The sequence below is a fragment of the Thermodesulfobacteriota bacterium genome, from assembly GCA_040753795.1.
Lineage (GTDB): Bacteria > Desulfobacterota > Desulfobacteria > Desulfobacterales > Desulfosudaceae > JBFMDX01.
The window spans coordinates 1-42058 of the sequence record JBFMDX010000029.1 but is presented as its reverse complement, the minus strand read 5'-3'; the positions used below and the strand labels follow the sequence as shown (position 1 = coordinate 42058).

Here is a 42058-nt window from a genome sequence, read left to right as displayed (position 1 = left end):
CTCCCAGCGGCAAAAAAGCCTGGCGTCGGAGATGTTTTAAACAAATTTTCAAAGAGCAGGCGATCAACTAACGAAATCGGATCGCAAAAAGTCAAAAATATATAGGAAGGCTGCGAGACAGCCTGTTTAGCCTTCCAGGGTAGTTACGATATATCCTTGAGCAGCCGCCGCAGCAGCACCCTTTCTTCAATGGTGAACTTCGAAAGAAGCTCATCATTGGCTGCCTGCCGCTCCTTCTGAAGTGTCTCCTTCATGCGATTGGCTTTTTCCGTCAAAAAAATCCGGATGGCGCGCCGGTCCCGGTCGTCGCTTCGTTTTTCTATCCAGCCGCCTTCGCTTATCCGTTCCAGGACTCCGGACAGCGTGGCCTTGTCAATGGCCAGGACGGCGCCCAGCTCCACGGCGGACAGGCCGTCAGCCAGCCACAATGCCTCCAGGATCACATACTGGATATTGGTAAGGCCATACGGCAGCAACCGCTTTTTCACCAGGGCGTGCCCTTTCTGGTAAGCCTTGGAAAGAAGAAAAATCATGCATTCCGGGGACTGACTGCCGTCCGTTATCATCAGTGAAGCCTTTTCTATTTAGTTAGCATACGAACAATATGAACCGCCTAAATCAGGTTGTCAATGGGAAAAAGGTTCATGGTTCAAGTTATAGGGTTCAAGGAGCAGGGGGAAGGGGTTGAGGCATTGAGAAGTTGAGAAGTTGCAAGAATCTCACAGGCCCAGCAGGCGGGCGACGTTGTCATGGAACACCACCGGAAGTAAGCAAACCGCAGTATTCCGGCCGGCGGCGGCCGGCTCGGTCTCTGCACGTTTCAGGCCCGGAAAACTGTTGACAGGGTCTTCCCCTTCTGATAGATAACCCCATCCTTTCATCAACGTGAAGGATAAGGACGGGGCACAAACGCCCTGGAAAGCGACCGGCATGAAACCCAGAAAGGTCAACAACGCTTCACTTGTTCTCACCTGAACACCCCCAACTTCTTTTTCCGGTTTCACTTTTCCTTATACGATAGATAATGCTATAATAAATAATGATTCACATCAAAAGGTTATAAAAGCTCCCGTGGAGGCGCAGGGTATAACGTTATGAAAAGAAAAAACGTCTTTATCAACATTTCGGTCGGTCTGGCATTTGCCGTTCTCACCTTCGGTTTCTGGGCGCTCACCAATCGTCCTTCCACGGAGCCGCCATGGCCCCCGTCGGTGGCTGGAATGTCTTTTTCGCCCATCCGCGTCAATCAGGACCCTTCGCTCAACATCTATCCCTCCGTGGCGGAAATCGAAGAGGATATCGCCCGGCTCCAGGGGCAGGTCCGTTCCTTACGAACATACGGCGTCGCCGGCACCCTGGGCGAGGTCCCCGCCCTGGCCAAGAAATACCGCATGACGGTGACCCTCGGTGCCTGGCTGACCGCCGACCCCGCCGACAATGAAAAAGAGATCAGCAAACTGATCGCCATCTGCAAAGCCAACAAAGACACGGTCAAACGGGTCATCGTCGGTAATGAAGCGCTTCTCCGGGGTGAGTTGACCGCCAGGGAGGTCTGCGTCTATCTGGATCAAGTCCGATCATCACTGAAAATTCCCGTCAGCACCGGCGAACCCTGGAACGTATGGATCGCCAATCCTATTCTGGCCAAGCATGTGGATTTCATTGCCGCCCATTTTCTGCCCTACTGGGAAGGCATCCACCTGGACGGCGCCATCGGCCATATTCAAGCGACCTATAAAATGCTGCAGGAGAAATTCCCCAGAAAGCCCATTCTGATGGCGGAAGTGGGCTGGCCCAGCAACGGCCGGACCCGCAAAAGCTCCGTGGCCTCGGAAGCCAACGAGGCTATTTTCCTGCGGCGATACCTGGCCGTGGCCCACGCCAATGATTATGATTATTATATAATGGAAGCCTTTGATCAACCCTGGAAAAAGGACTCGGAAGGATCGGTCGGGGCCTACTGGGGCGTTTTTGATGTTTTTCGGAACCAGAAGTTCGCCTTTACCGAGCCCGTGGTGCCCAAGCCCCACTGGCGATTGCTGGCCGGGGGTTCCATCCTGGTCGCCTTCCTGACCTTCCTGGTACTCCTGTTTGACAGTAACACCATCAAAGGCCGCGGTAAAAGCTTTCTGGCCGCCGTCGCTCACCTCTTCGGCATCAGCCTGGTCTGGATCGGATATGACTACGCCAATCAATATCTGACGCCGACTACGGTGATCGTCGGCATCGTCCTGGCCATCGGATTCTTCGGCATCAACCTGGTCATACTGATCGAGGCCCATGAATGGGTGGAAACTTCGTGGGTCAAGCGGCGCCGACGTTTTTTCAGCCAGGTGATCAAACCGCCGGGAACCAAACCCGGCCGCCTGCCCAAGGTGTCCATCCATGTGCCGGTTCACAATGAACCGCCCGATATGCTCAAGGGCACCTTAAACAGCCTGTCTCAACTCGACTACCCGAATTTTGAAGTCCTGATTATCGACAACAACACCAAGGACCCCGCCAAATGGCAGCCGGTGGCCGACTACTGCCAGGCCCTGGGAGAGCGGTTCCGGTTCTTCCATGTCGACCCCCTGCGGGGCTATAAAGCCGGAGCACTTAATTTCGCTCTGGCCAACATGACGCCGGACGCCGAGATCGTGGCGGTCATCGACAGCGACTACCAGGTGAGGCCCTCCTGGTTGATGGACCTGGTGCCCATCCTGGACGATCCGGGCATCGGCTTTGTCCAGGCGCCCCAGGATTACCGTGACGGCGACGAGAGCCTCTTCAAATCCATGTGCTATGCGGAGTACAGGGGCTTTTTCCACATCGGCATGGTGACCCGGAACGACCGTAACGCCATTATCGAGCACGGTACCATGACCATGATCCGGGCCTCGGTCATGAAGCGAATCGGTGGCTGGGCCGAATGGTGCATCACCGAAGACGCCGAACTGGGCCTGCGCATCATGGAACATGGTTTTCAAGGAGCCTATGTCGAGGAAAGCTACGGCAAGGGCCTGATCCCCGACACCTTCACCGACTATAAGCGGCAGCGGTACCGCTGGGCCTACGGCGCCATTCAGATTCTCAAGCGTCACCGTCGGGCCCTGTTTTCGAAAGAAAAGACCACCCATCTTTCCATCGGTCAGCGCTACCACTTCGTGGCCGGGTGGCTGCCCTGGATTTCCGACAGCCTGAACCTGTTCTACACCTTCGGGGCCATTCTCTGGTCTGTGTTAATGATGCTCGACCCCCGGCATGTGGATCCGCCACTGGCCATTTTCATGTTTCCGCCCCTGGCCCTGTTCTGTTTCAAAATCATGAAACTGACCTACCTGTACCGCACGCGGATCAAGTCCACGCGCCTGGAAACCTTCGCCGCCGCACTGGCCGGACTGGCCCTGTCTCATACCATTTCCAAGGCCATCCTGACAGGCATGTTCAGTTCGGAAATGCCCTTTTTCAGAACACCGAAGGGGGGAAACCGGCCGGCCCTGTTCAACGCCCTGTCGGCCGCCACCGAAGAGACCGGCATCGTCGTGCTGCTCTGGATGGTGTCCGCCGGCGTTATTCTGTGTCAACCGTATGAGAACACCAGCGCCAAGCTCTGGTCGATGGTGCTGCTGATCCAGTCGCTGCCGTACCTGGCAACCCTGATTGTATCACTGACCAACGCCCTGCCCATGCGAAAAGCAGGCAAACCCCTGTCCGCGCCGACCGGGCAAATCCCCCTCAAATCGGACACGTAAAAAAGGGTCAAGGGCCAGGGTCCAGGGTCCAAGGGGGCGAGGGGGCGAGGGGATGAACTTTTCAAATTGACATTTGCGTCCGTTACCGGCATATATTAATATATTCAAATAATTGAATTGTGTGTGATTGCCTTTTCCGGTTTCTGTTTTCCATCATATAGTGGGGGGTCCTGAAAACAGAAGCGGCGCGATCCAGACATCTAACCCTGAAAAAGACAGCGATGAACAGAAAACCCACTTACGCGGAACTGGAGCGGGAGATCAGCCTGTTGCGGCGGGAAGCCGCCCGCCATCAACAGGACGCCGAAACTCAGCGGGAACGCGAACAGCGTTATAAAACCATTCTGGAAAGGATCCAGGATGCCTATTACGAAGTTGACTTTAGAGGAAACTTCACCTTCTTCAACCCCCAGATGTGCGAGATGCTGGGCTATACCGAAGAAGAGATGATGGGCATGAACAACCGTCAATACCTGGACGAATTCAACGCCAAACTGGTCTACCAGACGTTTAATCAGGTGTTTCGGACCGAACAGCCGTCCAACGGGTTCGACTGGCGGCTGACGCGGAAAGACAAGTCGCAGATCTGGGTCAATGCCTCCATCACCCTGATCAAAAATCAAAAAGGCGAAAAAGTGGGATTCCGGGGAATCGTCCGGAACATCAGCCCCCAGAAGGAGCTGGAAACCGAACTGCACCGCAAAGCCTACTTCGACCCGCTGACCGGCCTGGCCAACCGTTCCCTGCTCAACGACCGCTTCGAAAAGGCCATTGCCAGGGCCTACCGCTATGGTTCCCTGCTGGCGGTTTATGTCATCGACATGAACCAGACCAAGGACATCAACGATACCATGGGGCACGCCGCCGGGGATGAACTGATCAAGGGCGTGGCCCGGCGCCTGGAGGAGTCGGTCCGGGAAAGCGATACCGTAGCGCGGACCGGCGGTGACGAATTCGTGGTTCTGGGGGAAGGCGTCAACCTGGAAAGAGGCGCCTGGGCGCTGGGGCAGAAAATCATCAACAACATTAAAAACAAGCCGTTTAATATCCTGGGAAGCGCCATTTTCCAGGAGGTCAGCGTGGGATTCAGCCTATACCCCCTGGACGCCCAGACCAAGGAGGAACTCCTGCGACAGGCGGACGTGGCCATGTATTACGCCAAGGAATCCCTGAGCATCAGGCCCCACCGCTACAGCGACCAGGACGACATGCTGTCCACCCGCTTCTCCATCGCCCAGGAGTTGCGCAAGGCCATCGAGGAAAATCAGTTCCTCATTTTCTACCAACCCCAGGTGAACCTGAAAACCCGCGAAGTCATCGGCATGGAAGCCCTGCTGCGCTGGAACCATCCGGAAAAAGGCCTCATCTCCCCGTCCGACTTCATCCCCGTGCTGGAACGCACCGGCCTGATCCGGACCGTGGGGCTGCGCGTGGAGCGAAGCGTCTGTGAACAGATCGCCGCCTGGCGCGAGGAAAGCCGGCCCATCAACCAGAAGACCATCAACTGCTGCATTTACGAATTGAACAATCCGGTCATGCTCGAGGAACTCATGGCGACCATCCGGGAATATGGAGTGGACTCCTCCATGATCGGCATCGAGATCACCGAACGGGTGGCCACCCGGCAGATCGAAGAGGTCCGCAAACTACTGCAGGCCCTGGCCGACGAAGGGATCACGATCCTGCTGGATGACTTCGGCACCGGCTATTCATCGTTGAGCCTGCTGCAGAATCTTCCCATCGATATCGTCAAAATCGACCAGTCCTTTGTTCATGCCATGTTAAAGGACCGGTACAGCGCCTCCCTGGTCAAAGCCATTATCACCATGTGCCATGAAACCGACCGGAAGGTCATGGCCGAGGGCATCGAAACCGAAGATCAGCTGAAGTTTCTGGTGGATCTGGGCTGTGATTACGGGCAGGGATTCCTGTTCGGCCGGCCGACCCCGCCGGAACACGTCTATGACATCTGACCGGCCCACCCGCTTTGACCAGCACCCCCTGATAACTCTGGCCGCCGTTATCCTTCTCGGCGTCCTGACCGGCAGCGCCGTCATTTTCTCCATTTATCGGATCGGGTTCGCCCCCGTGGAGGAAGAAGATATTCTGGACGCGGCGTTCACTTACCGGGAAGCGTCGCCGGTATTTCATCACGGCCTGTCAAAAAACCGCTCCATCGACGATGCGACCTGGGGACCGATAACCTACCGGCTGCGGACCAATTCCCTGGGATTCCGGGACGCCGCGATCCGCCGGGTTCCCCTGAAAAGCGACACGTATCGCATTCTTTTCATGGGCGACTCGTTTACCGAAGGCATCGGCGTCGATTATGAGAACACCTTTGTCGGCCTCATCGGCGACACCCTGCGCGACCGGCAGGTGGAAGTCTTGAACGCCGCCGCCGTTTCCTATTCTCCCGTCATCTACTGGCGCAAGACCAAATACCTGCTGGAAACCGTCGGCCTGAATGTCGATGAAGTGGTCGTGTTTCTTGACATTTCAGACGTCCGGGATGAAACCGAGTCCTACTACCTGGATGAAAAAGAAAATGTGCAGAGCCGTCTGTTTCCGGATAAGGAAACCCGAAAAAAAATTCTGGAGCGTATCCGGGAAGACCGGGTGGTCGACTCCTTGAGCCGTTACCTGAAAGTGTTGATGGATTTTTCCACCGGCCCGGTCTGGGAAACCGGCCGCTGGACCGTCGATCCGGACCTGCTGGATAAGCACGGCCGCCCGGGACTTGAAAGAATGACGCTTTACATGAACCGGCTCAAGACGCTGCTGGAAAGCCGCGGTATCAAATTGACGGTGGCGGTCTATCCCTGGCCCGTCCACGTCCGGGAAAACGACCGCAACTCCATTCAGGCGACATACTGGGGCGACTGGTGCCGGCGGCACGACGTTAAATTCATCAACTATTTTCCGATCTTCATCGGCCCGGACCCCGAGGAATCAAGAAGCATGATCGACCTGCTTTTTATCCCCGGCGATTCCCACTGGAGCGCCCTGGGCCATGAGCTTGTCGCCCGGGTTTTCTGCCAGCGGTTCCTGGAAAGGCCGGCATTTGCCGGATCCGCCCAGAACCCTGCGGATCAATAACGCCAGCTGATCCCGGACGATGGGCTTCATCGCACTATTTTCTTCACCCAGACATCACCCAGGTAAGGATAGAAGATCAGGGTGCGTCCCAGGTTGCCGCCGACATCGGTGGCGGTCACCGACAGGCCCAGTTCGCGGATAACGTTCAGGGCTGTTTCCACGTTGCGCCGCCCGATGGTGATCTCCATGTCGGACGATCTTCCTGAAAGACTCGTCAGCAACTGACCACCGCCGAAGACTTTTACTTCCAGCGTGTCTTTGCTGATCCCCAGGGACATCATCCGGTCAAATACATACCGGACGCTGGCATCCACAAACCGGCCATGCTGGCCCCGGGGAGCGACCGTTCCGGGCAGGGGATAAGGCAGCAGCGAATGGGTCATGCCGCCGATTTTCTGAACCGGACAATGCATGGTAACCGTAACGCATGAGCCCAGGACGGTGCGGACCAGGGCCGGTCCGGCGCCGGAAATATAGTATTCGCCCTGCTTGAGGAAAATGGCCGGTCCCGGCAGGTCACTCCTCTGGATCATCTGAACCGCGTTTCCGTTTCTCATATCAACAGTCCCATTCATGTTACTGATTAACCGTCTGCAGGCGCCGGATGCCAAAGGCAAACCCGTTGTTACGCAGGGTCTGCATGACCGTCTCTTTTGTAAACGGCTTGGTAATATACCCGTCAGCCCCGCAGTCATACTGGGCGATCAGGATGCGTGAGGGGTCCTGAAGGGTGGTCGCGATAATGATTTTTAACCGCCCGGCGCCGGTACGGCCCAGACTTATTTCAAAATCCCTGATTTCCTTGACGGCGGCCAGGCCGTCTTTTTCCGGCATAATGATATCCATAAAAATCAGGTCAAAACGGCCGCCTTCATTCAGTCGCTGCTTGACCCGGTCGACCGCTGCCTGCCCGTTGACGGCTTCTTCGCAGGCCGCCAGTGGAGAGAGAATGTCGATAAAGCTCTGGCGGATCGAACGGCTGTCATCGACGATAAGAATTTTTTTCATTCATAACCCTCCTGTCACCTGACTCAGGCGCAGATCGCCTGCCGGGAGGATTCCTCCTGGTGATTGATTTCCGTTATGGCGTTCAGTTCCTCCAGGGAGAACACCGCCCGCATATCCAGCAGCATCACGAAACGATCGCCCAGCTTGCCGATGCCATGAATAAACTGCCGGTTGATCTTTCCGCTCAGGCGGGGCGCGGCTTCGATCTGATCCGGCAGGATGTCGAGTACCTCCTGGACGTCGTCGACCAGGGCCCCCAGAATCGATGATTCTCCGTCGACGTTGAGATCGACGATAATGATGCAGGTCTGTATGGTGGGCGCGGTCGCGGGCAGGCTGAACTTGCGGCGCAGATCCATGACCGGGACCACCCGCCCCCGGACGTTGATGACCCCCCTCATAAAATCAACTGTCATGGGCACCCGCGTGATGGCGGTATACTCCAGGACTTCCCGGACCATGTGAATATTCAGACCGAACATCTCGCCGTCCAGATAAAAGGTCAGATAAGTATTGTTTGAATTGCCAATGTCTTTCATGTTGTGTCCTCCGTCCGGTCAAGGGGACGGGCGTTACCCGCCCCGGCCTGTTTAAAACCGTTCAAACTCATGATCAGCCGCGTCTTCGGCATTACCCGCCAGGAACACATGGGCGGCGTTGCCTTTGTCCAATGTCCTTTTTGGGGCAGTCAGACGGGAAGCGGCCGGCAACCGGCCCCGGATGCCGTCTTCAACAGCGCCGCCGGTAGAAACATGGCCCCGTGCAATGGACCGATGACCGGCCGCCAGCTTTCTGGCGCCGTTGCCGTTGACATTGAAAAAGCCCATGGTGCTCTGAAGCTGCTGGGCCTGGCTGGCCAGTTCCTGGGCCGTGGACGAGACCTCTTCGGCCGAGGAGGCGTTCTGCTGCACCACCTGATCAAGCTGTGCAAGGGCGGCGTTGATCTGGGTCGCTCCCGCGGTCTGCTCCTTGGAGGCGGCGCTGATTTCCTGAACCAGCTCGGCGGTCTTGCGGATATCGGGCACCATTCTCTCCAGCATTTTGCCGGCCTTTTCGGCAATATCCACGCTGGTAGAGGACAGCTCGCCGATCTCCTTGGCGGCCAGACCACTCCGCTCAGCCAGTTTCCGGACCTCGGCCGCCACCACGGCAAACCCTCTGCCGGCGTCACCGGCCCGGGCCGCTTCTATGGCCGCGTTTAAAGCCAGCAAGTTTGTCTGCCGGGCAATCTCCTCGATGATGGAGATCTTCTCGGCAATATTCTTCATGGCCCGGACCGTATCCTGTACCTGGCGACCCCCCTCTTCCGCGTCCAGGGCCGCCTGCCGGGCGATTTTCTCGGTCTCGGCGGCATTGTCCGCGTTCTGAGTAATGTTGGATCCCATCTGTTCCATGCTGGAGGTAACCTCTTCCAGGTTAGAGGCCTGCTCGGTTGACCCCTGGGACAGCTCCTCCGACGAAGAGCCCATCTCCTCGCTGCCGGAAGCCACGTTTTCGGCCGCCGCCTGGACTTCGGCCACCACCTCTTTGAGTTTAATCGCCATATTCTTCATGGCCGACATCATCTCTCCGGTTTCATCCCTGCTGTTCACCTGAATATCAACGGTCAGATCACCCTGGGATATCCGGTTGGCCACGGCCACCGATTCCCGCAGAGGGGCGGTAATCAGACGGGTGATCCAGTAGGCGATGGCAACGGCGACCAGAATGCCGATCATGCTGATGATGATGGCGTTACGGATGGTCGCCCTGCGGGTGTCGTCAAAAAGAACGTCCGACTCAACGGCTTCGGCTTCAAGAGAGGCGATCATTTTCTTGAGATCGTCATCCGCCGCGTCACGCACTGCGTCGATCCGGCCGTTGATATCCCGGATCCGCCGGACCAGGGAGTCCGCCTCCTCCCCTTCCGCCCGGTTCAAATTCTCAAGAACCGGCAGCATTTCACTTTCATAGACGGTCAGATATTCACCGTACCTGTTTTCAAACTTGCCGGCCTGCTCCTTTTCCTGATTCGTATCAGCCAGATCATGGATTTTCCTGATATCGTCCGCGGCCGTTTTTCTGACTTCCTGCCATTCGTTTTTCATCTCTTCCAGGTTGCGGTTAATGACGGAATTGCTAATGACGGTGTAAACACCGTCCAGATTTTCCATCGTATCCATGATCTGCTTTAAGTCTCTGGAACGCTGGGCGCCTTGATCCTGAAGAATCCCCAGAGCCGTCATCTTGTGGATCTGATAAAATGCCACCACGCCGAAGATGGCTACCACCACCAGAAACCCGATGGCCAGTTTTCTGCCGATTCTCATGTCTGAAAGTCTCATGAACTTTTCCTCCGATAAATGGGTTTTCCGTTCCCGTTCTCCTGCTTTATTTACCAAATGCGTGTTTTTGCTCTCTGATATCCGTGCGCAAGGCCTGCTCTATTATTGCCAGCAGATCGTCCTTTCTGATCGGTTTGGAAAGGTAGCCGAACACCTGATATCGCATGGCCTGAATAGCGGAATCTACCGTGGGCCAGGCGGAAACCAGAATGGTTTTGCAGGACGGCATGATCTCCCGCATGATCCTTGACAGGTGGAGTCCGTTCCGTCCGTTGGAGAGAACGCGGTCGATGATGGCGGCATCGAACCGTTCCTCTGCGACGATCAGTACCGCTTCGGCGATATCGGCGGCCTGACGGACCCGGTACCCGGCCTGGGTCAGATAGTGATTGAGTGTAAAACGCATGCCTTCTTCATCATCCACAACCAGAACGCTGCCTTTGTGCTCCTTGTTTATGCCCTGATCCATGTCATCATCTTCCAGGTGAGTTATCATTTCTATGTTCATTGCTGTTACCGTATATACCGTTTGAGCAACAACCGTGCCGGTTCCCAATAAAATTTCAACATATTGAATTATAATATCTTATTTGTTTTATGCGGGTGATTACGGGAGGAAAGGTGTGCCAACAGTCGGAGGTGTGCCGGCACACATGTGTGGCATGACACAGGGTAAGTTTTAAGTTTTAAGTGTTAAGTTTTAAGTGTTAAGTTTTAAGTTTTAAGTTTTAAGGTGCGGGGTGCAGAGAAAAAAGGGGGGGCCGGATCAGAGGAGCGTTACATCAGACGATGTTTTTCAAGTTTGCGGTAGAGGGTGCGGCGGGAGATGCCCAGCAGGCGGGCGGCCTTGGCCTTGTTTCCGCCGGCTTCAGACAGGGCCTCCCGGATTTTATCCGGAGAAATGTCTTCGGTATCGGCCGCCGGGAGGAGGCCGTCCTCATCCTGGAATTCAGGGGGAAGATGGGTGATGTCCAGAACCGGTACCCGGCAGAGGATGAAGGCATGTTCCAGAACATGCTTCAGCTGGCGTACGTTACCCGGCCAGTCGTAATTCATGAAAAGCGCCATGACTCCATCGGAGACCTGCGCCACCCGGCGGTCATACTTCCGGTTGAAATATTCCCTGAAATGATCCGTCAGCAACGGGATGTCCTCCCGACGGGAGCGCAGGGGCGGCATGCGAATCTCCAGTACCTTGATGCGATAATAAAGGTCTTCCCGGAACTCCCCGCGGGCGATGCGGGCCGGCAGATCCTGGTGGGTGGCTGAAATCAGGCGGACGTCGACGCTGATGGGCCGGGCGTCGCCCACCCGTTCGATCTCCTTTTCCTGGAGCACACGGAGTAGTTTCACCTGCACGCTTACGGGGATATCCCCTATCTCATCCAAAAACAGGGTACCGCCGTGGGCCAGTTCGAAGCGGCCTTTGCGGATGCGGTCGGCGCCGGTGAAGGCGCCCTTGACATGTCCGAACAGTTCGCTTTCCAGAAGGCTCTCCGAAAGGGCCGCACAGTTGACCCGGACCAGGGGACCGGCGGCGCGGCTGCCGCGCTTATGGATGGCGCCGGCCAGCATGTCTTTGCCGGTACCGCTTTCACCGGTGATCAGTACCGTGGCATCGGTGTCGGCCAAATCCTCCACCAGGTTGAAAATTTTCTGCATGGCCGCCGACCGGCCGATCATGCCTTCAAAACGGTTCCGTGCCTCCAACTCCCGCTCCAGATAGTGAAGCCGGGTCAGGTCCCGGATCACCAGCACGCCGCCGATGGCTCTGCCGCCCTCGTCCTTCAACGGCATGGTGTTGACCAGGGCGCTGCGCCTTTGGCCGTCCGGGCACTGAAAAACAACGGCCTGATCCTTCACGACCCGGCCTTGCTGAATGGTTGCGGCGATCATCTCTTTGCAGCGGTTCATGCCGTCGATGGCGATCTCATCGATGCGCCTGCCGATACAGCCGGATGTCTGCCCGCCGCAAAGAGATTCCATGGCTGAATTAATCGAAGCGATACGCCCCTCGCCGTCCACCGCGATAATGGCCTCGTCCACGCTGCGGAAAACCGCTTCCAGGTTTTGCTTGTAGCGCTCCTTCTCCTCGGCCATGCGTTTGTTTTCGATTTTCAGGGCAAAGAAATTCAAGGCGCTCCGGTACAGGCGCAGCAGGGTCTCCTTTTTCACCGGTTTGGGAACATAGTCAAAAGCCCCCTGGCGAACGGCCTCGGCCGCCGTTTCCACCTGGGGTTGTCCGGTAATGATGATGACGGGGCAATCCAGGCCCTGTTCGCGGATGCGGCGCAGCAGGTCGATCCCTTTAAAACCGCCGGGCAGAATGATATCCAGAAAAATCAGATCAAAGGGGCCGGTGTCCGCAAGCCGGGCCAGGGCCTCATGGAAATCGGCCGCCAGCACGACCCCGGCGCCTTCCTTTTCCAGAAAGGTTTTAAAGGTCAGCCGCAGGCCTTCCTCATCATCGACAATCAGAACGCGGGGCACGTCATCATCTCCAGCTTGTTTTGTTTTCATCCAAAACCGTTCGTTCGTCAATCTCCCTTACCGCCGTCCTCTTCCGCCTGCCCCGGCCGGATGACCCGGTCATATGTCGCCAGGGGCAGATCAATGATCACCCGGGTAAAAGCCCCTTCTTCGGATTTGATACCGATCTGGCCGCCGTTTTCCCTGACGATTCCATAACAGATGCTCAGCCCCAGGCCGGTGCCCTCGCCCTTGGGCTTGGTGGAGAAGAAAGGCTCGAACAGCTTGTCCAGATGACGGGAGGCTATGCCGCTGCCGTTATCCATTACCGTCGTCCGCATCCAGAAGCGGCCGTCGATTTCTTCGACCCCGGCTTTGATAAGAATGCGTTTGTCGCCGTCGGGGTCCGGGTATTTCGCGTTCAGGGCATGCCGGGCATTGCTGAAAAGGTTGACGAACACCTGCTGCATTTTATGGAAGGACGCCATGACCGGCGGCAGCCGGTCCGGCACCGTTACCGAAACGGCGATGCCGTCCTTGTCCAGCTGCTTGCGCATCAGCTCCAGGGAATCGGACACAATGGCGGCGATATCGCAGAACCCCGGCGCGTCATCGGACTCCCGTGCGAAGTTGAGCAGGTTGCGGACAATGGCGGCCACGCGGTCGGCCTCCTTGATGATGCGGTTGGGTATGGTCTGGGGATCCTGGGGAACGGGAGATTCATCGGCCAGGATCTGGGCGTAATTGATGATCACATTGATGGGGTTATTGATTTCGTGGGCCACGCCGGCGGCCAGTTCGCCCACCGAAGCCAGCCGGCTTTTATGAACGGTTTCCGCCTCCAGCAGTTTACGCTTTCTGATTTCAGCCGTCAGCGCCCGATTGGCCCCTTCCAGTTCAGCGGTCCGCGCCACGACCCGTTCTTCCAGCAGGTCATGGGATCGCTGCAGGGCCTGTTCCGCCTGGAGCCGTTGCAGGGCCAGGCTGAATACATCGGCCAGACGGTGGAGCGTCCGGATATCCCGGTCGGTGTAATCGCGATCGGCGTTGGCCAGGGCGATCTGCCCCATCAGCTGGCCTTCCAGGATGACCGGAACGGAAACGAACCGCTCAATCGGCAGGTGGCCGCCCGGTATGCCCATGGAGCGGGAATCACCGGCTGGCGAATTGGTCATCAGCGGTTCCTGATGCTGCAATACCCATCCCCAGAGGCCCTTGAAGTGTTCAAAGACATAGGTCTTGTCGGTAACCCGGCATTCCTCCCAGATATCATGACTCAGGGTGGTGCTGACCAGATGGCCGGAATCCCGGTCAATATGTCCCACGAACCCGTGCCGGCTTCCGGTCAGCGCCTTGGCGTAATGCAACGCCAGATCGGATGCGGACGAAATGGACTCGGCGGCCAGCAGGGCCGTGGCCAGTTCCGCCAGGGCGTTGCTGACGGTTTCGCTCTCCCGCAGGGCCTCCTCGGCCTGTTTTCTCCCGGTAATATCGTCGATGGCGACAATAACGAACGGTTCATGATCGATCTCGATGGGTTCGACATTGACCTTGAGCCAGCGCTGTTGGGCAAGCTCATTGATGACCAGGGTCAGAAGGATTTCCGCTCCGTGGATGCTCTGCCCTCCCGCCAGTACGCTTTCCAGTCCGGACCGCAGCGGGCAGGCCGGACAGGAGCTGCCGAAACCGCATCCGCCCGGGTTCTCGAAACTGTGGGTGCAGCCCAGCCCGCCGCCGCCCCGGCGGCCGATCAATTCCGAGGGAGCCCGGGCCACCAGATCAGCGGCCGTCTGGTTGGCATAGCGGATAATGGTATTGGCATCCAGCAGCAGAAGCCCCACGGGCGCGGCCGCGAAAATTTTCAGGAAATTTTTCCGTTCTCTCCGGATGCGTTCCGCGGCCTGCCGGCGTTCGGTGATGTCCACGCTGTATTCAATAATCCGTGAAAGTCTGCCGCTGTCGTCAAAAACAGGATAGGCATGGATCTCAACGTATTGAGGCCGGCCCTGGGGCGTGAAGTGGATGTGTTCCACGGTGACGGGCTTTTTCGTCCGCCGGATTTCATCAAGCGGACAGGGATCGGTGGTCCCGGTGCAGGGGGACTCCGACAGGTGAGAAACGGCATGGCATTTCCGGCCGACGACCTGATTCCCCCCATAGATCTCGTTGGCGATCTCGATGGTATAATCGTCGGCATTGATTACGGCAACCGGGCTGGTGATGGCCTTGACCAGGGTTTTTAAAAACGCCTCGCTCTTCCGCAACGCCTCTTCGGACCGCTTGCGGTCGCCGATATCCCTCAGGAATGAGACCAGTCGCCCGCCGTCAACCCGGCGATACTGAACGCTGACTTCCACCTCCAGAGCAGTGCCGTCTTTGCGACGATGGCGGGTTTCAAAACGCTCCTGCCCCCGCATGATCAGCCGGGAGATGTGGCGGTTGACGTCATCCTTTGTTTCCGCTGCCTCCAGATCGGCAATCCGCATGGTCAGCAGTTCCCTGCGGGTGTATCCGCTCATGCGGCAGTAAGTTTCATTGACCTCCAGCAGCCGGCCCTCCATGTCGGTTATCCAGAACCCGTCCATGGCGGTCTGCAGGACTCCCCGGAGCTGGCTCTCCGAGTCCTTAAGCCTTTCCTGGGCATCCCGCTTTTCGGTTTCAGCCCGATTGATCTGCCTGGCTCTTTCGAGGACGGTTTTCATTTCGGCTATTGCCAGCGGTTTGACCAGGTAACCGATGGGCATGGCCTGACCGGCGCGGCGGATGGTATCGTCATCCACATGGTCGGTAACAAAAATAACGGGGAGATTGAGCTCCCGCCGGAGAATACCCGCCGTCTCGACACCGTCAATGGGGCCTTTTAAGCGGACATCCATCAGCACAACGTCCGGTTTTTCCAGGGCGGCCCGGGCCACTGCCTGATGCCCGTCGCTCTGCAGGGAGGTGACAACATACCCCACCTCCTCCAGAGACGTTTTCATCTGATGGGCGATGATACGCTCATCCTCGACAATCATTATTTTAAATGGAGTCATAAATACGGCGATGAGTTGAATTCGGAATAAAAAGACGGCCAAAAAGCAAAAACCGCTGGCCCTGACGGATCAGAGGTCGTCGACCTGGATGACGTTACGGACGATTTTCTTGATCAGCACATCGCCCCGGTGGGGGTAAAAAATCAGCTTGCGGCCCCAGTTGCCGCCGACATCGGTGGCCGTTACATGCAGATCGAGTTCCCCGATCACTTTCAGGGCCGTTGCCACATTGCGGCGGCCGATACTGATTTCAATTCCGGATGAGGTTCCCGTGAGCCGGGTCAGCAACTGCCCGCCGCCGAACACCTTGATTTCCAAAGTATCCTTCCTGGCGCCCATGTCCAGCAGCCGTTCCAGCACATGCCTGACGCTGAGATTCACAAAACGTCCGATATGGTCGGCGGGGGTGGTCGCGCCGGGCACCGGAAACGGGAGCAGCGAATGGGTGATGCCGCCGATCTTCAGTTCCGGGCAATGCATGGTCACCGCCACGCTGGAGCCGAGTATCGTCCGGATCAGCATCGGCCCTTTGTCGGAGATATGGTACTCCCCCTGTTTCAAAAACAGGACCGGCAGGTCCGCATCGACTGACGGCGGTGTCCGGGTTCCATTGTTTTTTTTCATATAAAGCCACCTGATGATTTGTCAAAACCATAATCACATCAAAACCAAAAAGTCAACGACATATCCCCGCTCCCGGGAACAGCCCTTGAGTTCCCCCCTCATCCTACCCCCTTGCTCTTGTACCCTGAACCCTGCACCTTGAACCTCGCACCAAAATTCTAATTTTTAGAGATATCCTTAACACTTAAAACTTAACACTTAAAACTTAAAACTTAACACTTAAACCTCCGGCGCAGCCGGCAACATTGCAACGTAAACATCCACTTTGACTTTAACTGTCCGTTCGGCTATAAAATTTTTTACTATTAAACCCCAATATAAAAAGGAAGCATCATGGAGCCGCATTCACCCAACATCATTGCCAACGCCCTGGGCTGTCATGCCCTTCACAACGCCGCCGGCGAATCGATCGTTTACGGCGACCGGCGGATCACCTGGAAAACCCTGGCCGGCCGCGTGTTTCAACTGGCCGACGCCATAATCAAAAAAGGCCTCCGCAAAAACGACAAGGTCGCCTTTATGTTTTATAACTGTCCGGAATTCATCGAGATCAACTTCGCCATCCAGGCGGCGGGCGCTATTCCCGTACCCATGAACTACCGTTTCGTGGCCAAGGAAATCGAATACCAGCTTAACCACTGTGACGCCCGGATGTTCATTTACGACGCGGTCTTCCGGGAAGCCGTGGCCGAAGCCGCTCCCCGGCTGACCGGCATCGAAACCTTTGTCTGCCTGGGCGCCCCCGGTGAAAAGGACGGACCGGATTACGAGTCCTTCCTGGCCTCCGGCCGGAGCGAAGATCCGAAGGTGCCCACCTCCTGGGATGATATCGCGGTCATGATTTACACCGGCGGCACCACCGGCTTTCCCAAGGGCGTCATGCTGACCTACGGCGGTCACCTGGACATGTTCTGCCATCTGTTCGCCTCCATCCTCACCCGGGCGGCCACCGTGGATTTAAGCCAGGAACAGCTTCATGCCTTGAGCAAAATGGTTTCCCTGCCCGGTGTCGGCATGCTGTCCGGCCTGGCGCGCACCAAACTGGCCAGAAAAATTCTAAGCAGCAAAAAGACCTACCACACCGTGGAAAAGGCCGTCCGCTATCTGCTCTCCCACCCCCAGGCGGCCCGCATCGGTTACAAGAACACCATCCGTCTGATGACCCCCTCCATGCCCTATTTCCACGACGCCTCCTATCAGACCCTGATTCTCGGCGCCCTGACCGGCAACGCCTGCGCCATTATCGTGCCGGGCAGCAAATTCGATCCGGAAAAAATACTCCAGACCGTGGAAAAGGAAAAGCCGGCCTTCATGGCCAACGTGCCCACGGGCTGGAAAAAAATCGTCTCCTTTCCGGACATCAAAAAATATGACGCCAGTTCCCTGATGGCCGCGGCCACCGGCGCCGGCGCCTGCTCGGCCGACCTGAAACGAAAAATGTTCGAAAAATTTCCCGGCATCATCATCCTGGACATGTTCGGCCAGACGGAGATGACGCCCATCACCTCCTTCCGCATTGATACCAGTCCGGCAACCGTCAAGGAACGCTCCGTGGGCCAGACCATTCTTGACGTCCGCATCGTCGACGAGGCCGGCCGGGACGTGCCCCGGGGGGAAATCGGCGAGATCATGTACAAATCCGACTGGATCATGAAGGGCTACTACAAGGACGAAGAAAAAACCAGTGAAGCCATGAAGGACGGCTGGTTCAAGGGCGGCGACCTGGGGTACTTCGACGCCGACGGCGAGGTCCGGCTGGTGGACCGCAAAAAAGAGTGCATCAACACCGGCGGCGAAAAGGTCTTCCCCCTGGAAGTGGAAGAAGTGCTGCACGCCCACCCGGATGTCCAGGATGTTTGCATCATCGGCGTGCCGGACGAGGAATGGGGCAGCACGGTCCGGGCGGTGGTTCAGCCGGTGCCGGGAAAAAATCCGGACCCGGCGGCCATCATTGAATTCTGCCGGGGAAAACTGGCCGGGTTCAAGATTCCCAAATCCGTGGTCTTCGTGGAGGAACTGCCGCTGTCGCCGGTGGGCAAGGTCCTGCGGGCCAAGATCCGGGAGAATTACGGACAGCCGGGGTAGCGGTAAGGGTGCGGGGAAACCGCCAGGCTGAAGAACACGCCGCCGTCCTCGAACATCAGCCCCTTGCCGGTCATCAGGTCCAGAAACGATTGCAGCCGCTCGGCCGGCAGGGGTGAAAACCGCACCCGGATCTCTTCAAAATTTCGGGGGCGCTCGCAGAAAAGATAAATCTCGCGGGAAGTTCCTTCCAGCCGGTGATTGACGGGTTCCCCGCCGACCCGGCGCTCTCTTAAAATCAGAAAGGACCGGCCGTCGTGCTGCGTCAGGATGGGGCCGCTCCCGGCCCCGGCATGAAGCCGGGCATAGTCCCGTTGCCACTGTTCAACCGCCCTGACCACCGGTTGCCAGAGCCGGCGCTGGGCCATCTTGCCGCCGCGATAATCCTGGATCATCAGCCGCGTGCGCCGGCAGATATCTTCGGGAAACAGTTCCTTATAATAAGGATGGTTATAAACGGCCGTCAGGCCGTATGCTGCCGGGTTGTCCCGGACCGGACTGTGCATGCCCAGCCAGAAGCGGACAATGTGCAGGGGACGGAAAAACCGGGCAAAGGAAATGACCCGCAGGGTTTCAGTCACATCGCCCTCATCGCTGCCTGGAAAGCACACCATCAGGTTGGCCGCGTTCTTTATCCCCAGGGCTTCGCAGTTTTTCATGATGGCCAGGTTGTCCATGGCCGTGGTGCCCTTGTTCATTTTGCGCAGAAGCCGTGAACTTAAGGATTCGATGCCGATCTGCGCTTCGGCCCCGCCGGCGGACCGGAAGGCTTCCAGGGTTGGGCGATCGGTTGACGCCCGCAGTTCGGCAAAAAGCTGCAAGTCCCTGCCCCGGGCCGCCAGAACGGCAAAGATGTCCCGGCTTGTTTTCGGCGGCAGCGCATTGTCCATGCAGACAATCGCCAGGATCCGGTGTGTTTCCACCAGTTGTTCGACTTCGTCGGCCACCTGATCCGGGGATTTGGCGCGGTATCCCCGCCACTGGGAATTCAGGTTGCAGAAGGCGCAACCCTGTTTCCGGTCCCGGGGGCCGGCACCATTTCCGGCGCCCTGCCACCAGCACCCCCGGGACATTTCCATCGGCAGCATCGGGAAAAACCGCCTTTGCCCCGGAAAGCCGGCCAGGGCTTGAAAATAATCGGTATAATCCGGCACGGGCAGACCGGCAAGATCCGGCAGTTGGCCGAAGGAAACCGTCTCCCTGGCATGGCCGTCACCGCGCCGGACAATGCCCGGCCCGGGCGGGATGTCATGGCATTGGCCGCCGGCCCGCAGATGGCCGACCAGCCGGGTCAGGGGCTCCTCCCCCTCGCCGGCCACGATCAAATCGATTTCCGGAAAGACCTCCAGAAGATCAGCGGCAGCGTTTCCGCCGACAATCGATCCGCCGGCAATCAGCGGTAACTGAGGCGCCCGGCGCCGGACTCGCCGCATCAGGTAGAGCGAGGCCGTCAACTGGCACAGACACACGGAAAAGCCCGCCAGATCCAGGGCGGCCCAGTCGGTTTGGCGGATAAAGAGATCGGTCACGGTCTTGACGCGCCGGACCAGAGCGGAAAAATCCAGTCCGGCCGAAATCCCGGATCTTCTTGCCAGGCTGTCGAAAAAACGGCCGATGGGTTCCGCCCGTTCCGGATACAGCAGCGCGGCATAAACGCTTTCGGCCAGCCAGGTTTCCCGGGACACGGCCAGGTAGGTAGAATATCCGACAGCTTCGGCCAGAGTCAGATAAAAATGAGAAGCGGACACGGATATGTCCGGAAAAGCCTGCCGCAGATATGCTTTTAAAGCGCCCAGCTGAATGGACGGCCGGCTGAACAGCGGCCAGGGAGCGGAAACCAGAGCGACCCGGCCTTTAAAATCACGCCCTTTACGGTTGATCGCCAAGGCCGGTCCCAGCTCCCGTTTGATTGATTTTCGACAGAAGCGCCGCCAGGCGCCTGGAAATCATGCCGTCACCCGGACGCAGCGACAGGACCGCCCGGTACTGATCGACGGCTTCCTCCAGCCGGCCGGTGATTGCCAGGGCCTCGGCCAGGTGAACGTGATACAGGGCGTTTTGAGGTTCCAGCACCACCGCCTTCCGGAAATACTCGATGCCGTCAGCCAGGCGCCCCTGCCGGATAAAGGCCAGCCCCAGGTTATCAATGGTCATAGCCTGATGCGGCTGAAGACGCAGGGCGGCCTCAAAGGCGACGACCGCTTCGTCCAGTTTTCCCTGCTCCCCCAGAATGGCGCCGATGTTGTTGTGGGCTAACGGCTGGTCCGGTTTAAGGGCCAGGGCCCGGCGATAATGATCCAGGGCCTCATCCAGCCGGCCGGTTTCCTTCAAGGCGTTGGCCAGGTTGTTATGCGCCCAGGCCAGATCGGGAGAATGCCGGACGGCGCTTTCAAACAGAGAAACCGAATCGCGCCACTCAAGGTTGCGTTGAACGGTGTGTGTCCCGTAAACTGCACAAATGATGCCGGCCGTCACCCACGACAGACGGAAGGCCATGGCCTCACTGATCCCGGTTCGCTTTATCAGCGCCGGGATCCGGCTGAAAATCAGGCCCAGCACCAGACAAAAGCCAAAAGAAAGAATGTACAACCGCTGCTCGGCAATGGGCCGGAGTTCCAGGACAAGAATATTGGCGACCGGCAGAAGGGTGATCAGGACCCAGGCCAGACCGAAAAACATTGACCGCTGAGCGGAGAATGTCCGGACCATAACCAGCAGCAGGGCCGCCAGGGTGGCCAGGGTCAGTAAAACGGCGGGGTCCAACAGGGTTCGCGGCGGGTGAAACAGGTGGGCGATGGAAAGCGGCGCCGGCCAGACCAGCTTGTCCAGGTACCAGCCCAGGGTGGCCAGGATGGTCCAGATATGACGACGGCTGCCGGGGTCAAATCCGGTGGTGTCCGAACCGGCGGCAATCAGAAAATCTTTCTGTAACCAGAACCAGATCAGGGCCAGACCGAAAAACGGAATCAGACCGGCAAATCGCCGGCCGGCCGGCCGTTCCCCGGGAAAACAGACCACGTAAAGAGCCAGGATCAGCGGCAGGGTCGCCGCCATGGGCTTGGACCCCAGAGCCCCCATAAAGCCGAGCAGCGAGGCGCAATAAAAAAGGATGGCGTTGGTTTTGCCGGTACGGGAACGATGCAAAAGGTACAACAGAAAGGCGGCCTGATAAAAAGCAAAGGCCAGCAGATCCGAGCGGTTCTTGATGTAGGCCACCGATTCCACATGGACGGGATGGAGCGCGAAAAAAAGGGCGGCCAGGAAAGCCGGACTCAAGAAGCCCTTTTGTCCGGCGTCTTCCCCGCGGGGCTCCCCGCGGCCGGTCGCCGTCAGCATCAGCGCCAGAAAATACGCCAGAACGACGTTGACGACGTGCAACAGCATATTGGTCAGGTGGAAGCCTATGGGTTGAAGACCCCCGAGGCGGTAGTCTACGGCAAAGCTGGTTTCTCTGATGGGACGGAAGCCGGTGTCGGGCGAGGAGGAACGGTCTTCCCGCCAGTGCCGGGCGGTAAAAAAAAGCGGGATGTTCCGGAGACTCCGGATGTGCGGGTTGTCGGACACCACCTGCGTGTCTTCCCAGACGAAATCATTGGCCAGGGTGTTGGCAAAAACAGCCAGGCAAATGGCGATCAGGACAGACAGGTGAATCAACCGGCGGTGGTTTGGAATAATTCTCATCGTTCCCGATACCGACCTGCGTAGAGAAAATCTTCAGGTTTCCTTCAGGGCGATCGGCGGGTCGCCCCTACCGGGTAATCGCAACCACGCCAGTGCCGTTGCAGGGGCAGGCGCGCCTTGCCCCTACCCCTCGATCTTCCAGGAAGTCGTCCCGTCCGGCCGGTCTTCCAGCACGACCTTCAAATCCGTGAGCTGGGCCCGGATGCGGTCGGCTTCGGCGAAATTTTTCGTCTTTCTGGCCTGGCGCCGGGCTTCGATCAGTCGCTCGATCTCGGCCGGGTCAACCGCCCCCTGGGCTGCGGCCGCGGCTTTCTTCTTCTGGAAATAGTCGCGAGGGTCGTCGTTCAATATGCCCAGGATTTTCCCCATGCTGCGAATGTCGCCGACTGCGGCCGCGATCAGCTCCGGAGCCGCCTTACCCGCTTCGGCCTCGTCCAGGAGGCGGTTAAGGGCCCGGGCGGCGTCAAACAAAGTTCCGATCCCCCGGGCGGTATTAAAATCGTCGTCCATGGCCCGGCAGAACTCCTGCCAGTGGGTTCCGGGACCGGCGGCCGCAAGGCCCGGATACCGCTCGTCCGGCCGCTGCAGGGCCAGATAAAGCTTATCCAGGCCGGCGGCGGCATCGCGCATGGATTCCTCGGAAAAATCCACCGGGCTGCGGTAGTGGCTGGACAGGAGAAAGAGCCGGATCACCTCCGGGGCAAAGGCGTCGGTCATCTCCCTGACCGTGAGAAAATTGTTCAGGGACTTGGACATCTTTTCCTGGTTGATGCGTACAAACCCGTTGTGCATCCAGACCCGGGCAAAGGGCTTGCCGAAGGCGGCCTCGGACTGGGCAATCTCGTTCTCGTGATGGGGAAAAATAAGGTCCTGGCCGCCGCCGTGGATGTCGAAGGTTTCGCCGAGCAGCTCGGCGCTCATGGCCGAGCACTCGATGTGCCAGCCCGGCCGGCCCTTTCCCCAGGGGCTGTCCCAGGAGGGTTCGCCGGGTTTTTCCGCCTTCCAGAGCACGAAATCAAAGGGATTCTTCTTGCGCTCGTCCACCTCGATGCGGGCGCCGGCCATCATGTCGGAAAGTTTCCGGCCTGAGAGTTTGCCGTAACCGGGAAAAGAATCGACCGCGAAGAAAACATCGCCGCCGGCCGCGTAGGCCGAACCCTTATCCACCAAACGCTGAATCACCCGGATGATGGCCGGAATATACTCGGTGGCCCGGGGCTCTTGAGTGGCCCGTTCAACGTAGAGGGCGTCCATGTCCCGGTAGAATTCATCGATGTATTTTTCGGACACCTCGGTACAGGTAAGGCAGTCTTCGGCGGCCCGTTTGATGATTTTGTCGTCCACGTCGGTAAAGTTCCGGACATAGGTGACGTCCAGGCCGCCGGCGCGGAAATAGCGCGCCACCACGTCAAAGACAATCACCGAGCGGGCGTGGCCGATGTGGCTCGGGCCGTAAACCGTGGGCCCGCAGACATACATCATGACCCGCCCGGGATTCAGCGGTTGAAAGGGCTCTTTTTCCCGGGTCAGGGTGTTATAGATCTGAATGGTCATTTTCATATATTCCTAATCATCGGTTGATCGAATCAGGGCCGCGCTCATGGCCGCAATGCCTTCACCGGCGCCGACAAATCCCATGCCCTCGGTGGTGGTGGCCTTGATATTGACGCGGTGGAGGCCGATATCCAGGGCATCGGCGATATTGACCGTCATGGTTTCCATAAAGGGCGCCAGCTTCGGGGCCTGGGCCAGAACGGTGGCGTCGATATTGATGATCACAAAGCCCCGGTCGCGGAGCTTTGCGGCCGTTATCTCCAGAAGCCGAATGCTGGCAATGCCCTTGTAGGCCGGGTCGGTGTCCGGGAAATGTCGGCCGATATCCCCCAGGCCGGCTGCTCCCAGCAGGGCGTCGCACACGGCGTGCGCCAGCACGTCGGCGTCCGAATGGCCGTCCAGCCCCTTTTCATAAGGGATGATCACCCCGCCCAGCACCAGTTCCCGGCCGGCGACCAGCCGGTGGGCGTCATATCCCGTTCCAATCCGCATAATGCGTCCTTATATACCTCATGCCGCGCCGCCAGAGTCCGGCGCCATTGCGTGATAATCTGTTGATTGTATTCTTTTTGCGAGACAGAGAATAAATGATGGCGGAACAAAAAGCAACAATTGCCTGACGGCCCGACGAGGTCATTCTCCGGTTTAACCGTATAATCCAGTCATACGGGCGACAAGGGGTCAAAGGACCGGGCGTTAAAAATTTCTCACTGCCTGAGGGCGAAGCCCGAGTTTGAGAAATTTAGCCCGGGCCGTTGATCCCGCCCGAAATGATCGCGGAGCGAACAAAAGGATTTTATCGTCCTGCGATTCAGTTTGACTCATTGGACAATGATTTATATATACAAGTGATTCATATCCAGTGCCTTGGGATTCTGGATCTCCCGGTCAAGCCGGGGGATGCCCCCCGAAGGGCTCGGGATCTCCCGGCCATTTTATCGGGGGATGATGACTGAAATTGATATCGTAAATTCAAATAATTACAATATATTATATATTAACAAATAAGGTGATGGGTAAACAAATCAAATCAAGGGGAAAAAGCACAGATGAACAATAATAATGACGAATCAAAGTCCCCGGCAACGGCGAATGTTTCTTCGGTTCCCGAGGGAGCCGCATCACGGCCCCTGCGGCCGGAACTGGCTGAAATGATCAGGCGGCACGCCTTTGGCCTGGATGAAAACCGGCCCGGGGCCGTGAATAAGCGGCAACAAAAGAATCAGCGCACCGCCCGGTCCAACGTCAATGACCTGTGCGACCCCGGCAGTTTTATCGAATACGGCGCCCTGGCCGTTGCCGCCCAGCGGGGCCGGCGATCCGAAGAAGACCTGATCAGCAAAACGCCGGCCGACGGCCTGATCGCGGGCGTGGGAACCGTCAACGGCAACCTGTTCGGACAGGAACGATCGCGCTGTATGGTCATGTCCTATGACTACACGGTCCTGGCCGGCACGCAAGGATATTTCAACCACAAGAAAATGGACCGCCTGCTCAAACTCGCTTACGAGCAGCGCCTGCCCCTGGTCCTGTTCGCCGAAGGCGGCGGCGGACGGCCCGGTGATGTGGACGCCATCGGCATCATGACTGCCGGCCTGGATCTGTCTACCTTTGCCGCCTTCGCGGGGCTAAGCGGCCGGGTACCGCTGGTAGGCATTGTCTCCGGCCCCTGCTTCGCCGGCAATGCCGCCCTGCTGGGCTGTTGCGACGTGATCATCGCCACGAAAAACGCCAATATCGGCATGGGCGGCCCGGTCATGATCGAAGGCGGCGGGCTGGGCGTGTTTACGCCCGAGGAAATCGGCCCCATCGATGTCCAAACAACCAATGGAGTAGTGGACGTGGAAGCGGCCGATGATGCCGAAGCGGTCGCCATCGCCCGTAAATACCTTTCTTATTTCCAGGGAACAGTCCAGCAATGGACGGCCGGGGATCAACGGGTTCTGCGCGACCTGATCCCGGACAACAAGAAACACCCCTACGATGTACGCACGGTCATCCGGGCCCTGGCTGATACGGATTCATTCCTGGAACTGCGGCCGAAGTTCGGCCCCGGCATCGTCACCGGCCTGGTCCTGATCGAAGGCCGGCCCTTCGGCCTGATGGCCAATAACTGCATGCACATGGCCGGCGCCATTGAAGCCGAAGGGGCCGACAAGGCCGCCCGTCTGATGCAGCTCTGCCAGGCCCACGGCCTGCCGCTCCTGTCCCTGTGCGACACGCCCGGCTTCATGGTCGGACCGGAAATGGAAAAACGCGCCCAGGTGCGCCATGTCTGCCGCATGTTCGTGGTCGGCTCTCACCTGACCGTGCCCTACTTCACGGTGGTGCTGCGCCGGGGATACGGCCTGGGCGCCATGGCCATGGCCAGGGGCGGTTTCCATGAATCCTTCTTCACGACCGCCTGGCCCACCGGGGAATTTGGCGCCATGGGTATCGAAGGCGCCATCAAGGCCGGTTTTAAAAAGGAACTGGCCGCCGTATCAGACCCGGTTGAGCGGGAAAAGTTGTACGATCACCTGGTCGGGGAATTGTACAAACGGGGCAAGGCCCTGAACATGGCCGCTTACCTGGAAATCGACGCCGTCATCGATCCCGCCGACACCCGGGCCTGGATCATGCGCGGCATCCGGTCAGCGCCGGCGGCGTCCGGCGGTGAGCCCTGCCGATCCTTTGTCGACCCGTGGTAAAAACCCAAAAAAGCAGTCCGGATAAAAAAATATTGCAATTCATACCCGCATGGAATAAAGAAGTCCTTTGGTTAAAATTGGGACATACCACAGGAGAGACATTACCGACAGTCTGTTTTTTAGCAAACCTTTTAGAAATCCATCAGTTGCCGGGTAAATTGTATGAAACTGTTATTTTCTTCATGGAATAATGAAATCGTCGACAGCCGGGGACTTGAACCCGATAAGTGGAAGGACGTGCCTTCCGTCACGCTGCCGGCGGACTTTGACAAGGAAAACACCATCGCCGGTTTCATGGGCTGGGCCGGTATCATCCTGCTGAAGGACTCCGTCGACATCGTCGATATGTCCCTGCGCTACATGCAGGAAGTGCATAAGACCTCCTGCGGAAAATGTTTCCCCTGCCGGATCGGCACCGCGATCATGGAAAACACCCTGAAAAAATTCGCCGAGGGGAAAGGACAGGCGGAGGACCTGACCAGGTTACGGAATCTGGGGCAATACATATCGGAAACATCCAAATGCTTCATCGGCAAAACCGGTCCGGTTCCGATCCTGCATGCCATCGAACACTTCCGGAACGACTTCGAAAAAGCCGCGGCCGGAAAGAAGCCGGCGCAGACAAGCGCCCGCTATGCGGCCAAATGGACGGCCCCCTGCTACTCCGCCTGTCCGGCCGGAATGAACATCCCCGCCTATGTCGAGCATATCAGCGAAAACCGCGTCCTGGATGCCCTGCAGGTCACCCGCGAGGCCAGCCCCATGGCCGCCTCGCTGGGCCGGGCCTGCTTTCATCCCTGTGAAAAGAACTGCCGCCGGTCCCATATCGACGAGGCGATCTCCATCTGCAAGCTCAAACGGTTCGCCTGGGACTATGAGGATCTGCGTCCCCTGGCCCAGCCGGAGAATCCCAACCGGCACGCCAAAACGGACAAGGTGGCGGTCATCGGCGCCGGCCCCGCCGGCCTCTCGGCCGCTTATTATCTGGCCATCAAAGGATACCCGGTGACGGTTTTTGAAGCCCTGCCGGTTCCGGGCGGCATGGTCGGCGTGGGCATCCCCGAATACCGGGTTCCCAAGGAGGTTCTCCAGAGAGAAACCGCCTTTGTCGAAAAGATGGGCGTGGAAATCCGCTACAACACCCCCATCGGCAAAGACCTCACCATTCCCCAACTCCAAAAGGAAGGGTACAAGGCTTTTCTGGTCGCCACCGGCGCCCATCTTTCCAAAAAGATCGGAGTGGAAGGAGAGGATAACAACCTCGACGGCTTTTTGAAGGGAATTGATTATCTGAAAGACTGCGTCACCACCCGGTGTCTGGATATGAAAGGCAAAAGAGTGCTGGTTGTCGGCGGCGGCAACGTGGCCATGGACTGCTGCCGATCCCCCATCAGAAACGGCGCCAAGGAGGTGACCATCGTCTATCGCCGGACCAAGAAAGAACTGCCGGCCGATCCCCATGAAGTACACGACTCGGAAATCGAGGGCGTCAAATACATTTTTCTCACCGCTCCCAAAAAGATCGTTTCCCAGAACGGAAAGGTGACCGGCCTGGAATGCCTGAAAATGGAACTGGGTGAACCCGATGCCAGCGGCCGGAGACGCCCGGTGCCGGTGGAAGGATCGGAGTTTGTCATCCCGGCGGACATCATCATCCAGGCCATCGGCCAGGACTGCGACCTGTCCGTTTTAAGCGGCGTGAACGACGTCCAGTCCACCCGCTGGGGTACCATTACCGCGGACCCGCAGACCTTTCAGACCCATGTTCCTTATATCTTCACCGCCGGGGACGTGTTCAACGGTCCGCTGACCATTGTCGACGCCTGCGGCAACGCCCGCCGGGCCGCGGAAAGTATCCACCAGTTCCTTACCGACGGCGCGGTCACCGTATCCACCGATGAAAAACTGGACCGGGTCTTCAAGACCCTGGGCGTTGACGGCAAAAACGAAAAACCCGCCTTCAAAGAAACCCTTAAACGGGTGTCCATGCCGGTCATCCCTCTGGATCGGAGAGTGACCAGCTTCGCCGAAGTGGAAACCGGGTATGATCTGCGGCAGGCGATTGAAGAAGCCTCCCGCTGCCTGCGGTGTTATCAGATGGGCATGGTGGCGCTGGAAAAATAAGAATTTCATTGACAAGAGGGGAAACAAAACGATAAAAAATTGTCTTTTTTTATTTTGGCGGGACGGATGCCCGCTGAGCATGAACAGGACAATGCAAAATAGGTGTAATTAAGGAAACGGAAAGAGACGACTCATGAGCGAATACATACCTGTCTTACTGATGCTACTGCTGGCCGCGGCCACGTCGGTGGGCATTTTATGCGTGGCCACCTTCATCGGCCCGAAAAAGAAGTTCCCGGAAAAGATGCAGCCTTTCGAATGCGGTGAAGCCCCCCTGGTGTCCCCCAAGCAGCGATTCTCCGTCAAGTTTTACCTGGTGGCCCTGTTTTTCGTCATTTTTGATATTGAAGCGGTTTTTCTGTATCCCTGGGCGGTGGTCTTCAAAGAACTGGGCCTGTTCGGCTTTATTGAGATGATGATGTTCCTGGGAATTCTGGCCGTGGGCCTGATTTATGTCTGGAAAAGAGGTGCCTTGGAATGGGAATAATCGGAAACGCGGATGAAGGACTGGCCGGACTCCTGAAGGATTCGGTGATCATGACCAAGCTGGATGCCGTCATCGGCTGGGCCAGGAAATACTCCCTGTTTGTTTACCCCTTTGCGACGGCCTGTTGCGCCATGGAGTACATGTCCCTGGGCGGTCCCCAGTACGACCTGGACCGGTTCGGCGCCGCCCTGCCCCGGTTTACGCCGAGGCAGGCCGACCTGCTGCTGGTGGTGGGCACCATCAGCCACAAACAGGCCCCGATTCTGGTCAAGGTTTATGATCAGATGACCGAGCCCAAATGGGTCATCGCCTTTGGCGCCTGCGCGGTTTCCGGCGGGTTTTACGATAATTACGCCACCGTCCAGGGCATCGATACCCTCATTCCGGTGGACGTTTATATCCCCGGTTGCCCGCCGCGGCCGGAAATGGTCATCGACGGGCTGATCAAGTTACAGCAGAAAATCGCCAAGGAAAGATGGACCGACTGGCCAAGAGGCGCCGCACCGGTCACTGGCGCGTAAAGATTCCTTAATATCAAAACGGGTTAACAGTTTATGAAAACCAGTGTGACGCTGAAGAAACTGACGGAAAAATTTCCGGATGCCGTTGTCGAAACCCACTCCTTTCGTAATGATGATACGGCAATTATAAAAAAGGAAGAGATACTCAAGATTTTCTCCTTTTTGCGGGACGATCCGGAGCTTCTGTATAATTTCATGATGGATATCACGGCGGTGGACTATATGGGCCGGGAACCGAGATTTGAGGTCGTTTATCACCTCTATTCCCTCAGATACAACACCCGGATCCGGATCAAGGCCCGTGTATCCGAAGCGGACGGCGCCATTGACTCCGCCACCTCTCTCTGGAACAGCGCCGACTGGTTTGAAAGAGAAGCCTACGACATGTACGGCATCCGCTTCACGGGACATCCCAATCTGAAGCGGATTCTGCTGTACGAGGAGTTTGAAGGGCATCCCCTGCGAAAGGATTATCCGGTAAAGAAGCGGCAGCCCCTGATCGGGCCTGTCAACTAATTAATTTTTAAGCGAAACCGTTTCCCTATGACTCAGACAACCAAAGATCTGTATACCGAAAACATGGTCATCAACATGGGGCCTTCCCATCCGGTCACCCATGGAACGGTGAAATTTCTCGCCACCCTTGACGGAGAAAAAATTGTCGACCTGGACGTCGGTATCGGGTACCTCCACCGCGGGTTTGAAAAGATGTGCGAAAACGGCACCTGGGAACAGGTCATGCCGTACACCGACCGGTTGAACTACGTCTCGCCGCTTATTAACAATGTAGGCTACGCCCTGGCGGTGGAAAAGCTGGCCGGGATCGAGACCACTGAACGGTGCCGGTACATCCGGGTCATCATGTGTGAGCTTTCCCGGATCGCCGACCACTTCACCAATGTCGCCGCGGCCGCCATGGAACTGGGGGCCATGACCGCCTTCCTCTACTTCGTCGAAGCGCGGGAACTGATCTGGGACCTGATCGAAAGCACCTGCGGCGCCCGGGTCACCACCAACTACATCCGGATCGGCGGGCTGAAAAACGACCTGCCCGAAGGCTTCGCGGAAAAAACAAAAGCCGCCTTCGCGGGATGCCGGAAGTTCTGGGACGACGTCAACAAGCTGTTGACCAAGAACCGGATCTTTATCGACCGCACCCGGAACACCGGCACCATGCCGGCGGATGAGGCCATCGCCTATGGCTTTACCGGCCCCTGCCTGAGAGCCAGCGGCGTCGCCTATGATGTCCGCAAAGCCCACCCCTATCTGACATATGACCGGATTGACTTTGAAATTCCAGTGGGGGAAGTGGGCGATAATTTTGACCGCTACCTGATCCGGATGGAAGAAATCAACCAGAGCATGCGGATTGTCGAGCAGGCCCTGGCTCAAATCCCGACGGGCCCCGTCAATCTGAACATGCCCGAATACAGGCGGCAGCCCAAAGAAGGCGTCTACAGCGATATCGCCTCCCTGATATTTCATTTCAAGACGGTGATGGAAGGATTCCGGCCTCCGGCCGGTGAAATCTATTTCCCCATCGAAGCGGCCAACGGGGAACTGGGTTTTTATCTGGTCAGTGATGGAACCGGCAAGCCCTACAAGTGCAGGGTCAGGCCCCCGAGCTTTGCCCTGACGGCAGCCATGCCCCGTATGGTCAAGGGAGGGTTTGTGGCGGATATCGTTCCCACGTTCGACCTTATTAACATGATTGGCGGAGAATGCGACAGGTAATATGATAGCAGATCTGATCGAAACCGTTGTCAAGATACTGATCGTTTTCGGGATCAACATGGGATTCTTCGCGCCCATTCTCGGATGGGTGGAAAGAAAGCAGAGCGCCGTCATGCAGGACCGGGTGGGCGCCAACCGCGCCGATATACTGGGCTTCCGGATCATCGGCCTGTTTCATCCCATTGCCGATGCCCTCAAGGTCATGGTCAAGGAAGACTTTATCCCCGACGGCGCCAACAAGCTGTTCCATACCCTGGCCCCGTTCATCAGTTTGACCTGCGCCCTGGTCACCTTCGCGGTCATTCCCTTCGGCGGCCAGTATGAGCTGTTCGGCCACAAGGTGAACCTGGTCATAGCCGACCTGGACGTGGGCATCCTGTTTGTCTTCGCCTTTGCCTCCCTGGCTCCCTTCGGCGCCGTTCTGGCCGGCTGGTCTTCCAACAACAACTGGTCGTTTTTGGGCGGCATGCGGGCCTCGGCCCAGATGCTGTCCTATGAAGTCGCCATGGGATTTACCATCATCGGCGTCATCATGGTTTACGGCACCCTGCAGCTGACGGAAATCGGCGCGGCTCAGGCGGATTTTTTCCGCTGGGGCATCTTTTTGCAGCCGGTGGGGTTCCTCCTCTTTTTCACCTGCGCCATCGCCGAGAACAAGCGCATCCCCTTCGACATGCCGGAGGCTGAATCGGAACTGGTGGCGGGGTACTTCACCGAATACAGCGGCATGAAGTTCGTCATGTTCTGGATGGGTGAATTCGTCGAGATCGTCACCATCAGCGCCATTGTCACCACACTGTTCTTCGGCGCCTGGCACATCCCGTTCGTTTCCGACACCGCCCTGGTTTCATTGTTCAGCCCGGTCGGACAGGCCGCATCCAATCTGCTGGCCATGATCCATGACAGTCTGGGTTCACCCGCCACCGCGCTGGCCGTATCCACTCTGCTGGCCATGGTCGTCAATTTGGGCGTCTTCCTGGCCAAGATTATCTTCTTTATCTGGCTCCAGATGACGATCCGCTGGACCCTGCCGCGGTTCCGGTACGACCAGGTCATGAGACTGGGCTGGAAAATGATTTTACCGATTTCCCTGATCAATATTTTTATCACCGGCCTTTTCATGCTGTAGGCATAGCCATGGCGGATATGAACAACAATTTACAATACAATACCGGGATTTCTCCAATGCCGATTGAGCCCCAAAAGATTAAAAAAGTTCGTCGAAACCTGGAACTCACCTTATGGGAAAAGCTCTACATATTTGAAGTGATCAGAGGGCTTTTCATCACCACCAGGCATCTGGTCGTCAACCTGATCGGCTTTGTGGTGCCGCCGGCCGGGAAAAAACGATCCATTCCCACCATTTACTACCCCGAGGAAAAACGGGTGATGTTCGATGCCTACCGGGGAAGACCGGTCCTGGTCGCCCAGGAAAACGGAAGCGAAAAATGCGTGGCCTGCGGCCTGTGCGAGAAAATCTGTCCGGGACGCGCCATCACCATCGTCGCCCGTGAAAAGGAAAACGGCGACCGATTCCCCTTGCAGTTCACCCTCGACATGACCCGCTGCGTTTACTGCGGTTACTGTGAGGAAGTCTGCCCCAAGGAAGCCATCGTCATGAGTAGGGAATATGAAAACCTGGCCGCCTACAACCGCGCCGAAATGATTTTCTCAAAAGAATCCCTGTTAAGGCCTGAAAAAGACCTCAGAGAACGGTTAGAATACGTAAGAAGGATATATTCAAAATGCAATTATTGATGTTTATCCTGTTTTCCTTCGGCGCGGTAGTGTCCGCCCTGCTGATGGTGACCAGCAAGAAACCCGTATCGGCTGCCATGAACCTCATCTTCACCATGTTCTGCCTGGCCGGGATTTACGTGCTGCTTAACGCCCACCTGATCGCCGCCCTCCAGATCATTGTCTACGCCGGTGCCATCATGGTCCTGTTCCTGTTCGTCATCATGCTGCTGAACGTTCAGGAAAAGGAAGGCCGGGCGATGGGAAGCCGCGTTCTCGCGCAGCTGGGCGGTATCCTGGTGGTCGGATTCCTGTTCATCCTGGTCGCCGACCTGGCGTCAGTGGATCCGGAACTGGTCCGGGCGGGCGGGGAAGACCTTTTCGGGACCGTCCGGGGAGTCGCCCTGGTGCTGTTTACCGATTTTCTGCTGCCTTTTGAGATTGCCTCGATTTTACTGCTGGCGGCAATCGTGGGGGCGGTAATTCTTGCCAAAAGGAGGATTGATGACTGAGCGGATCATGCCCGCCGGTCGTCAGACAAAAAAATGATCTCATTACACTACTACTTGATTTTAGGGGCGGTACTCTTCTCCATCGGCGCCGTGGGCGTATTCACCCAGAAAAACGCCCTGATCATTTACATGTGCATTGAACTGATGCTCAATTCGGTCAACCTGACCTTCATTGCCTTCTCCAGTTTTTTAAACGACATGAACGGGCATGTGTTCGTGTTCATGATCATGACGGTTGCCGCCGCTGAAGCCGCCGTCGGGCTGGCCATCATTATCTCCCTTTTCCGAAACAAATCGACCGTCAACGTCGATGAGATTAATTTGATGAAAGGATAGCATACGGTGCAGACAATAGTTTCCATCAAACCTCTTCTGGCGGTTCTTTCATCTCTGATCGCGGCCTTTCTGATCTTCAAGACGGGCGATCGTCCCAACTTGAGGGAGTTCTGGTCGGTACTGGCGGGGCTGATCAAGCTCGGCATCGTGCTGTCCATGGTCCCGGTCGTCTTTTCCGGGCAGACGATCGAGTTCGCGCTGGTCACGTTTTACCAGGGGATCGAACTGAAATTAAGAGTGGACGCCCTCGGGCTTCTGTTCGCGACCGTCTCGTCTTTTCTCTGGGTCATCACCACCTTCTACTCCGTCGGTTACATGCGGAGCAACCATGAGCATGCCCAGACCCGGTACTTTACCTGTTTCGCGGTCAGCCTCTCGGCGACTATCGGCGTGGCCTTCTCGGCTAACCTGATCACCCTGTTCTTCTTTTACGAAATACTGAGCCTGGCCACGGTGCCCCTGGTCGGGCACAAGGAAACGCCGGAGGCCCAGGAAGGCGCCAGAAAATATTTCCTGTATCTGCTGGGCCTGTCCAAAACGCTGCTGCTTTCCGGAATCGTCATCATCTACATGGTGACGGGAACCACCGACTTTGTCAGCGGCGGCCTGCTGCAGGGCGTTCAGGGATCGACCCTGCTCTTCATCACCTTCTTCTTCTTTGTTTTCGGTTTCGGCAAAGCCGGCGTCATGCCCTTCCATAACTGGCTGCCGTCCGCCATGGTGGCGCCGACGCCCGTCAGTTCGCTGCTGCACGCGGTGGCGGTCGTGAAAGTCGGCGTGTTTTCGGTTCTCCGGGTTGTTTTCCACATCTACGGCGTGGATTTCATGACCCGGATGGATCTCGGGATTACCGCCGCCTATGTGGTTTCATTCACGATCATGATGGGAAGCATCATCGCCCTGACCAAGGACAACCTCAAGGCCCGGCTGGCATATTCCACCATCAGCCAGTTGTCCTACGTTATTTTAGGAGCGGTCCTGCTGACCCCCTACAGCATGATCGGCGGTATTGTCCATATCGCCAACCACGCTTTCTCAAAAATCACCCTGTTCTTCTGCGCCGGTTCCCTGTATACCAGCGCCCATAAGACGGAAATCAGCCAGCTTTCCGGAATCGGGAAGAAAATGCCCTGGACCATGGCCTGTTTTTTCATCGCCTCCCTGAGCATGATCGGCGTGCCGCCGGTGGCCGGCTTCGTCAGTAAATGGTACCTGGCCCTCGGCTCCATCCAGGCGAAGGAGATCCCCATTCTGATCGTTCTTCTGGTCAGCACGGTTCTCAACGCGGCCTACTTTCTGCCCATTACCTACAAGGCCTTTTTCGAAAAGGCTCCCGAAGAACCTCATCACGATCACGACGATCATGGTCATGATCACGGACACGATGGTGGACATCATACGGAGGCCAGAGAGATTCCCATGGTCGTGGTCCCCCTGGTGATCACCGCGATTCTGTCCATCGTCATCGGTATTTATCCGGATTATTTCCTGGGTCTGGCAAAGGAGGTCATCAAGTGATTGGTAAAATTGTCAACTTTATCGGCGATTCCAAGAATGCGGGAAAGCTGAAGAAAATCGGCTACGTGGCCCTGGTGGTGACGTTTATCTCCGATTTCTTTGTCCACCGTGAGCACGCCATCTACATCTGGGACAAAATCCCCGGATGGGGCGCCTTCTACGGTTTTATATCCTGCGTTCTGATCATCATCATTTCCAAGTTCATCGGACACCAGGGCGGTATAATGAAAAAAGAGGATTATTATGATTGATTGGGTTCATCCATCAATATTATTTATTCTGGGGGCGTGCGTCATTCCCTTCCTGCGGGGGAAACTGCAGCAGATCTGGCTTTTGACGATTCCCGTGCTGGCGGTACTGTCCGTGTACTCCATGACGCAGGGATCCTTCTGGGGCGTTAACTTTCTTGACAATCAGCTTCTGTTCGGGAAAGTCGACAAGCTCAGCACGGTATTTGCCTGGGTTTTCAGCATCATGTCCTGCATCGGCATGGTTTACGCCCTGCATGTCAAGGATTCCGGTCAGCATGTGTCGGCCTACCTTTATATCGCCGGATCGCTGGGTGTCACCTTCGCCGGCGATTTCTTTTCCCTGTTTATCTTCTGGGAACTGATGGCGTTCGCCTCCGCCTATCTGATCTTTGCCAAACGTGAAAAAGCGGCTACCGAGGCCGGTTATCGATACATCCTGGTCCACATCTTCGGCGGTGTCTGTCTGCTGGGCGGCATCATTATCCACTCCATTCAGACACAATCAATCGCCGTCGGGCCTCTTCCCCAGGACGGCTCCTTCGCCTTCTATTTGATCCTGGTCGGGGTTATTTTAAACGCCGCCGTTCCCCCGCTGCATGCCTGGCTGACGGACGCCTATCCGGAAGGAACGGTCACCGGCTCCGTCTTCATGTCGGCCTTTACCACCAAGACGGCCGTTTATGTTCTGGTCAGGGTTTTTCCGGGAACCGAGCTGCTGGTCTATATGGGAACGATCATGGCCCTGTACGGCGTTGTCTATGCCGTGCTTGAAAACGACTGCCGGCGCCTTCTGGCCTATCACATCATCAGCCAGGTGGGCTACATGGTCGCCGGGGTCGGCATCGGCACCGACATGTCGCTCAACGGTTCCGTCTCTCACGCTTTCGCCCATATTCTGTACAAAGGACTGCTGTTCATGGGCGCGGGTTCGGTTATTTACATGACCGGCAAACGCAAGCTCACCGAACTGGGCGGACTTTACAAAACCATGCCGATTACGCTCACCCTTTACATGATCGGCGGGTTCGCGATTTCCGCGTTTCCGTTGTTCAGCGGTTTTGTAACCAAGTCAATGGTCGTCTCCGGAGCCGCTCACGATCACCGGCCGGCGGTGGCCCTGCTGCTGACCCTGGCGTCCGCCGGAACGTTTCTGCATACCGGCCTGAAACTTCCCTACTACATGTTCTTCGGGAAGGACTCCGGTATCCGCACCAAGGAACCGCCGCTGAACATGCTGATCGCCATGGGCATGGCCGCCTTCCTCTGCATCGGCATCGGCGTGCTGCCCGGCCCGCTCTATCACCTGCTGCCCTTCCCGGTTCATTTTGAGCCCTACACCGGGGATCACGTCACCAGTGCACTGGGCATCCTGCTCTTTACCGGCCTGGGATTCTTCATGCTCCTCAAAAAACTGGATCCCGAGCCGACCATCAGCGCGGACACCGACTGGTTCTACCGGAAAGGCAGCCGGGTCTTCATGTGGTTTGCCAACAAGCCCCTGACGATTTACGAAAATTACCTGACCAACATCTATAACACCTGGTTTTCCAGAGGAGTTATAAAGTCCTCTGATTATCTGGGTTTTGTATTCGACTCCAAGTTTATCGACGGGATCGTCAACGGGTTCGCCCGGTTTTTTGTCGGTCTCTCAAGCGAGTTGAGAAGAGCCCATAACGGACTGATCAGGGGTTACGCATACTGCATGTTGTCGGCCACCGTCGTGATTATTGGTTATTATCTTTTTAAACATGTAATGTAGAATATTATGAACTGTATCCAATTTCCGATCCTGTCAACCATTACGTATCTGCCCCTTGCCGGTATCGTGGGGATCCTTCTGATCAATAAAGACAAGCATGCCCTGATCCGGTGGTTGGCGTTCATCACCACCGTCGTCACCTTCCTGGTATCGCTGCCCCTTTATTTCTGTTTCGATCAGACCACCTGGAATATGCAGTTTGTGGAGAAAGTCCCCTGGATCGAAGCCTTCGGCATCAGCTATCACATGGGGATCGACGGCATCAGCCTGCTGCTGGTGCTGCTGACCACCTTCCTCTCCGCCCTGGCCGTTCTGTCCACCTGGACGGCCGTGACCCAGCGGGTCAAGGAATACATGATCTCCCTGCTTTTCCTTGAAATCGGCATGCTGGGCGTTTTCTGCGCTCTGGACTTCTTCCTCTTTTACGTGTTCTGGGAAGTGATGCTGATCCCGATGTATTTTATCATCGGCATCTGGGGCGGACCACGGAGGATTTACGCCGCCGTCAAGTTTTTCATCTACACCATGAGCGGCAGCGTCCTCATGCTGCTTGCGATTCTTACCCTCTACTTCATGAACTTCAAGGCCACCGGGCATTACAGCTTCAATATCCTGGAATACTATGACCTGAACATACCGGTTCAGGCCCAGTTCTGGCTCTTTATGGCCTTTTTCCTGGCCTTTGCCATCAAGGTGCCCATGTTTCCGTTCCATACATGGTTGCCGGACGCCCACGTCGAAGCGCCCACCGCCGGCAGCGTTATCCTGGCCGGCGTACTCCTGAAGATGGGGACATACGGCTTCCTGCGGTTCAGTCTGCCCCTGTTTCCCAATGCTTCCATCGACTTTGTCCCGGTGATCATGGTCCTGGCCGTCATCGGCATTATTTACGGCGCCCTGGTGTCCATCGCCCAGAGTGACATCAAGAAACTGGTGGCCTACTCCAGCGTCAGCCATCTGGGCTATTGCATGCTCGGCATGTTCGCCCTGAACACGGAAGGAGTCGAAGGCAGCCTCATTCAGATGATCAACCACGGGTTGAGCACCGGCGCCCTGTTCCTTTGCGTCGGGATGCTTTATGAACGACGGCATACCCGGCTGATTTCCGAATACGGCGGCATCTACAAGGTCATGCCCTGGTTCGCGACGCTGTTTCTGATCACGGCCTTCTCTTCCATGGGGGTTCCCGGCCTGAACGGATTCATCGGGGAACTGCTCATCCTGATCGGCGCTTTTAAAGCCAATGTGTGGCTCGGTCTGATTGCCACCGCCGGATTGGTCCTGGGTGCGGTTTACCTTCTGTGGATGTACAAGCGGGTGATCTACGGCGAAATAACCAAGGAAGAGAACAAAAGCTTGAAAGACATGACTTCCAGAGAATGGGTATACATGCTCCCGATCGTCGTGTTCATGTTCTGGATCGGTTTGTGTCCCCGGCCGTTCTTAAACACCATGCATGCTTCCGTCGGCCACCTGCTTGAGCATGTCAATCAGCACAGGGTTGTATCAACGGCCGTCGCGGGCTGTAATTTATCGAGATAACATAATTTTGACCTGCCCCGCGGTGGCACCGCCGGGGAAAAAAGAAAAAAATAATTATGGAATCAATTATCGCGCAGATCAGTTTTCAGGCCATTTACCCGGAAATCGTCATTGCCGCCACGGCCATGATTATCCTTCTTCTCCAGGCGTTTTCCCCCCGGGAATCGAAAAAAGTCATGGGGTACCTAAGCCTGGCCGGCGTTATTCTGTCCGCCTTAATGCTCCTGGGATCACCCGGTGGTACCGAATATTCCTTCAGCGGGACCTGGGTGATAGATAACTATTCCCGGTTTTTCAAGCTGCTATTCCTTCTCTGCACCGGCCTGACCATCCTTATTTCCTTAAAATATCTCAAGGAAGAAGGCATCCATCACGGGGAATACTTCGCCATCCTGCTGTTTGCCACCGTCGGCATGATGATCATGGTCAGCGGGGCGGATTTCATCACGATTTTCCTCGGTCTGGAACTGATGTCCATCTGCCTTTATGTGTTGACCGGGTACACCCGCGGCCGGCAGATCTCCAACGAAGCCGCCCTGAAATATTTCGTGCTGGGCTCGTTCGCCACCGGGTTTCTGCTTTACGGCATCGCCCTCTTCTACGGCGCCGCCGGCAGCACCAGCTTGAAAAGCCTGGCCGATATCACCGTCCGCAACAGCTTCCAGAATTACACCATCATCATCGGCATGGTCCTGATGATCATCGGGTTCGGATTCAAGATCGCGGTGGTTCCTTTTCACATGTGGACCCCGGACGTTTACCAGGGCGCCCCGGCCCCCATCACCGGTTTCATGTCGGCCGGTCCGAAGGCGGCCGCTTTTGCCGCTCTTATCCGCATCTTTGTGGAAGCCCTGCCGTCGGCCCGCAATGAATGGGTCGATCTGGTCTGGATTCTGGCGGTCCTGACGATGACCGTCGGTAACGTGGTCGCTTTGGTTCAGGACAACGTCAAACGGATGCTGGCATACTCCAGCATCGCCCACGCCGGTTATATCATGGTCGCCTTTATCGCGGCCCGGGAAATGGGGATTTCCAGCGTGTTATTCTACCTGCTGGCCTACACCTTCATGAACCTGGGCGCCTTTGCCATTATTACCGTCATCGGCGGCCGGAACGAGGAAAGGGTCAATGTCCAGGATTTCGCCGGGTTCGGATACCGCAACCCCGTCGCGGCCGTGATGATGAGCCTGTTCCTCTTTTCCCTGGCCGGTATACCACCCACGGCCGGCTTCATGGGCAAATTCTATATCTTTTCCGCCGCCATCAAGGAAGGGTTTCTCGGCCTGGCCCTGATCGGCGTCGTCAACAGCGTCATCTCGGTTTACTATTACCTCCGGGTGACCATCGCCATGTACATGAAGGAACCGGAAACCGCCCCGGCCGGAACCATGGGAGCGGTTCTCTTCCCGCCGGCAATCATCATCGCCATCCTGATCTCGGCTTACGGCGTATTGCGCATGGGCATTTTTCCGTCGGATTTCATACAAATCGCCCAGCAGTCCCTGATCGCCATCAAGTAGCAATCACGCATATTTCTAAAAAAGGCCGCCCGGAAATTGATTCCGAGCGGCCTTTTTAATGATGATCCGCTCTATGCCACCATTCAAAATTATAATTTTGGCTTGAGTTCAAGCTCAAGCTGCCTGGCCAGACGGAAATGGTTTTCGGCTTCATCAATTTTCCCTATACGCTTCAGCGCAAGCCCGAAATTGTAATGGGTTGCCGCGCTGTTCGGGTTCAGTTTTAAGGCTTGTGCGAAGTGGGTAACGGCTTCATCAAGATTGCCCATGGTCAGGCAGGCGAAGCCCAGACTCTGGTAAGCCTTGTTCGGTAACGTCAAGGGATGCCCGAATAAGGCAAAATTGTTTTTCCAGCGTTTAACCTGCGTCGATGTTAGAACACCAAAAATCATAATAATTGAAAAGGCGATGGCGGTGAAAACCACTTTGCCCTGTTTCCATTTATCGGCAAGATCAAACCCGAGCCAGATAAATATAATAAATATTCCTGTCTGCGGGACATAGGCATGCCTGTCGGCAATGGCGCCCCATAGCCCGATCTGTTTAATGCCGATGGCCGGAATTAATGTTCCCAGATACCAGAGCCAGCCGACGATTACATATTTATACTTTTTCATGTTTTTAATAGCGGCCAGCGATACCACAATTAATATCAGACCCGACCCCAGCACTTTCCATAATGCGATCTCTTCAGGAAAAGGATAAAAGCAGGCCAGATGAATCGGGAGGATCAATTTCCGGAAATAAGCGATATAGGAAACAATGGCATTCAGTATCCGCAGGTTCAGCGGTACCGTCGTATAAAATCCGCCCAGGCCTTCAAGAGACCGGGATATGACATAAATTGAACAAAATGATAACAGAAAAAAGGGAATCTTTTCTACTAACAGGTGGTTGATGCCTGTCATAGATTTTGTTCTTGTATCTTTCATCTGAATTCGATCAAGCGGCCAGTAGTCCAGCAACAGGAATACAAACGGCAGGGTGACCAACATGGACTTGGACATAAGTCCCAGGCCAAACAGACATAGCGTTATCAGATACCAGCGCCAGCGCCTGTTTTTAGAATAACTGTATTTGGCATAAGTCAGCAGACACAACATCCAGAAAAAAGTGCTGAGCACATTTTTCCTTTCGGATATCCAGGCCACCGATTCGACATTAAGCGGATGAACCGCAAAAAGTGCCGCTACCAATAAACTTTTCAGGGGAGATCGGGTAGTAAAGTTGAGAAAACAAAACAAGAATAAAACGTTAACAATATGAAAGAGCGCATTGGTGAGGTGCTGCCACTTTGAATTGATGCCGGATAAATGACTATCAAGCATTAACGACAGCCAGGTTATGGGTATCCAGTGATCGAATCCTTCTAAACCAAAGGCCCATTTTATATTTTGAAGCGTCAACCCTTCCTTGACATGCTCATTTTCAGTGACATAAATGCTGTCATCAAACACATAGCCGTTATCTTTTACATTCCAATAAGCCAGGATTGAGATTAAAATCAAAAAAACACAGGACAGCCATGTTCGCTTATCAATGCCTGTTCCGGTTTTCCCCTGCGTCGTCCCCGTTGGTTGTTCGCCCACGAAAAAGGCCGCCCTTGAATTTCTTTCGGGCGGCCTTTGTGTACATTTTTTATTTACTTGTTACGGACAGACTCCAGACGGTTCCATCACACTTTCTCCATCCGGACGGCGCAGATTTTAAACTCCGG

33 protein-coding genes and 1 pseudogene are annotated in these 42058 nt (G+C 56.5%); 19 read left to right on the top strand and 15 right to left on the bottom strand.

The genetic code is table 11. The features are described 5' to 3' along the window. Nucleotides 1-143 precede the first annotated feature (143 nt). Both AB1724_19695 and AB1724_19690 read right to left on the bottom strand, forming a co-directional pair. On the bottom strand, nt 144-566 hold the full coding sequence (locus tag AB1724_19695) for a MarR family transcriptional regulator (protein ID MEW6080041.1): 423 nt from the start codon (nt 564-566) through the stop codon (nt 144-146). Between the two features lie 153 nt (nt 567-719). Further along, entirely contained in the window at nt 720-1004 is a 285-nt protein-coding gene (locus tag AB1724_19690; GenBank protein MEW6080040.1) for a hypothetical protein, read from the bottom strand. Nucleotides 1005-1094: 90 nt separating this feature from the next. On the opposite strand from AB1724_19690, the gene AB1724_19685 reads away from it, so the two are divergent. The 3 genes from AB1724_19685 to AB1724_19675 all read left to right on the top strand — a co-directional run bounded on the left by AB1724_19685 (nt 1095) and on the right by AB1724_19675 (nt 6833). Then, entirely contained in the window at nt 1095-3734 is a 2640-nt protein-coding gene (locus AB1724_19685) for a glycosyltransferase (protein ID MEW6080039.1), read from the top strand. A 221-nt stretch (nt 3735-3955) separates the two neighbouring features. Next, complete coding sequence (locus tag AB1724_19680; GenBank protein ID MEW6080038.1) at nt 3956-5707, top strand: EAL domain-containing protein; 1752 nt, start codon at nt 3956-3958, stop codon at nt 5705-5707. Then, nucleotides 5697-6833, top strand: a complete 1137-nt coding sequence (locus AB1724_19675) for a hypothetical protein (GenBank protein MEW6080037.1) — start codon at nt 5697-5699, stop codon at nt 6831-6833. The genes AB1724_19680 and AB1724_19675 overlap by 11 nt, the downstream gene beginning before the upstream one ends. A 26-nt stretch (nt 6834-6859) precedes the next feature. Here the strand turns inward: AB1724_19675 and AB1724_19670 are convergent, their stop codons facing one another. From AB1724_19670 to AB1724_19635, 8 genes are all read right to left on the bottom strand, one after another. Beyond that, nucleotides 6860-7390 carry a chemotaxis protein CheD gene (locus AB1724_19670; protein ID MEW6080036.1) on the bottom strand — a complete coding sequence of 177 codons (531 nt, stop codon included), beginning with the start codon at nt 7388-7390 and terminating at the stop codon, nt 6860-6862. Nucleotides 7391-7409: 19 nt separating this feature from the next. Continuing rightward, complete coding sequence (locus AB1724_19665) at nt 7410-7841, bottom strand: response regulator (GenBank protein ID MEW6080035.1); 432 nt, start codon at nt 7839-7841, stop codon at nt 7410-7412. A gap of 23 nt (nt 7842-7864) precedes the next feature. Next, a complete protein-coding gene (locus tag AB1724_19660; protein MEW6080034.1) occupies nt 7865-8380 on the bottom strand; it encodes a chemotaxis protein CheW in 516 nt (171 codons plus the stop codon). Between the two features lie 51 nt (nt 8381-8431). Continuing rightward, nucleotides 8432-10165 (bottom strand): methyl-accepting chemotaxis protein, encoded by a 1734-nt coding sequence (locus AB1724_19655; protein MEW6080033.1) that lies wholly within the window; start codon nt 10163-10165, stop codon nt 8432-8434. 46 nt (nt 10166-10211) lie between these two features. After that, nucleotides 10212-10673, bottom strand: a complete 462-nt coding sequence (locus tag AB1724_19650) for a response regulator (GenBank protein ID MEW6080032.1) — start codon at nt 10671-10673, stop codon at nt 10212-10214. A 269-nt stretch (nt 10674-10942) separates the two neighbouring features. Beyond that, nucleotides 10943-12685, bottom strand: coding sequence for a sigma 54-interacting transcriptional regulator (locus AB1724_19645; protein MEW6080031.1), 1743 nt, complete (start codon nt 12683-12685; stop codon nt 10943-10945). 17 nt (nt 12686-12702) lie between these two features. Continuing rightward, a complete protein-coding gene (locus AB1724_19640; GenBank protein MEW6080030.1) occupies nt 12703-15669 on the bottom strand; it encodes a PAS domain S-box protein in 2967 nt (988 codons plus the stop codon). Between the two features lie 69 nt (nt 15670-15738). After that, a complete protein-coding gene (locus AB1724_19635; protein MEW6080029.1) occupies nt 15739-16293 on the bottom strand; it encodes a chemotaxis protein CheD in 555 nt (184 codons plus the stop codon). Between the two features lie 333 nt (nt 16294-16626). Here AB1724_19635 and AB1724_19630 point away from each other — a divergent pair, with 333 nt between their 5' ends. Beyond that, complete coding sequence (locus tag AB1724_19630) at nt 16627-18378, top strand: AMP-binding protein (GenBank protein ID MEW6080028.1); 1752 nt, start codon at nt 16627-16629, stop codon at nt 18376-18378. Here the strand turns inward: AB1724_19630 and AB1724_19625 are convergent. The 4 genes from AB1724_19625 to ispF form a co-directional block, all read right to left on the bottom strand. Then, nucleotides 18360-20261: a RiPP maturation radical SAM C-methyltransferase gene (locus AB1724_19625; GenBank protein ID MEW6080027.1), complete on the bottom strand. Its 1902-nt coding sequence runs from the start codon at nt 20259-20261 to the stop codon at nt 18360-18362. The two genes, AB1724_19630 and AB1724_19625, sit on opposite strands and share 19 nt — an antisense overlap. Further along, nucleotides 20245-22056, bottom strand: a complete 1812-nt coding sequence (locus tag AB1724_19620; GenBank protein ID MEW6080026.1) for a tetratricopeptide repeat protein — start codon at nt 22054-22056, stop codon at nt 20245-20247. Before AB1724_19620 ends, AB1724_19625 begins: the two co-directional genes overlap by 17 nt. A 123-nt stretch (nt 22057-22179) precedes the next feature. Beyond that, a complete protein-coding gene (gene cysS, locus AB1724_19615; GenBank protein ID MEW6080025.1) occupies nt 22180-23610 on the bottom strand; it encodes a cysteine--tRNA ligase in 1431 nt (476 codons plus the stop codon). Between the two features lie 12 nt (nt 23611-23622). Further along, nucleotides 23623-24102, bottom strand: a complete 480-nt coding sequence (gene ispF / locus AB1724_19610) for a 2-C-methyl-D-erythritol 2,4-cyclodiphosphate synthase (protein MEW6080024.1) — start codon at nt 24100-24102, stop codon at nt 23623-23625. Nucleotides 24103-24740: 638 nt separating this feature from the next. Between ispF and AB1724_19605 the strand changes: the two are divergent. The 15 genes and pseudogenes from AB1724_19605 to AB1724_19535 all read left to right on the top strand — a co-directional run bounded on the left by AB1724_19605 (nt 24741) and on the right by AB1724_19535 (nt 40341). Further along, nucleotides 24741-26300: pseudogene (locus AB1724_19605) on the top strand (carboxyl transferase domain-containing protein). A 162-nt stretch (nt 26301-26462) separates the two neighbouring features. Beyond that, nucleotides 26463-28424, top strand: a complete 1962-nt coding sequence (locus tag AB1724_19600) for an FAD-dependent oxidoreductase (protein MEW6080023.1) — start codon at nt 26463-26465, stop codon at nt 28422-28424. A 133-nt stretch (nt 28425-28557) separates the two neighbouring features. Beyond that, nucleotides 28558-28911 carry an NADH-quinone oxidoreductase subunit A gene (locus AB1724_19595; protein ID MEW6080022.1) on the top strand — a complete coding sequence of 118 codons (354 nt, stop codon included), beginning with the start codon at nt 28558-28560 and terminating at the stop codon, nt 28909-28911. After that, nucleotides 28902-29432: an NADH-quinone oxidoreductase subunit NuoB gene (nuoB, locus tag AB1724_19590; GenBank protein ID MEW6080021.1), complete on the top strand. Its 531-nt coding sequence runs from the start codon at nt 28902-28904 to the stop codon at nt 29430-29432. The genes AB1724_19595 and nuoB overlap by 10 nt, the downstream gene beginning before the upstream one ends. Nucleotides 29433-29465: 33 nt before the next feature. Next, nucleotides 29466-29948, top strand: a complete 483-nt coding sequence (locus tag AB1724_19585) for an NADH-quinone oxidoreductase subunit C (protein ID MEW6080020.1) — start codon at nt 29466-29468, stop codon at nt 29946-29948. A gap of 27 nt (nt 29949-29975) precedes the next feature. Next, nucleotides 29976-31166 carry an NADH dehydrogenase (quinone) subunit D gene (gene nuoD, locus AB1724_19580; protein ID MEW6080019.1) on the top strand — a complete coding sequence of 397 codons (1191 nt, stop codon included), beginning with the start codon at nt 29976-29978 and terminating at the stop codon, nt 31164-31166. 1 nt (nt 31167) lies between these two features. Continuing rightward, nucleotides 31168-32295, top strand: coding sequence for a complex I subunit 1 family protein (locus AB1724_19575; GenBank protein MEW6080018.1), 1128 nt, complete (start codon nt 31168-31170; stop codon nt 32293-32295). Between the two features lie 56 nt (nt 32296-32351). Then, on the top strand, nt 32352-32924 hold the full coding sequence (locus tag AB1724_19570) for an NADH-quinone oxidoreductase subunit I (protein MEW6080017.1): 573 nt from the start codon (nt 32352-32354) through the stop codon (nt 32922-32924). Continuing rightward, nucleotides 32912-33415 (top strand): NADH-quinone oxidoreductase subunit J, encoded by a 504-nt coding sequence (locus AB1724_19565; GenBank protein MEW6080016.1) that lies wholly within the window; start codon nt 32912-32914, stop codon nt 33413-33415. Before AB1724_19570 ends, AB1724_19565 begins: the two co-directional genes overlap by 13 nt. A gap of 33 nt (nt 33416-33448) precedes the next feature. After that, a complete protein-coding gene (gene nuoK, locus AB1724_19560) occupies nt 33449-33751 on the top strand; it encodes an NADH-quinone oxidoreductase subunit NuoK (GenBank protein ID MEW6080015.1) in 303 nt (100 codons plus the stop codon). A gap of 6 nt (nt 33752-33757) precedes the next feature. Continuing rightward, on the top strand, nt 33758-35269 hold the full coding sequence (locus AB1724_19555) for a monovalent cation/H+ antiporter subunit D family protein (GenBank protein MEW6080014.1): 1512 nt from the start codon (nt 33758-33760) through the stop codon (nt 35267-35269). After that, nucleotides 35266-35520: a hypothetical protein gene (locus AB1724_19550; GenBank protein MEW6080013.1), complete on the top strand. Its 255-nt coding sequence runs from the start codon at nt 35266-35268 to the stop codon at nt 35518-35520. Before AB1724_19555 ends, AB1724_19550 begins: the two co-directional genes overlap by 4 nt. Next, nucleotides 35513-37279: a Na(+)/H(+) antiporter subunit D gene (locus AB1724_19545; protein ID MEW6080012.1), complete on the top strand. Its 1767-nt coding sequence runs from the start codon at nt 35513-35515 to the stop codon at nt 37277-37279. Before AB1724_19550 ends, AB1724_19545 begins: the two co-directional genes overlap by 8 nt. Nucleotides 37280-37285: 6 nt before the next feature. Further along, complete coding sequence (locus tag AB1724_19540) at nt 37286-38821, top strand: NADH-quinone oxidoreductase subunit M (protein ID MEW6080011.1); 1536 nt, start codon at nt 37286-37288, stop codon at nt 38819-38821. Nucleotides 38822-38877: 56 nt separating this feature from the next. Further along, entirely contained in the window at nt 38878-40341 is a 1464-nt protein-coding gene (locus tag AB1724_19535) for an NADH-quinone oxidoreductase subunit N (protein MEW6080010.1), read from the top strand. Nucleotides 40342-40430: 89 nt separating this feature from the next. Here AB1724_19535 and AB1724_19530 read toward each other — a convergent pair whose 3' ends face one another. Next, nucleotides 40431-41930 (bottom strand): tetratricopeptide repeat protein, encoded by a 1500-nt coding sequence (locus AB1724_19530; GenBank protein ID MEW6080009.1) that lies wholly within the window; start codon nt 41928-41930, stop codon nt 40431-40433. Between the last annotated feature and the right edge of the window lie 128 nt (nt 41931-42058).

Excerpts from the sequence above, each read along its gene's own strand:
- AB1724_19665 (MEW6080035.1), bottom strand. The coding sequence starts at position 7,841 with ATGAAAAAAATTCTTATCGTCGATGACAGCCGTTCGATCCGCCAGAGC.
- AB1724_19675 (MEW6080037.1), top strand. The coding sequence starts at position 5,697 with ATGACATCTGACCGGCCCACCCGCTTTGACCAGCACCCCCTGATAACT.
- AB1724_19585 (MEW6080020.1), top strand. The coding sequence starts at position 29,466 with ATGAAAACCAGTGTGACGCTGAAGAAACTGACGGAAAAATTTCCGGAT.
- AB1724_19630 (MEW6080028.1), top strand. The coding sequence starts at position 16,627 with ATGGAGCCGCATTCACCCAACATCATTGCCAACGCCCTGGGCTGTCAT.
- AB1724_19645 (MEW6080031.1), bottom strand. The coding sequence starts at position 12,685 with ATGAAAACAAAACAAGCTGGAGATGATGACGTGCCCCGCGTTCTGATT.
- AB1724_19660 (MEW6080034.1), bottom strand. The coding sequence starts at position 8,380 with ATGAAAGACATTGGCAATTCAAACAATACTTATCTGACCTTTTATCTG.
- AB1724_19595 (MEW6080022.1), top strand. The coding sequence starts at position 28,558 with ATGAGCGAATACATACCTGTCTTACTGATGCTACTGCTGGCCGCGGCC.
- AB1724_19575 (MEW6080018.1), top strand. The coding sequence starts at position 31,168 with ATGATAGCAGATCTGATCGAAACCGTTGTCAAGATACTGATCGTTTTC.
- AB1724_19540 (MEW6080011.1), top strand. The coding sequence starts at position 37,286 with ATGAACTGTATCCAATTTCCGATCCTGTCAACCATTACGTATCTGCCC.
- AB1724_19620 (MEW6080026.1), bottom strand. The coding sequence starts at position 22,056 with ATGAGAATTATTCCAAACCACCGCCGGTTGATTCACCTGTCTGTCCTG.
- AB1724_19695 (MEW6080041.1), bottom strand. The coding sequence starts at position 566 with ATGATAACGGACGGCAGTCAGTCCCCGGAATGCATGATTTTTCTTCTT.
- AB1724_19565 (MEW6080016.1), top strand. The coding sequence starts at position 32,912 with ATGCAATTATTGATGTTTATCCTGTTTTCCTTCGGCGCGGTAGTGTCC.
- cysS (MEW6080025.1), bottom strand. The coding sequence starts at position 23,610 with ATGACCATTCAGATCTATAACACCCTGACCCGGGAAAAAGAGCCCTTT.
- AB1724_19545 (MEW6080012.1), top strand. The coding sequence starts at position 35,513 with ATGATTGATTGGGTTCATCCATCAATATTATTTATTCTGGGGGCGTGC.
- ispF (MEW6080024.1), bottom strand. The coding sequence starts at position 24,102 with ATGCGGATTGGAACGGGATATGACGCCCACCGGCTGGTCGCCGGCCGG.
- AB1724_19570 (MEW6080017.1), top strand. The coding sequence starts at position 32,352 with ATGCCGATTGAGCCCCAAAAGATTAAAAAAGTTCGTCGAAACCTGGAA.
- nuoK (MEW6080015.1), top strand. The coding sequence starts at position 33,449 with ATGATCTCATTACACTACTACTTGATTTTAGGGGCGGTACTCTTCTCC.
- AB1724_19650 (MEW6080032.1), bottom strand. The coding sequence starts at position 10,673 with ATGAACATAGAAATGATAACTCACCTGGAAGATGATGACATGGATCAG.
- AB1724_19635 (MEW6080029.1), bottom strand. The coding sequence starts at position 16,293 with ATGAAAAAAAACAATGGAACCCGGACACCGCCGTCAGTCGATGCGGAC.
- AB1724_19670 (MEW6080036.1), bottom strand. The coding sequence starts at position 7,390 with ATGAGAAACGGAAACGCGGTTCAGATGATCCAGAGGAGTGACCTGCCG.
- AB1724_19640 (MEW6080030.1), bottom strand. The coding sequence starts at position 15,669 with ATGACTCCATTTAAAATAATGATTGTCGAGGATGAGCGTATCATCGCC.
- AB1724_19655 (MEW6080033.1), bottom strand. The coding sequence starts at position 10,165 with ATGAGACTTTCAGACATGAGAATCGGCAGAAAACTGGCCATCGGGTTT.
- AB1724_19680 (MEW6080038.1), top strand. The coding sequence starts at position 3,956 with ATGAACAGAAAACCCACTTACGCGGAACTGGAGCGGGAGATCAGCCTG.
- AB1724_19600 (MEW6080023.1), top strand. The coding sequence starts at position 26,463 with ATGAAACTGTTATTTTCTTCATGGAATAATGAAATCGTCGACAGCCGG.
- nuoD (MEW6080019.1), top strand. The coding sequence starts at position 29,976 with ATGACTCAGACAACCAAAGATCTGTATACCGAAAACATGGTCATCAAC.
- nuoB (MEW6080021.1), top strand. The coding sequence starts at position 28,902 with ATGGGAATAATCGGAAACGCGGATGAAGGACTGGCCGGACTCCTGAAG.
- AB1724_19535 (MEW6080010.1), top strand. The coding sequence starts at position 38,878 with ATGGAATCAATTATCGCGCAGATCAGTTTTCAGGCCATTTACCCGGAA.
- AB1724_19685 (MEW6080039.1), top strand. The coding sequence starts at position 1,095 with ATGAAAAGAAAAAACGTCTTTATCAACATTTCGGTCGGTCTGGCATTT.